At 44.1% G+C, this 55,638-nt stretch carries 65 protein-coding genes and 1 pseudogene (2 of these 66 running past the window's edge); 39 read left to right on the top strand and 27 right to left on the bottom strand.

What is annotated here, in order from left to right:
• Positions 1-1,042, bottom strand: the 5' portion of a protein-coding gene (locus ICE93_RS00560; protein WP_216184417.1) for a TolC family protein. The gene continues 584 nt to the left of window position 1, outside the view; the window shows 1,042 of its 1,626 coding nt (coding positions 1-1,042); it begins with the start codon at positions 1,040-1,042; its stop codon lies beyond the left edge, outside the window.
• A gap of 119 nt (positions 1,043-1,161) precedes the next feature.
• On the opposite strand from ICE93_RS00560, the gene ICE93_RS00555 reads away from it, so the two are divergent.
• From ICE93_RS00555 to trmB, 4 genes are read left to right on the top strand one after another with little or no spacing between them, the layout of a single operon-like run.
• Complete coding sequence (locus tag ICE93_RS00555; RefSeq protein WP_216184415.1) at positions 1,162-2,007, top strand: undecaprenyl-diphosphate phosphatase; 846 nt, start codon at positions 1,162-1,164, stop codon at positions 2,005-2,007.
• 36 nt (positions 2,008-2,043) lie between these two features.
• Positions 2,044-2,502 (top strand): DUF2721 domain-containing protein, encoded by a 459-nt coding sequence (locus tag ICE93_RS00550; RefSeq protein ID WP_216184412.1) that lies wholly within the window; start codon positions 2,044-2,046, stop codon positions 2,500-2,502.
• Positions 2,503-2,544: 42 nt separating this feature from the next.
• On the top strand, positions 2,545-3,480 hold the full coding sequence (locus ICE93_RS00545) for a UDP-glucuronic acid decarboxylase family protein (protein ID WP_216184409.1): 936 nt from the start codon (positions 2,545-2,547) through the stop codon (positions 3,478-3,480).
• Positions 3,481-3,484: 4 nt separating this feature from the next.
• Positions 3,485-4,291 (top strand): tRNA (guanosine(46)-N7)-methyltransferase TrmB, encoded by an 807-nt coding sequence (gene trmB / locus ICE93_RS00540; protein ID WP_216184406.1) that lies wholly within the window; start codon positions 3,485-3,487, stop codon positions 4,289-4,291.
• Between the two features lie 56 nt (positions 4,292-4,347).
• Here trmB and ICE93_RS00535 read toward each other — a convergent pair whose 3' ends face one another.
• The 4 genes from ICE93_RS00535 to ribBA all read right to left on the bottom strand — a co-directional run bounded on the left by ICE93_RS00535 (position 4,348) and on the right by ribBA (position 8,117).
• Positions 4,348-5,820: an NAD-dependent succinate-semialdehyde dehydrogenase gene (locus ICE93_RS00535; RefSeq protein WP_216184403.1), complete on the bottom strand. Its 1,473-nt coding sequence runs from the start codon at positions 5,818-5,820 to the stop codon at positions 4,348-4,350.
• A gap of 121 nt (positions 5,821-5,941) precedes the next feature.
• Positions 5,942-6,451 carry a transcription antitermination factor NusB gene (gene nusB / locus ICE93_RS00530; RefSeq protein WP_255554417.1) on the bottom strand — a complete coding sequence of 170 codons (510 nt, stop codon included), beginning with the start codon at positions 6,449-6,451 and terminating at the stop codon, positions 5,942-5,944.
• A gap of 8 nt (positions 6,452-6,459) precedes the next feature.
• The gene (ribH, locus tag ICE93_RS00525; protein ID WP_216184400.1) at positions 6,460-6,972 is read right to left on the bottom strand and encodes a 6,7-dimethyl-8-ribityllumazine synthase; all 513 of its coding nucleotides are present in this window, start codon (positions 6,970-6,972) and stop codon (positions 6,460-6,462) included.
• An 8-nt stretch (positions 6,973-6,980) separates the two neighbouring features.
• Positions 6,981-8,117, bottom strand: coding sequence for a bifunctional 3,4-dihydroxy-2-butanone-4-phosphate synthase/GTP cyclohydrolase II (gene ribBA, locus ICE93_RS00520; protein ID WP_216184397.1), 1,137 nt, complete (start codon positions 8,115-8,117; stop codon positions 6,981-6,983).
• Between the two features lie 122 nt (positions 8,118-8,239).
• Here ribBA and ICE93_RS00515 point away from each other — a divergent pair, with 122 nt between their 5' ends.
• Genes ICE93_RS00515 through ICE93_RS00490 form a run of 6 tightly spaced genes read left to right on the top strand, consistent with a single transcriptional unit; the run spans position 8,240 to position 11,734 of the window.
• Positions 8,240-8,560 (top strand): hypothetical protein, encoded by a 321-nt coding sequence (locus ICE93_RS00515; protein WP_216184394.1) that lies wholly within the window; start codon positions 8,240-8,242, stop codon positions 8,558-8,560.
• Complete coding sequence (locus ICE93_RS00510) at positions 8,550-9,098, top strand: hypothetical protein (RefSeq protein WP_216184392.1); 549 nt, start codon at positions 8,550-8,552, stop codon at positions 9,096-9,098. Before ICE93_RS00515 ends, ICE93_RS00510 begins: the two co-directional genes overlap by 11 nt.
• Entirely contained in the window at positions 9,095-9,424 is a 330-nt protein-coding gene (locus tag ICE93_RS00505; protein ID WP_216184389.1) for a hypothetical protein, read from the top strand. The genes ICE93_RS00510 and ICE93_RS00505 overlap by 4 nt, the downstream gene beginning before the upstream one ends.
• On the top strand, positions 9,417-9,974 hold the full coding sequence (locus ICE93_RS00500) for a Tfp pilus assembly protein FimT/FimU (RefSeq protein ID WP_255554415.1): 558 nt from the start codon (positions 9,417-9,419) through the stop codon (positions 9,972-9,974). Before ICE93_RS00505 ends, ICE93_RS00500 begins: the two co-directional genes overlap by 8 nt.
• Positions 9,975-9,991: 17 nt before the next feature.
• Complete coding sequence (gene ribD / locus ICE93_RS00495) at positions 9,992-11,107, top strand: bifunctional diaminohydroxyphosphoribosylaminopyrimidine deaminase/5-amino-6-(5-phosphoribosylamino)uracil reductase RibD (RefSeq protein WP_216184386.1); 1,116 nt, start codon at positions 9,992-9,994, stop codon at positions 11,105-11,107.
• A gap of 9 nt (positions 11,108-11,116) precedes the next feature.
• Positions 11,117-11,734, top strand: a complete 618-nt coding sequence (locus ICE93_RS00490) for a riboflavin synthase (RefSeq protein WP_216184383.1) — start codon at positions 11,117-11,119, stop codon at positions 11,732-11,734.
• A gap of 11 nt (positions 11,735-11,745) precedes the next feature.
• On the opposite strand, the gene queC is transcribed toward ICE93_RS00490, so the two are convergent.
• The 7 genes from queC to tolQ form a co-directional block, all read right to left on the bottom strand.
• Positions 11,746-12,489, bottom strand: a complete 744-nt coding sequence (queC, locus tag ICE93_RS00485) for a 7-cyano-7-deazaguanine synthase QueC (RefSeq protein ID WP_216184380.1) — start codon at positions 12,487-12,489, stop codon at positions 11,746-11,748.
• A gap of 19 nt (positions 12,490-12,508) precedes the next feature.
• Positions 12,509-13,240 carry a tol-pal system protein YbgF gene (gene ybgF, locus ICE93_RS00480; protein WP_216184377.1) on the bottom strand — a complete coding sequence of 244 codons (732 nt, stop codon included), beginning with the start codon at positions 13,238-13,240 and terminating at the stop codon, positions 12,509-12,511.
• Positions 13,240-13,740 (bottom strand): peptidoglycan-associated lipoprotein Pal, encoded by a 501-nt coding sequence (pal, locus tag ICE93_RS00475; protein ID WP_216184374.1) that lies wholly within the window; start codon positions 13,738-13,740, stop codon positions 13,240-13,242. The genes ybgF and pal overlap by 1 nt, the downstream gene beginning before the upstream one ends.
• Before the next feature lie 124 nt (positions 13,741-13,864).
• Positions 13,865-15,148: a Tol-Pal system beta propeller repeat protein TolB gene (tolB, locus tag ICE93_RS00470; RefSeq protein WP_370624616.1), complete on the bottom strand. Its 1,284-nt coding sequence runs from the start codon at positions 15,146-15,148 to the stop codon at positions 13,865-13,867.
• A gap of 27 nt (positions 15,149-15,175) precedes the next feature.
• A complete protein-coding gene (locus ICE93_RS00465; RefSeq protein WP_216184367.1) occupies positions 15,176-16,069 on the bottom strand; it encodes an energy transducer TonB in 894 nt (297 codons plus the stop codon).
• A 25-nt stretch (positions 16,070-16,094) separates the two neighbouring features.
• Complete coding sequence (gene tolR, locus ICE93_RS00460) at positions 16,095-16,514, bottom strand: protein TolR (protein WP_216184365.1); 420 nt, start codon at positions 16,512-16,514, stop codon at positions 16,095-16,097.
• A 35-nt stretch (positions 16,515-16,549) separates the two neighbouring features.
• On the bottom strand, positions 16,550-17,206 hold the full coding sequence (gene tolQ / locus ICE93_RS00455) for a protein TolQ (RefSeq protein ID WP_216184363.1): 657 nt from the start codon (positions 17,204-17,206) through the stop codon (positions 16,550-16,552).
• A 76-nt stretch (positions 17,207-17,282) separates the two neighbouring features.
• Between tolQ and glyA the strand changes: the two genes are divergently transcribed.
• Together glyA and nrdR are read left to right on the top strand one after the other, a co-directional pair.
• A complete protein-coding gene (gene glyA, locus ICE93_RS00450) occupies positions 17,283-18,527 on the top strand; it encodes a serine hydroxymethyltransferase (protein WP_216184361.1) in 1,245 nt (414 codons plus the stop codon).
• Between the two features lie 46 nt (positions 18,528-18,573).
• Positions 18,574-19,020: a transcriptional regulator NrdR gene (nrdR, locus tag ICE93_RS00445; protein WP_072583294.1), complete on the top strand. Its 447-nt coding sequence runs from the start codon at positions 18,574-18,576 to the stop codon at positions 19,018-19,020.
• An 8-nt stretch (positions 19,021-19,028) separates the two neighbouring features.
• Here the strand turns inward: nrdR and ICE93_RS00440 are convergent, their stop codons facing one another.
• From ICE93_RS00440 to ICE93_RS00405, 8 genes are all read right to left on the bottom strand, one after another.
• On the bottom strand, positions 19,029-19,346 hold the full coding sequence (locus ICE93_RS00440) for a DNA-binding transcriptional regulator (RefSeq protein WP_216184357.1): 318 nt from the start codon (positions 19,344-19,346) through the stop codon (positions 19,029-19,031).
• Positions 19,347-19,532: 186 nt separating this feature from the next.
• Positions 19,533-20,498 (bottom strand): GDP-mannose 4,6-dehydratase, encoded by a 966-nt coding sequence (locus ICE93_RS00435; RefSeq protein WP_216184355.1) that lies wholly within the window; start codon positions 20,496-20,498, stop codon positions 19,533-19,535.
• 9 nt (positions 20,499-20,507) lie between these two features.
• Positions 20,508-21,173 carry an adenylate kinase gene (gene adk, locus ICE93_RS00430; RefSeq protein WP_216184352.1) on the bottom strand — a complete coding sequence of 222 codons (666 nt, stop codon included), beginning with the start codon at positions 21,171-21,173 and terminating at the stop codon, positions 20,508-20,510.
• 113 nt (positions 21,174-21,286) lie between these two features.
• A complete protein-coding gene (gene kdsB / locus ICE93_RS00425; protein ID WP_216184348.1) occupies positions 21,287-22,051 on the bottom strand; it encodes a 3-deoxy-manno-octulosonate cytidylyltransferase in 765 nt (254 codons plus the stop codon).
• Positions 22,052-22,071: 20 nt separating this feature from the next.
• The gene (locus ICE93_RS00420; protein ID WP_216184345.1) at positions 22,072-22,251 is read right to left on the bottom strand and encodes a Trm112 family protein; all 180 of its coding nucleotides are present in this window, start codon (positions 22,249-22,251) and stop codon (positions 22,072-22,074) included.
• Between the two features lie 98 nt (positions 22,252-22,349).
• Positions 22,350-23,441, bottom strand: coding sequence for a tetraacyldisaccharide 4'-kinase (gene lpxK / locus ICE93_RS00415; protein WP_216184342.1), 1,092 nt, complete (start codon positions 23,439-23,441; stop codon positions 22,350-22,352).
• Positions 23,442-23,492: 51 nt separating this feature from the next.
• A complete protein-coding gene (locus tag ICE93_RS00410) occupies positions 23,493-23,960 on the bottom strand; it encodes a biopolymer transporter ExbD (RefSeq protein ID WP_216184339.1) in 468 nt (155 codons plus the stop codon).
• Positions 23,957-24,604, bottom strand: a complete 648-nt coding sequence (locus tag ICE93_RS00405) for a MotA/TolQ/ExbB proton channel family protein (protein ID WP_216184336.1) — start codon at positions 24,602-24,604, stop codon at positions 23,957-23,959. The genes ICE93_RS00410 and ICE93_RS00405 overlap by 4 nt, the downstream gene beginning before the upstream one ends.
• Positions 24,605-24,917: 313 nt before the next feature.
• Here ICE93_RS00405 and xseA point away from each other — a divergent pair, with 313 nt between their 5' ends.
• Genes xseA through ICE93_RS00390 form a run of 3 tightly spaced genes read left to right on the top strand, consistent with a single transcriptional unit; the run spans position 24,918 to position 26,700 of the window.
• A complete protein-coding gene (gene xseA, locus ICE93_RS00400; RefSeq protein WP_216184333.1) occupies positions 24,918-26,138 on the top strand; it encodes an exodeoxyribonuclease VII large subunit in 1,221 nt (406 codons plus the stop codon).
• 59 nt (positions 26,139-26,197) lie between these two features.
• Positions 26,198-26,440: a type II toxin-antitoxin system Phd/YefM family antitoxin gene (locus ICE93_RS00395; protein WP_216184330.1), complete on the top strand. Its 243-nt coding sequence runs from the start codon at positions 26,198-26,200 to the stop codon at positions 26,438-26,440.
• A complete protein-coding gene (locus tag ICE93_RS00390; protein WP_216184327.1) occupies positions 26,437-26,700 on the top strand; it encodes a Txe/YoeB family addiction module toxin in 264 nt (87 codons plus the stop codon). The genes ICE93_RS00395 and ICE93_RS00390 overlap by 4 nt, the downstream gene beginning before the upstream one ends.
• Before the next feature lie 4 nt (positions 26,701-26,704).
• Here ICE93_RS00390 and murB read toward each other — a convergent pair whose 3' ends face one another.
• On the bottom strand, positions 26,705-27,748 hold the full coding sequence (gene murB, locus ICE93_RS00385; RefSeq protein ID WP_216184324.1) for a UDP-N-acetylmuramate dehydrogenase: 1,044 nt from the start codon (positions 27,746-27,748) through the stop codon (positions 26,705-26,707).
• Positions 27,749-27,880: 132 nt separating this feature from the next.
• Here murB and ICE93_RS00380 point away from each other — a divergent pair, with 132 nt between their 5' ends.
• From ICE93_RS00380 to ICE93_RS00335, 10 genes are all read left to right on the top strand, one after another.
• Positions 27,881-28,366 (top strand): YajQ family cyclic di-GMP-binding protein, encoded by a 486-nt coding sequence (locus ICE93_RS00380; protein ID WP_068320545.1) that lies wholly within the window; start codon positions 27,881-27,883, stop codon positions 28,364-28,366.
• Positions 28,359-29,282 carry a site-specific tyrosine recombinase XerD gene (gene xerD / locus ICE93_RS00375; RefSeq protein WP_216184321.1) on the top strand — a complete coding sequence of 308 codons (924 nt, stop codon included), beginning with the start codon at positions 28,359-28,361 and terminating at the stop codon, positions 29,280-29,282. The genes ICE93_RS00380 and xerD overlap by 8 nt, the downstream gene beginning before the upstream one ends.
• A 59-nt stretch (positions 29,283-29,341) precedes the next feature.
• On the top strand, positions 29,342-29,974 hold the full coding sequence (gene plsY / locus ICE93_RS00370; RefSeq protein WP_216184319.1) for a glycerol-3-phosphate 1-O-acyltransferase PlsY: 633 nt from the start codon (positions 29,342-29,344) through the stop codon (positions 29,972-29,974).
• Positions 29,975-29,994: 20 nt separating this feature from the next.
• Positions 29,995-30,366 carry an MAPEG family protein gene (locus tag ICE93_RS00365; protein WP_216184316.1) on the top strand — a complete coding sequence of 124 codons (372 nt, stop codon included), beginning with the start codon at positions 29,995-29,997 and terminating at the stop codon, positions 30,364-30,366.
• 124 nt (positions 30,367-30,490) lie between these two features.
• Entirely contained in the window at positions 30,491-31,255 is a 765-nt protein-coding gene (folE, locus tag ICE93_RS00360) for a GTP cyclohydrolase I (protein WP_255554412.1), read from the top strand.
• 4 nt (positions 31,256-31,259) lie between these two features.
• Entirely contained in the window at positions 31,260-32,270 is a 1,011-nt protein-coding gene (locus tag ICE93_RS00355) for a hypothetical protein (protein WP_216184314.1), read from the top strand.
• 2 nt (positions 32,271-32,272) lie between these two features.
• Positions 32,273-32,494, top strand: coding sequence for a hypothetical protein (locus tag ICE93_RS00350; protein WP_216184311.1), 222 nt, complete (start codon positions 32,273-32,275; stop codon positions 32,492-32,494).
• A gap of 152 nt (positions 32,495-32,646) precedes the next feature.
• Positions 32,647-33,360, top strand: coding sequence for an outer membrane protein (locus ICE93_RS00345; protein WP_216184308.1), 714 nt, complete (start codon positions 32,647-32,649; stop codon positions 33,358-33,360).
• 276 nt (positions 33,361-33,636) lie between these two features.
• Positions 33,637-33,945: a high-potential iron-sulfur protein gene (locus ICE93_RS00340; RefSeq protein WP_216184305.1), complete on the top strand. Its 309-nt coding sequence runs from the start codon at positions 33,637-33,639 to the stop codon at positions 33,943-33,945.
• A 150-nt stretch (positions 33,946-34,095) separates the two neighbouring features.
• The gene (locus tag ICE93_RS00335; protein ID WP_216184302.1) at positions 34,096-34,635 is read left to right on the top strand and encodes an HPP family protein; all 540 of its coding nucleotides are present in this window, start codon (positions 34,096-34,098) and stop codon (positions 34,633-34,635) included.
• Positions 34,636-34,740: 105 nt separating this feature from the next.
• Here the strand turns inward: ICE93_RS00335 and ICE93_RS00330 are convergent, their stop codons facing one another.
• Positions 34,741-34,878, bottom strand: coding sequence for a hypothetical protein (locus tag ICE93_RS00330; RefSeq protein WP_216184299.1), 138 nt, complete (start codon positions 34,876-34,878; stop codon positions 34,741-34,743).
• 9 nt (positions 34,879-34,887) lie between these two features.
• Positions 34,888-35,670, bottom strand: a complete 783-nt coding sequence (locus ICE93_RS00325) for a DUF5672 family protein (RefSeq protein WP_216184296.1) — start codon at positions 35,668-35,670, stop codon at positions 34,888-34,890.
• A gap of 89 nt (positions 35,671-35,759) precedes the next feature.
• Here ICE93_RS00325 and ICE93_RS00320 point away from each other — a divergent pair, with 89 nt between their 5' ends.
• The 3 genes from ICE93_RS00320 to ICE93_RS00310 all read left to right on the top strand — a co-directional run bounded on the left by ICE93_RS00320 (position 35,760) and on the right by ICE93_RS00310 (position 39,481).
• A complete protein-coding gene (locus ICE93_RS00320; protein WP_370624576.1) occupies positions 35,760-37,280 on the top strand; it encodes a mannose-1-phosphate guanylyltransferase/mannose-6-phosphate isomerase in 1,521 nt (506 codons plus the stop codon).
• A 71-nt stretch (positions 37,281-37,351) separates the two neighbouring features.
• On the top strand, positions 37,352-38,479 hold the full coding sequence (gmd, locus tag ICE93_RS00315; protein ID WP_216184293.1) for a GDP-mannose 4,6-dehydratase: 1,128 nt from the start codon (positions 37,352-37,354) through the stop codon (positions 38,477-38,479).
• 30 nt (positions 38,480-38,509) lie between these two features.
• Positions 38,510-39,481 carry an NAD-dependent epimerase/dehydratase family protein gene (locus ICE93_RS00310; protein ID WP_216184290.1) on the top strand — a complete coding sequence of 324 codons (972 nt, stop codon included), beginning with the start codon at positions 38,510-38,512 and terminating at the stop codon, positions 39,479-39,481.
• Here the strand turns inward: ICE93_RS00310 and ICE93_RS00305 are convergent.
• Entirely contained in the window at positions 39,468-40,481 is a 1,014-nt protein-coding gene (locus ICE93_RS00305; protein ID WP_216184287.1) for a hypothetical protein, read from the bottom strand. The genes ICE93_RS00310 and ICE93_RS00305 overlap by 14 nt on opposite strands.
• 67 nt (positions 40,482-40,548) lie before the next feature.
• Positions 40,549-41,526 (bottom strand): hypothetical protein, encoded by a 978-nt coding sequence (locus tag ICE93_RS00300; protein ID WP_216184283.1) that lies wholly within the window; start codon positions 41,524-41,526, stop codon positions 40,549-40,551.
• 120 nt (positions 41,527-41,646) lie between these two features.
• On the opposite strand from ICE93_RS00300, the gene msbA reads away from it, so the two are divergent.
• The 10 genes and pseudogenes from msbA (at position 41,647) to ICE93_RS00255 (ending at position 52,981) form a co-directional block, all read left to right on the top strand.
• On the top strand, positions 41,647-43,407 hold the full coding sequence (gene msbA / locus ICE93_RS00295; protein ID WP_216184280.1) for a lipid A export permease/ATP-binding protein MsbA: 1,761 nt from the start codon (positions 41,647-41,649) through the stop codon (positions 43,405-43,407).
• Between the two features lie 15 nt (positions 43,408-43,422).
• Positions 43,423-44,874 (top strand): O-antigen ligase family protein, encoded by a 1,452-nt coding sequence (locus ICE93_RS00290; protein ID WP_216184277.1) that lies wholly within the window; start codon positions 43,423-43,425, stop codon positions 44,872-44,874.
• Between the two features lie 11 nt (positions 44,875-44,885).
• Entirely contained in the window at positions 44,886-45,896 is a 1,011-nt protein-coding gene (gene galE, locus ICE93_RS00285) for a UDP-glucose 4-epimerase GalE (protein WP_216184274.1), read from the top strand.
• A gap of 43 nt (positions 45,897-45,939) precedes the next feature.
• Positions 45,940-47,277, top strand: coding sequence for a hypothetical protein (locus ICE93_RS00280; RefSeq protein ID WP_216184271.1), 1,338 nt, complete (start codon positions 45,940-45,942; stop codon positions 47,275-47,277).
• Positions 47,259-47,762 (top strand): annotated as a pseudogene (locus tag ICE93_RS11470) (glycosyltransferase family 4 protein); the annotation flags it as partial. The gene ICE93_RS00280 and the pseudogene ICE93_RS11470, both read left to right, overlap by 19 nt.
• A gap of 12 nt (positions 47,763-47,774) precedes the next feature.
• Positions 47,775-48,446: a glycosyltransferase family 4 protein gene (locus ICE93_RS00275; RefSeq protein ID WP_216184267.1), complete on the top strand. Its 672-nt coding sequence runs from the start codon at positions 47,775-47,777 to the stop codon at positions 48,444-48,446.
• A 6-nt stretch (positions 48,447-48,452) separates the two neighbouring features.
• Positions 48,453-49,646 carry a glycosyltransferase gene (locus tag ICE93_RS00270; protein ID WP_255554411.1) on the top strand — a complete coding sequence of 398 codons (1,194 nt, stop codon included), beginning with the start codon at positions 48,453-48,455 and terminating at the stop codon, positions 49,644-49,646.
• Positions 49,643-50,806 carry a glycosyltransferase family 9 protein gene (locus ICE93_RS00265; protein WP_216184264.1) on the top strand — a complete coding sequence of 388 codons (1,164 nt, stop codon included), beginning with the start codon at positions 49,643-49,645 and terminating at the stop codon, positions 50,804-50,806. The genes ICE93_RS00270 and ICE93_RS00265 overlap by 4 nt, the downstream gene beginning before the upstream one ends.
• Positions 50,807-50,813: 7 nt before the next feature.
• Positions 50,814-51,863 (top strand): glycosyltransferase family 9 protein, encoded by a 1,050-nt coding sequence (locus ICE93_RS00260; RefSeq protein WP_216184261.1) that lies wholly within the window; start codon positions 50,814-50,816, stop codon positions 51,861-51,863.
• Positions 51,860-52,981, top strand: coding sequence for a glycosyltransferase (locus tag ICE93_RS00255; protein WP_216184258.1), 1,122 nt, complete (start codon positions 51,860-51,862; stop codon positions 52,979-52,981). Before ICE93_RS00260 ends, ICE93_RS00255 begins: the two co-directional genes overlap by 4 nt.
• Positions 52,982-52,999: 18 nt before the next feature.
• Here the strand turns inward: ICE93_RS00255 and ICE93_RS00250 are convergent, their stop codons facing one another.
• Positions 53,000-53,830 (bottom strand): glycosyltransferase, encoded by an 831-nt coding sequence (locus ICE93_RS00250; RefSeq protein ID WP_216184255.1) that lies wholly within the window; start codon positions 53,828-53,830, stop codon positions 53,000-53,002.
• Between the two features lie 12 nt (positions 53,831-53,842).
• The gene (locus ICE93_RS00245) at positions 53,843-55,150 is read right to left on the bottom strand and encodes an exopolysaccharide biosynthesis polyprenyl glycosylphosphotransferase (protein ID WP_216184252.1); all 1,308 of its coding nucleotides are present in this window, start codon (positions 55,148-55,150) and stop codon (positions 53,843-53,845) included.
• Between the two features lie 90 nt (positions 55,151-55,240).
• On the opposite strand from ICE93_RS00245, the gene ICE93_RS00240 reads away from it, so the two are divergent.
• A protein-coding gene (locus tag ICE93_RS00240; RefSeq protein WP_216184249.1) for an O-antigen ligase family protein crosses the window boundary here: on the top strand, positions 55,241-55,638 show its start. The gene runs 967 nt beyond the window's last position; the window shows 398 of its 1,365 coding nt (coding positions 1-398); its start codon is at positions 55,241-55,243; its stop codon lies beyond the right edge, outside the window.

The following is a 55,638-nucleotide window of genomic DNA, read 5'->3' as shown; positions in this document are numbered from 1 at the left end:
AATTTGCGACTTCTGCTTGATTAATCCAATCATCTAGCGTTTGACCTGGGGGCAAATGAGGATTGACGCTATCTGCAATGGGATTACCCTTGACATCTTTTGCTTTGCTACGTGGATCTTTTAATACACCTTCAATCTTGGCGTCTTTCATTAGCGGCTTTAAAGCGCCTACGGGTCGACCAACAATCTGTTCGAGGGCGCCACGCTTCACAATCAGGTCTGCCTGCGCAGCAATCTCTTGGGAGGTTGCTAAATCCATAGCAGCTTGTGCGGTATTGACATCCACAATAGTTGCTAAGCCTGCATCAAATTTCGCTTGAGCAACTTCAAGCTGTTGTTTGATTAAATTTTTTTTGTTCTTATAGAGCGCTACGTTATCTTGGCTTGTTAGTGCATCAAAATAGGCTTGAGACACACGCAAAATTAAATCTTGTTGTGCTGAGAAAAAGCGCATATCTGCCAACTTAGTATTAAGATCTCCTTGCTTGAACAGCTCAAGCGCAGCTACATTAAATACAGGCTGCGTTAAGGTGACGGTATAACTTTTTTGATCAAAGACTCTGGAGTTGCCCGCATTATTAGATACTTGAGTATTGCCAGTGCCATGTTGGTAATAACGCGTGCCACCCGGAGTGGCATTGGCTTGAGGCATTAGCAATGAAAATCCCTGCCAGTACAGCTCTTTACTTGCTTGGTAATTAAAGCGTGCAGCAGTTAATACCGGATCACTGAAAGCGGCTTCTTGATAAAGCTGAAGTAGATCGCTCAATTGGCTATTGTTATCAACAGCTTTGTTTCCATTTAAATTGGACGGGGCCGCAACCATTGGTAATGCTGGCTTGGGAGGGAGTGGCGCAATTTGTGGCGGCTGATCTAGACCAATGAGGGTTGAAGCACTCATTGGAGTCGGTGGAGAAGTTTTGGCGGCGCCATTCGGGCTTTGAGCCATTGCGTTGCCGTTCCAGGCATTCCAGCCAAGCGCTTGACTTAGGATCAAACTAAAGGCGGTAAGTCTAGAAAGACTAAAGCGGCTTGCGGTCATTTAATTAGGGTACTTTTTAATGTGCCATGCAGTTTAAGGCCAATTTATTCAAATTGCATATTTAGACACTATTTTGCCAAAACCTCTAGATTAGCTCTGTATGCCTATAAAATTTGGCCATGGATCTAATTTTGTTGCTAAAAGCAGTCATTCTAGGGGTGGTAGAGGGTTTAACGGAGTTTTTGCCGATCTCCAGTACGGGCCACCTCATTTTGGTCGGTGACTTGCTGGACTTTAATGATGAGCGAGGCAAGGCCTTTGAGGTCATAATTCAGTTTGGAGCTATCTTGGCGGTTTGCTGGGAATTCCGAGAAAAGCTACTGAAAGTGACCACTTCTTTTTCTGGCAGTTCTGACTCTCGCCGCTTTGTACTCAATTTATTGATTGCCTCCATTCCTGCTATGGGTTTAGCTTTCTTGTTTGGCAAGTTTATTAAGGCGGTATTGTTTGCGCCCATTCCAGTGGCTAGTGCATTTATCTTAGGCGCGCTAATTATTTTTTGGACCGAACGTCGTCAGCAAAAAATGACCGTCATAGAGAGTCATATCAAATCAATTGATGACTTAAGTGCATTGGATGCACTTAAGGTTGGTCTGGCCCAATGTGCCGCACTCATACCGGGAACATCGCGCTCTGGTGCAACGATTATTGGCGGTATGTTATTTGGTCTTCCTCGTGCTGTGGCTACCGAGTTTTCTTTCTTTCTAGCAATTCCGGTGATCGGTGGTGCTACAGCTTATGAATTGCTCAGGCTCTGGAAAGCGCCGGTATCCTTTTCTGGTGAGTTCTCGATAGCAATTGCAGCAGGTTTTGTATCTGCCTTTATCTCAGCCTTTGTTTGTGTTCGCTGGTTGATTCATTATGTGGCGCATCACAATTTCATCCCCTTTGCGTGGTATCGAATCGCTTTTGGATTATTGGTCTTATTTACTTCGTATACTGGCCTGATTGCTTGGTCGCATTAATCTCACGAACATCTCCTATTAAAGTTAACGAACAATATGGACGCATCAATAGACGCAATTACCAATAATATTCAGCTGGCATTAGCCCCTGTATTTTTATTGACTGCAGTTGCCACTTTAATCAATGCCATTTCTGGACGTCTGGCGCGATCTGTGGATCGTATGCGCGAGATCAGAGGGGCTATTGAAGAGGGTAAAGTAAAAGATGGCGTACTGTTACAGCATATGAATAAAGAGGCGGATGAGGCCAAAATTCGTGGTCGTCTTTGCACTGCCGCCATCTTTTTTGATGTACTGAGCGGAGTGTTTATTTCATTAACTGTGCTGGAGTTATTTTTCTTTCAAGCGGGCGCAGTGCGATCTCTGCAGACTACCTATGTGATCTGGACATTTGTCCTGGGCCTGATTTTTTTCATGACTTCTTTGTCAATTGTATTGACTGAAGTTGTCTATGCCTACAGATCGGCTGGCTGGAATAATCCTAAATTTGATTAATTGCTGATTCGATAAAATAATACTCTCTTTAAAAGACTAACTATGAACAAAATCCTCATCACTGGTGGCGCTGGCTTTCTAGGCTCGCATCTTACTGAAAAACTCCTTAAAGAGGGTAATGACGTATTGGTGGTGGATAACTACTTTACGGGCACCAAAGAGAACTTGGCTCATTTATTGCCTAATCCTCGCTTAGAGCTCATGCGTCATGATGTGACGTTTCCACTGTATGTAGAAACAGATCAAATCTATAACCTCGCTTGCCCAGCTTCTCCAGTGCATTATCAGTACGATCCAGTGCAAACAACCAAGACAAGCGTGCACGGCGCTATCAATATGCTGGGTCTGGCTAAAAGAACTCGGGCACGTATCTTGCAAGCCTCTACGAGTGAAGTGTATGGCGACCCAGAAGTGCACCCTCAGCCAGAAGAGTATTGGGGCAAGGTCAATCCAATTGGTATTCGCTCTTGCTACGATGAAGGTAAGCGCTGTGCTGAAACCCTCTTTTTTGACTACAACCGTCAACACAATTTAGATATTAAGGTCGTGCGTATTTTTAATACCTATGGTCCTCGTATGCACCCTAATGATGGTCGCGTAGTTAGTAACTTCATCGTCCAGGCATTACAAGGAAAAGATATCACCATTTATGGCGATGGTCAGCAAACCAGAAGCTTTTGTTATGTCGATGACTTAATAGATGCTATGGTCAAAATGATGAACTCAGAAAAAGGCTTTACTGGTCCAGTTAATATTGGCAATCCTGGCGAGTTCACGATGCTGCAGCTAGCTGAAGCGGTTCTAAAACTCTCTGGCAGTAAATCCAAGATCATCCATCAATCATTGCCTTCAGATGATCCTAAGCAGCGTCAGCCCAATATTGAGTTAGCAAAAGCGAAACTAGGCTGGGAGCCAAAGGTAAATTTAGAAGATGGCCTTAAAGAAACGATCGCTTACTTTAAGAAGGTAGTGGGGTAAGCCATTGAGCAAAGTGGATAGCCCAACTCCAGAAAAGCACTTTGACCGTATTCGTTCATTTGTATTAAGGGCAGGCAGAACGACTGCTGGACAGCAACGCGCTATCGATGAGTTAGGCCCACAGTTTTTACTTTCTTTTAAAGAAGCTCCCCTCGATTTAGTGAGTGCTTTTGGTGGTTCTGCCAAGCCTAAAATTTTGGAAATTGGTTTTGGTATGGGAGAGGCTACTGCCAAAATCGCAGCACTTCGGTCAGATGATGATTTCTTAGGAATTGAAGTCCATCCGCCTGGGGTTGGCGCTTTATTGAAGCTTATTGGTGAAGGCCAGCTCACTAATCTGCGAGTCATTCGTCATGATGCGGTTGAGGTCCTTGAAAAAATGATTGCTCCTAATAGATTGGACGGCATTCATATTTATTTTGCTGACCCTTGGCATAAAAAGCGTCATCACAAGCGTCGTCTGATACAGGCGGAGTTTGTGCGTTTATTGGTTTCTCGTTTAAAGCCTGGTGCTTACTTACATTTAGCAACAGATTGGCATAACTATGCTGAGCAGATGCTTTTAGTATTGAATGCAGAGACTGCTTTACAAAATACCTCAAATGAATTGGTGAAGATTGAGACTTTTGATCTCTCCGATATTGCCAAAGCAGATGAAACTCCAAATGAATTCAAACCTACGTTAGAGCAACTCAATGCTCAGCATGCTGGATATGTGCAAAGACCAGCTTATCGTCCGGTGACGAAGTTTGAAAACCGTGGTGTCAAGCTCGGTCACGGTGTATGGGATTTGGTCTACAAGAAAAAATAAGAAAAATAAGCCAATTCAATTCCGGAAGAATTAAATTGGCTGTTATTGCTGGGTGTCTATAAACCTACGCAGACATACTTCATCTCTAAATACTCGTCCATACCGTAAAGGCTACCTTCGCGACCTAGGCCCGATTGCTTGATGCCGCCAAAAGGAGCGACTTCATTGGAGATTAGGCCTGTGTTTACACCAACCATGCCGTATTCTAAGGCTTCAGCTACTTTCCAGACGCGACCAATATCACGGCTATAGAAATAAGAGGCCAAACCAAATTGGCTGCTATTAGCAAGCTTGATAACCTCCTCATCACTCTCAAAAGGAATGATGGGTGCTATTGGGCCAAAGGTTTCTTCATAGGTAATGAGCATATGGCTATTCACATTGGACAGGATGGTTGGCTCATAGAAGTTTTTGCCCTCAACAGATGGCTTGCCGCCAGTCACCAATGTGGCTCCTTTGCTCAATGCATCGGCTACATGCTTTTTCACTTTTTCTAGTGCGGCAGTTTCAATCAGTGGGCCCTGAGTAACGCCGGCCTGCATACCGTTACCAACCTTAATGATTTCTAGTGCTTTAGCGAACTTTTCCACAAAAGCATCTTGTACTTTTTTGTGTACATAAAAGCGATTGGCGCATACACAAGTCTGACCCGAGTTTCTAAATTTAGAAGCCATAGCACCACTGACAGCCGCATCGATATCAGCATCGTCAAACACAATAAAAGGGGCGTGCCCACCAAGCTCTAGCGCTAATTTTTTTACTGTTGGCGCACATTGTTCCATGAGGATGCGACCAACTTCTGTGGAGCCTGTGAAAGAGAGGTGACGTACTTTAGGTGACGCACACAATGTTTTACCAATAGCGATTGATTGATTGGCATCAGCAGTGACAATATTAATGACCCCATCTGGAATCCCTGCGCGCTTACCAAGCTCTGCCAAAGCTAATGCAGATAATGGAGTCAGTTCAGCAGGCTTAATCACAATGGTGCAGCCGGCAGCCATTGCTGGAGCAATCTTGCGAGTGATCATAGCAATTGGAAAATTCCAAGGCGTGATCGCCACGCAAACCCCAATTGGTTGCTTTAGAACCATCAAGCGCTTATCACTCCAGGTGGTGCTCAAAATAGATCCTTCGACCCGTTTTGCTTCTTCTGCAAACCACTCCACAAAAGAAGCGCCGTAAACCACTTCACCTACCGCTTCGGCCAGAGGCTTGCCTTGTTCGAGCGTCATGAGTGTGGCTAAATCTTGAGTGTTCGCAATAATAAGATCAAACCACTTGCGCATAATGGAGGCGCGTTCTTTAGCAAGCTTATTGCGCCATGCTGGTAAAGCTTTTTCTGCAGCAGCAATTGCACTCTCTGCATCTGCAGTTTCTAGATTTGTGACATTGGCAATAATTTCATCGGTAGCAGGATTATTGACTGCAAAGGTTTGTTTAGAGCTAACCCAGTTGCCATTAATAAAGGCTTTCTCTTTAAAAAGGCTTGAGTCTTTTAATTGAGTGCGAATGTCTATTTTTTGCATAATGTCCAACCTTGGTGTGTATGCAAATCATTTTATCCCCTAATAAATAAAAAAGCCTCCAGGCGTAAGGGCCTGAAGGCTTGTGTATTGATCTGGGGATTTATTGAATTAGCTAGCGGTTTTAGCCTGCCTGTATCTCGATACTGCGTAGTTTTTGGGCCAGGAGGTCTAATACGCCATTGACGTATTTATGACCATCAGTGCCCCCAAAGGTTTTGGCGAGCTCAACTGCTTCATTAATAGCTACTTTGTAGGGTACGGACAGATCAGCTGCCAACTCATAGGCCCCAATGAGTAATGCGGCATGCTCAACAGGGGAGAGTTCATTGATGGGGCGATCTAATGCCGGAGTGATGATGGCCTCTAGCTCATCTGTTCGGGCTAAAACACCATCAAAGATGCCTTGGAATAGGTCAAGCTGGCAACGGCGAAACGCAGGATCCTCGGATAGCTGTTTGGCGATAGCCGCCCCATTTGGGATGCTGCCAGCGCGGCGCATTACAAGACTCTGATACACACCTTGAAGAGCATATTCACGAGCACGACGTCGCGGGGTCAACGAGCGCTTTACTGGAGTCTTGGCATCCTTAGCTGCTACTAAGTTTTCTGGGTTGGGAATAGATTTAGACATTTGTTTACTTATTCTTCGCTCGAGTTTATTTCGATATCAATATCGGGCGTAAGCGCTAATGCTAAATTAGCCATTTCAACCACCGCTTGAGCGCACTCGGCACCTTTTACTTCTACGCGCGCATGCGCTTGTTCATCGGTGTCGCAAGTTAATACGCCATTGGCAATGGGTAAACCAGAGTCAATTGAAATACGTGTAATGCCTGCAGCAGATTCATTTGAGACTAATTCAAAGTGATAGGTTTCGCCGCGAATGACTGCACCAAGTGCAACCAAGCCATCAAACTCACCAGTCTCAGAAAGTTTTTGTAATGCAAATGGAATCTCTAGTGCGCCTGGCACAGTTACTAGTTTGATATCGGATTGATTGACGCCCAAGGCAATCAATTCATTAATGCAAGCGTTTGTTAGCGCTACGCAATGATCTTCATTAAAGCGTGCTTGTACAACGCCAATGCGTAGATCTTGACCATTTAAATCAGCTTCTAAAACGCCTACAAAATCATTGGTGGAGTCAGTCATAGTGTCTTCTAGATTAAAGGTTTAAATGGTGTGTAGCCTGTTACTTCAAGCTTGTAGCCGGAAAGACTTGGCACTGGACTTGGATTGGCTAGTAAGCGCATTTTTCCAACGCCAATGTCTTTTAGTATTTGCGCGCCAATACCGTAGCTTCTGAAGTCAGTTTTACGTGCCAAAGGTTTTTGCTCGGCATCATGGGTGCGATTGAGTTTTTGAAATTGGGCAAGCCAATCACTATCGCTTGGGGCGGCAACACCCGATGCGTTTAACAAAACTGCTACACCAGCAGGGGAGGCCGCAATTTCTTGAAGGGCTTTAGCTAGAGGCCAGGAGTGTGTGCTGACATTGGAATCTAAAAAATCCAAAACAGTCACGGGCTCATGAACGCGTACTAACGTTTCTTGTGCTTCAGAGGGCTTGCCATGGATTAGCGCAATATGAATGCATGAACTAGGCGTATCTCGATAGACGATGCCTTGGAATTTTCCCCATGGGGTAACAAATTCTCGAGTGCCTTCACGCACTACGATGCTTTCATGCTGGCTGCGATATTGAATTAGATCTGCAATGCTGCCAATTTTGAGTTGATGTTCCTTGGCAAATTCCAGCAGGTCTGGAAGACGAGCCATGCTGCCATCGTCTTTCATGATTTCGCAGATGACTGAAGTGGGTGAACAACCGGCCATAGCAGCAAGATCACAACCTGCTTCTGTATGTCCAGAGCGAATCAAGACCCCACCAGGTTGAGCCATCAAGGGGAATATATGTCCAGGTTGAACTAAATCGCTGGGCTTAGCATTTAGTGCTACTGCAGTTTTAATCGTGAGAGCACGATCTGCCGCTGAAATGCCAGTAGTTACACCTGTAGCTGCCTCAATTGAAACCGTAAAATTGGTGCCCATAGAAGTGCCGTTATCTCTCACCATCAATGGCAGGTTGAGTTGTTGGCAACGCTCTCGAGTCAGGGTTAAGCAAATCAAACCGCGGCCATGTTTAGCCATGAAGTTGACAGCTTCTGCAGTCACATGATCTGCGGCCAGCACTAAATCCCCCTCGTTCTCACGATCTTCTTCGTCGACAAGGATCACCATTTTGCCGGCACGTAGGTCGGCGATGATTTCTTCGGTGGAAGCTAGGGTATTTGGCATAGCCCTCTATTTTAAGCTCAGGATAGGGTTGCGGTGAGGTCTCACAGCAATATCCTGCCATTCTGACGGCAAGAGCCCAGCAAGACTGTTTTATCGGGCGTATGACCCTTGGAAAATGACCCATGACCATGCAAAACGGTAACTTCTGTATCAGCAGGGCAAAACGGCTAAATGGCTTTATTTTGCTTGAGGTCCTAGTGGCAATGAGCTTAATCATGGGTTCTTGGATGGCTGCCACTCACACCTATCAGAAATTAAGCCTTGTTCTAAAGCAACAAGAAGGCAAAAGATCTCAATTGAGAAGGGAATTAGATGCGCATGAAATTGGGAGCATAAAGAATGACGCTACTCGAGTGTCTAGTCGGAATCAGCCTATGCACTCTTCTGCTAAATCCGTTACTAAAGGCAAGCGCCCATTTGGTAAGCAAGCAAGTGGAATATGAAAAAACTCAATTATTGATCTCTGAGGCAGAGCGCGCACTAGAGTTAATAGGTAGAGCAATTCAGATGGCAGGCTATCAAAATATCAAGACTTATGACAAATATAAAAAAATAGATTCTTCACAGAAGTTTATTCAAGTCAATAAAAAGGCAGGGTATCGAGACTCGGATTCATTGAGTGTTCAGCATGCTTTATCCGATGACATAGATTTTGATTGCATTGGTAACACACTGACGAAAGAGCGAACCAGAAAAGATTTGGTGTATCAAGGTTTTGTAGTCGAGAGACAGGCGGGCATTGCCAAAGGTGCAAAGGTCAATGGCGGTTCACTCATTTGCCAGTCACTTGACCGCCAAGGAAGATTGCAAAACTCTACACTCATGAATGGAGTCAATCATCTGCTGATTGAGGAGAATCATAAGCCTCAGGGCTCTAGCAGCAAGGGTCAAAGAGTATATAAGATCAGTCTGCAAATGACAGATGGCGCTCTGCTTCAGATTGATTTAGAGAGAACTTTTGCCACTAGAAACTTACCGTGATTCTGGCTTGGATTATTTCTTTATTGCTACTTTACTCGTCTCTCATCGATTACATAGAGCGGCTGAGTGCTGTGCGTATGATTGAAGTGAATACGATAGATATGGCGCAGAAGAAATTTATCGCCGCTGAAAAAGCAGTGCAAGAATGTGAAGAACATATCACTACACTTTCATCATTACCTAGCAATCCGTGCGTCATTCAGTCTGTTGGAAATGATCGCTGGCTAATATCCAGTAAAGAAAAACCAGGTATTCAGATTGGTGTTCAGATCGATGAAAAAACAGGCGCTGTTACTCGTATCAATTGGCGTCAAGTTTTTGAATAAGACATTCTTTGACCAAAGTGGTTCGACACTATTGGAGTTAATGGCGGTTGTGTTGATCATTGCCCTTACTGTGGTGATGAGCATGCCGCTATTGCAAGAACAAATAGCTGCTCGTGAAATCGATGCGATTGCAAGACGGTTTATTGCCCATGCGCACTTTGCTCGCCAACAAGCTTTGAACATAAGACAGCCTGTCCTGTTGACGCCCCTTAAAGGCGGTTCTTGGGAGGACGGTTGGATTGTGCAAGGCTGGTGCTCTACAAAGCAAACAGAATCTAGTTGCCAGCCTAAGCGCTGGTTTTCTCAGGGAAGTATTGAGCCCGTTTACTTTAAGGGTGGGGGTAAGCAATTTACCGACCCACATTCTGACAAAAGGGGAGTTCTATTTAACACTGCGGGGGCGGCAAAGACCGGGCAAGGCGGGTTTGTAGCTAATCGCTTGATATTGGGTCATCAGAGGGCTGCACACCTAGAAAGGCAAATGATTCTGGGTAGTGGAGGGCGCTGGCGTATCTGCGATCCCTCACGAGATTCAAAGCGCTGCCATTGAATGGTTTAATAGACCCTATGTACAGCGCAGTTGACCACCAATGGATGAGTGAGGCTCTAGCCCAAGCTCAACAGGCCCTTTATCTTGCAAATCCTAATCCCCGGGTAGGATGCGTCATTGTTCGGGATGGCAAATTGATAGGAGGTGGTTCTACACAAGCGGTTGGCAAGGCGCATGCAGAAGTACAGGCTTTGGCTAATGCAAAGACTTTAGGTAACGATGTCGCTGGCTCAACAATCTACGTCACCTTAGAGCCTTGCAGTCACACTGGCAGAACACCTCCTTGCGTTGATGCTCTAATTGCCGCTAAACCAGCCAAAGTGATTGCCGCTATGTCTGATCCCAATCCTCTGGTGGCGGGTAAGGGTTTGGAAAAATTAAGAGCGGCTGGCATTGAAGTTCAGTGCGGTTTACTAGAGTCAGAAGCGCAAGCACTCAATCGCGGTTTTATTTCAAGAATGACGCGTGGCTTGCCATGGGTGCGCATGAAGATTGCAGCTAGTTTGGATGGTAAAACGGCGTTGCCCGATGGCCAAAGTCAATGGATTACTGGGCCGCTTGCAAGAGCCGACGGTCATCACTGGCGTGCACAAGCGTGCGCCATTGTGACGGGTGTAGGCACTGTCAAAGAAGATGATCCTAGTTTGAATGTGCGAGATGTAGATACTCAAAGGCAGCCAGTACGCATCATTATCGATTCCAAATTAGAAATACCACCCGCCGCTAAGATTTTGCAAAACCCAGATCAATCTGACGTCATGATTGTTTGTGCCAGTCTTGATGGTTCCGATATGAAAGCAAAAGCCAAGTCATTTGAAGGGCGCGGTATTCAGGTGATTGCGATGGCAAATGCGTTTGGCAAAGTCGATCTTACAGCGCTGTTTTCTTATCTCGCTAAAGAACGCGAGATGAATGAGATTCATGTTGAGTCTGGCTTTAAGCTCAATGGTTCAATGCTCAGAGAAGATTGTGTTGATGAGTTATTGCTCTACTATGCACCTTTCTTAATAGGTGAGGGTATCGGCATGGCCAATGTGGGGTTGATGAATTCATTAAGCTATCGCCAGAATTGGCAGATCATTGATCAAGCCCTTTTGGGTCCTGACCTGCGCTTACGTTTAATTAAGAACTAAAATCACCTTATGTTTACAGGAATCATTACTGCCGTCGGTCAAATTAAAAGCGCTCAAGCAAAGGGCGATGGTTTGCATCTCGTTATAGAGGTGCCAGATGGTTACTTGGATGATGTCGCTTTAGGCGATAGCATTGCTATTCAGGGTGCTTGTATGACGGCAACCGAGTTAACAAGCAACTCTTTCGCTTTGGATATTTCTCGTGAGTCTCTGAATAAAACGGTAGGCCTAGATAAAGTAGGTCAAGTTAATTTGGAGAAAGCATTGCGCTTGAATGATCGTCTTGGTGGTCATTTAGTGAGTGGGCACGTAGATGGCGTTGGTAAGGTGACTCACTTTTCTCAAGTGGCTAATGATGCTTATGGTTCTTGGTTGCTTCGGATTGAGGCGCCGAAAGAGCTCGCACCGTTTCTGGCATATAAGGGCTCTATTGTTGTAAATGGCGTGTCACTTACAGTGAATAAGACCGAAGATAGCGCTACTGCTTGTATTGTGGATATCAACATCATCCCGCATACCTTGCAAAATACTACTTTAGGTGCGCTTGTCCCAGAAGATGCCGTCAATCTAGAGATAGATCTGATTGCACGCTACGTAGCGCGCATGCTTGAGACACAAGCAAAATAATCTAGATAAATTTACTTAGTTTTTTGATAGCGAGTAGGGTCACTCACATTGGCCTGTGCAAAGCCAGCCTGTCTTAGGCGGCAAGATTCACACTCACCACAAGCCTCACCTAGATCATTTGCTTGATAGCAAGATACTGTTTGTGAGTAGTCAACACCCATGGTATTGCCTAGCTGAATGATTTGCGCTTTAGTAAGACTAATGATTGGTGCGTGTACCCTAAAGCGGTTTTCATCATTGATGGCTTCAACACCAGCTTTAGTTGCGAGGTTGGCCATATGCTCAAAAGACTTGACGTACTCAGGCCTGCAGTCTGGATAACCTGAGTAATCAACTGCATTGGCGCCATAGAATACGTCTAGACCACCCAATGATTCTGCCCAACCTAAAGCAAGTGATAACAAGATCGTATTGCGTGCGGGTACATAAGTGACTGGAATTTCTTGCTCCTTGCCTGGAGTAGTGGGTACTGCAATCGAAGAGTCGGTTAAAGCGGAGCCACCAAAACGGGTGAGATCTAGATTCACAACCTCATGACGAGCCACACCAATTTGTTTGGCAATATGCTTTGCTGCTGCTAGTTCTGAGGAGTGGCGTTGCCCGTAGCCTACGGAAAGTGCGTAAGGCGTATAGCCTAAATCTTTTGCTAGGGCCAATACGGTTGTGGAGTCTAGGCCACCAGAAAACAAGATCACTGCAGGGGCGCCAGGCTTGCGTGGCGCCAATGATTCAAATGCAGCGGATAGCTCGGACATTTCTAGTATGGATGATGAACTACTTCGTGGCAGCAATCATTTGCTGTGCATCTTTTGCGGCATCAGTATCTGGGTACTTGGCAATGATCTCGTTAAATGTTTTTTTAGCAGCAGTCTTGTTGCCACTCTCCAATTGAGCATTACCCAAAGTCACCATTGCCGCTGGAATGCGTGGGTGATTGGGGTATTTCTTAATTAGGCTTTGGAGTTGACTAATGGCGCCAGCATATTCTTTATTCGCATACTTGCTATTACCTCCCCAATATAGAGCAAGGGGTAGATATGGACTGCCAGAATATTTGCCTGCAAAGGCAGAAAAAGCCTGATCTGCTTTTTTTAGGTTGCCCACTTGAAATGCTTTAAGAGCGTCGTCGTATGCTTTTTTCTCGCCAGGTTGAACTGTGCCACTCACTCCTTCGATTGTGGCTGTACGTGGCTCAAAATTACCTAAGCGAGTATCCAGATCTTGGTAGTAAGTTTTTTGACTAGTGTTGATATCCTCGCCTTGTTTCTCAAGCTCTTCTACCTTACCGCGTAACTCTGCATTCTCGGTTTTGAGTTTATCTATTTGACTCTGCAATTCAAGCTGGGTAGTTGCAAGGGACTTTCGCAAATCTAAAATAGCCTTACGGGCCTCGTCATCGGAGAAGATAGCCCAAGCGCTATTGGATGCAACCAAGCAAATGAGTGCAGTACTTAAACAAAACGCTCGTGAGAGCGTTTGTTTTACTGAGTGAGAAAGCGCCATCATTAGTTTGTGATGTAAACAATATCAGCGCGGCGATTTTGCGCCCAAGCTGCTTCATTATCACCTTCAGCTTTTGGCTTTTCTTTACCAAAACTTACCGCTTCCATTTGGTCATCAGAAACGCCCATTAAGTTCAATGACTTGCGTACTGCATCAGAACGACGTTGGCCAAGTGCCAAGTTATATTCAGCGGTACCGCGTTCATCAGTATTGCCTTGAATGATGATCTTTTGTTTTGGGTTGGCTTTCAGGTAGCTTGCGTGAGCGGACAGCATTTTTTGATATTTAGTCTGAACGGTGTACTCATCAAACCCGAAGTAAACGCTTTTATCAAAAAGCGGGCTGCTTGGATCATTCCATGGCTGTGAACCAAATTTGCCACTACCGCTGCCTTCGGCACCATCGGTGTCATCCAGCTTTACGCTAGAACATGCCGCCATGAGTAATGCGGTAGCGCTGATAAGAGCAAATGTCGCTGCGCGACGTGCGATAGAAATCTTCATGAATTTTCCTTTTTCCTACAAGCTGAATGACAAATTAACTAATAAAGCGGCTCCAAAGGAGCTAATAGCTAATATTATGCCCCCAAGAACATCAAAAGTGACTATTTAAGCCCTTTAAAAGGCCTTAGTCCATGAAAGGACCCCAGGAGGGCTGACGAACATCAGATCCTGGGATGCTGAGTACCTGCTTAGAGTTGCCGTCTACCGAAACAGCAGCTAAGACGCGCTTGCCACCTACTTTGGTGGAGTAGAGAACGTATCGACCATTAGCCGCAAAGGAGGGGGATTCATCACTTGTACCATCGGTGAGGGCCTGTGAGTCACCAGTTGCTAAATTAAGTATATAGAGGCGATAGGCGCCACCAATATTGGCAATATAGGCTAAATACTTTCCATCAGGTGAGATGCGTGGTGAGGTAACGAAACCTTGTTTGAAGGTCACGCGCTTCACACCTTCGGCTTGTTCACCATCAGCGCTCATACGGTAGATTTGTGGATTGCCACCACGATCGCTAGTGAAGTAAATGTAACGACCATCAGCAGAATATTGTGGTTCGGTATCAATTGTGTTGCCACGACTTAAGCGATGCAAACCAGTACCGTCTGCATTGATGCCGTAGATCTGTGTATTGCCATCCTTAGATAAAGAGACCGCCAATTTTTTACCATCAGGCGACCAAGCTGGCGCACTGTTATTACCTTTTTGGTTGGAAAGAGAAATGCGACGACCAGTGGCAAGCTCGTGAACGTAAATTACTGGCTTACGATCTTCAAAAGAAACGTAAGCAACTTTCTTGCCATCAGGCGACCATGATGGAGAAATGATTGGCTCGCTGCTGTTCATGGCGTTGCGGATATTTTGACCGTCTGCGTCAGAGATCACGAGGCGATAGCGTTTGCCATCCTTGATGACGTAAGAGAGGCGAGTGGAGAATACGCCACGCTCACCAAGCAATTTATAAATAATGTCATCAGCAATTTTGTGAGCTGCAGCACGCAAGTTGTCAGCGCTAGAGTTGAGGTTTAAGCCACCAAGACTGACTGATTTACGAATATCAAATAGCTTGTAGTGAATATCAAATTGAGAACCGTTTTGTACAACTGATCCTACTACCAAAGCATCAGCACCACGGGCTGCCCAAGATTTGTAATTCGGCGTGCCCTCATCGCTCTCGACAGCATTACCGTTCTCGGTATTTTTAAAGTAACCGCTGCGAGCCAAATCTTGACGAATAATTTCAGTAACGCTGGTAGGTAACTTAGTTTCATCCTTAAAACGCATGACTGCGATTGGATAAAGTGACTGACCTACACCAGTGATTTCAATATTCATCTGCGCAAGCGCAGGTGTCGCAAAGCTTATGCACAGAGCAATAACAATTAAGCCAAAAGAGTTCAGTTTGGATATCAATCTTTTTGCTATTTGCAACATGCATTAATCCTTGGGTTTAAAAGTCAGTTTTACTTCGCGTTGTGGAATTTTGCCATTGTCGTCTTTTGGCAGGCTCTCTGCACGCGAAAGTGCTAGTAGTACCGCACGATCCCAACTGGCGTTTCCACTAGAAGACTGAATGCTGGTGCTCAAAATGGCCCCATCGGGAGCTAGGCTAACCAAAATCACTGCGGCTGGATTGCCGCTGATAGATTCCGGATTAAAGACTATTAGAGGTTTTACTTTTTTAATTACTTTATCAGTCCATCCTGGAGGTGCATTGCCGCCACCAACGCCGCTACCTATTTTGCCGCCGCTGCCACCTTCAGCTCCAGCTGCTGCACGTAAGCGTGCCAATTGATCTGCGCGTGCTTTTTCTGCCGCCGCATTCGCTTTGGTTTCAGAGGGTGTTGTAGCCTTAGGAGGTTCTGTCTTTTTTGGCTTCTCAGGCTCTTTTTCTTTTGGCTTGGGCGGAGTGGGTGGCGCCACTACCTTTGGCACTTCTTTGACTACCTCTTTTTTAGTAGGCTCTTTTTCTTTTGGCTTGGGCGGAGTGGGTGGCGCCACTACCTTAGGCACTTCTTTGATTAACTCTTTTTTTGGTGGTTCCTGCTCTACCTTCTTTTTCTGGATACCAATGTCAGCAGCTTCTTCTTTGATTTCTGTTTTTACCTCTGGTTCTGGTGTCGCTTGAACCTGTGGAGCAGAATCCCAGAATTCTACTTCGATGCCTGAGGAAGTGCTGTTGTTCCAGCTAATGCCAATCATTAAAAAAGCGAGTAAACCTAGGTGCGCAATTAATGAAAAAGTAAACGCACGTTTAGTGCTTTCTGACTTGGTGTGTCGACCCCGCTTGAATGGCGAAAAAGAAGATTGGAAAGTAGGAGCGCTATTCATGGGCGATAAAACAAGCCTCTAAGCCTTATTGGGTCTTAACCGCAAGTCCAACACGTTTGACGCCATTCTCTTTGAGTTTGGACATGACTTCCATCACTGTTTCATATTTAATGGATTTATCCGCTGCAATCACAATCGGTTGTTCTGCCGATTTTTCTGCTTGTGAACGAGCAAAAGCGGCGAGTTCAAATTTATTGAGTGTTTGTGTGGGGTCGCCCTCTTTTTTCACGATGACATTTTCATTGGCATCAATAGTTAAAAAGACTGGCGGCAAGGTTTGCACTTTCGCGCCACCAACGGTTGGCAAGTTGACAACGCCAGGATTGACCATCGGCGCAGTGACCATGAAGATCACGAGTAATACCAGCATCACATCGATATACGGGACAACATTGATATCAGACATTGCCCGACGTTTGCTTTTACGTAATGAAGATCCAGCCATAATTTTTTTGCTTATAGGTTCGCTTGTTAGCTCAATTAGCGTCCAGCAGTTTGACGCTGCAAGATGTTGGTGAACTCTTCAATAAAAGTTTCAAAGCGAATGGAGAGGCGGTCTACATCAGTAGCTGCGCGGTTATAGGCAACCACTGCCGGAATCGCTGCAAACAAACCAATCGCAGTTGCAACGAGGGCTTCGGCAATACCAGGGGCAACCGCTGCCAAGGTGGCGTTTTGGACGTTAGCTAAACCGCGGAATGCGTGCATGATGCCCCAAACAGTGCCAAAGAGGCCAATGTAAGGGGAGACTGAGCCTACGGACGCCAGAAATGGCAGATTAGCCTCCAGGAGGTCCATTTCGCGTTGGTAGGTGGCTTTCATGGCACGGCGGGCAGCGTCTATTTCACGACCTTTGGTGAACTCTTGCATGCCAGCTTCAAAGATATGCTCCAAGACGGCATCACTACGGGTGTTACGTTGAGCGGCTTGTAGAAGGGCATTGAGGTCGCCGCCGGACCAGAAATCCCGCTCAAAGCGCTCGGTATCCTGCCGAACCCCCCGTAAAACCGCTGTTTTCTTAAAAATAATGGTCCAAGACGCTATCGACATGCTGAGTAATAACAACATTACCAACTGTACTAATAGGCTGGCATTGAGGACTAGGGAGAGGAAGGAGAGGTCTTGTGTAGAGGTCATGGTGAATTTTGTATGATGTAGGTTGATTTTACTAAGTTAATCAACTCAGCAATCGAACTTCATCAGGATTATCACCATGTTTGACCGTCAAAACACTTTAGCTAAAACTGACCCCCAGTTATGGGAAGCCATTCAGAATGAAAATAAGCGTCAAGAAGACCATATTGAGTTGATTGCTTCTGAAAACTACACCTCTCCAGCTGTCATGGCAGCTCAAGGCTCTCAATTGACCAATAAGTACGCTGAAGGCTATCCAGGTAAGCGTTATTACGGCGGTTGTGAATTCGTGGACGTTGCTGAGCAATTGGCGATTGATCGTGTAAAGACTTTGTTTGGCGCTGAAGCAGCAAACGTTCAGCCTCATTGCGGCGCATCTGCTAACCAAGCAGTATTTTTAGCGTTCTTAAAACCTGGCGATACATTCATGGGTATGAGTTTGGCTGAAGGTGGTCACTTGACTCACGGCATGGCTTTGAACATGAGTGGTAAATGGTTCAATCCAATTGCTTACGGTCTCGATAAAAACGAAGAGATCGATTACGAAAAAATGGAGCGTCTCGCTCGCGAGCATAAGCCAAAGTTGATTATTGCGGGCGCCTCTGCTTACTCAAAGAAAATTGATTTCCAGCGCATCGGTAAATTAGCTAAAGAAGTGAGCGCGATTTTTATGGTTGATATGGCTCATTATGCTGGTTTAATTGCTGCTGGTGTTTATCCAAATCCAGTGCCTCATGCAGACATTGTGACATCTACCACTCACAAGAGCTTGCGTGGCCCCCGTGGCGGCATCATCTTGATGAAGGCCGAGCACGAGAAGGCTATTAACTCTGCGGTATTCCCAGGCTTACAGGGCGGACCTTTGATGCATGTGATTGCTGCTAAAGCGGTAGCATTCAAAGAGGCGGCTGAGACAGGGTTCAAAGACTATCAAAAGCAAGTGGTTGCGAATGCCAAAGCGCTTGCTGAGACATTAATTTCTCGTGGCTTACGTATTGTTTCTGGCGGTACAGATTCGCACGTGATGTTGGTAGATCTCCGCGCCAAGAAAATGACTGGCAAAGAAGCTGAACGCGTATTAGGTGATGCCCATATTACTTGCAACAAAAACGGCATTCCAAACGATCCAGAAAAACCAATGATAACTAGCGGAATTCGTTTGGGCTCACCAGCGATGACTACTCGTGGATTTAAAGAAGCTGAAGCAAGACAGGTTGGCAACTTTATTGCCGATGTTTTAGATAATCCAAATGACCCAGAGAACATCGCTAAGGTGCGTGCGCAAGTGGCTGAGTTAACTAAGCGCTTCCCTGTTTATGGTTAAGCGCCAATTAAGCAACCAGTAACCCAACTAAGAAAAGAAGAGTTCATTGCGCTGCCCTTTTTGCCATAACGAAGATACCCAGGTTTTGGATACCCGGGTATCAGACGAGGGCGATACTATTCGCCGTCGTCGCCGTTGTGCCAAATGTGATAAGCGATTTACCACTTATGAGCGCGTAGAACTCGCGCTTCCAGCGATTGTGAAGAAAAATGGCAGTCGCGTGGAATACAGCCATGATAAGTTGGCAAGTTCACTTAAGCTAGCTTTGCGCAAGCGCCCTGTTTCATCTGACTCTGTAGATGAATCCATTGCGCGTATTGAAGAGAAGCTCCTTAGTCTTGGAGAAAAAGAGATCCCTAGTGAGCGTGTTGGTGAGCTCGTGATGCGCGAGCTCAAGCGCCTGGATAAGGTGGCTTACATTCGCTTTGCTTCTGTATACCGAAGCTTTGCCGATATTGAATCCTTCGAGAGCGCTCTCAAAGAGCTGAAGTAGACGAATCTTTACAAAACAACCTCCAATCCTTTTCTCTCAATGAGAGAAAGCAGTTTAAGAGAGGGGCCGCTAGGGCTTTTGTCTCCAGCTTCCCATTTTTGAATTGTTGATAAGCTAGTATTTAACGTTAAAGCAAATACGGCTTGGCTTAAATGCGTTTTGGCACGAAGACGCTTGATACGCGTGGGCGTCATTGGTTTTACATCCAAGTTCTGCAGGGCCTTGAATTCATCTATGCTTTTTCTTGTAATGATTCCAGACCGATGAAGACCAGCCACGGTTTCTCGCATTTCTTCAATAATGCGACTGCTCTTATTTTTAGTCATGTAAAACTATACCACTTAGTGACATAGTTAAATATTGACCTATATCTTGAGCATGAAAAAGGTAATGTATTACATGGGATTCTTTGTATAGAGCTACTAAAAGTAGAGGCTAGATCACAATTCGAAATGGTGGTGCGAGTGGTGCAAGCGCTGGGCATGACACTGAGTGCTCATGCTTAATCGGAATTAGATTGATTTTGCTTTCTCGGCGCACATCATCTTGATGACGCCATCAATATCGGTGGGCCTTTTCCAGCCTAAAGCCTTAATCGCTTTTTCTGGATTGCCTACGCTTGAAACAATTTCATTTGGTCGGAAGAAGCTCTTCTCAATTTCAACGTATTTCTGCCAATCTAAATCAAAGTATTCAAATGATTTAGCGACAAAATATTTAAGAGATTCTTTTCTGCCGGTGGCGATAACAAAATCGTCAGGTTGATCTAGTTGCATCATGAGCCACATGGCTTCTACATATTCTGGAGCCCAACCCCAGTCACGAGAAATATCCAAGTTACCGAGTTGCAGCTTATCTAATTGACCTGCTTTGATTTTGGCTGCACCAGCAATGATCTTTTGGGTCACAAAACGCTCTGGGCGCAGAGGGGATTCATGGTTGAACAAGATTCCGGTACAAGCGTATAGACCGTAGGACTCGCGATAACTATTGATTAACCACTTCGCAGTAGATTTGGCTACAGCGTAAGGGCTACGTGGTGCAAATGGCGTTTGTTCATTAGCGGGCGTATCGCCGGTATCACCAAAACATTCGCTAGAGCCAGCATTATAAAAACGCACTGGTTTACTCAGTAGGCGAATGACTTCCAAAATATTGAGTGTGCCAATCGCAATGCTTTCGATTGCTTCAACAGGCTGATCAAAGGAGAGTCCCACTGAGGTTTGCCCAGCAAGGTTGTAGATTTCGACGGGATCAGCCGTCTGTATCGCATTAAAAACACTTCTGAAGTCGTTGATTGAAACAGAGATCAGTTTGACTTGCGAGCGAATGCCTAAATCATTTAGGTTATTGAAAGATGAAGCCATCACATCGCGTGATGAGCCGGTTACCTCATATCCTTTTGATAAGAGGTGCTTAGCTAGGTAAGCACCGTCTTGCCCGGTAATGCCAATAATTAATGCTTTTTTGACGGCCAATTTATGTGCTTACTTTAATACCGTAAAAATAGAGGCAGTAATGTCCTCGACACTGCCTGTGCCGCTGACTTTGCGATAAGCAGGCGCTTTTACTTTGTCAGCAGAGTTGGCTTGTGCGGCCCATGAGGAGTAGTACTCAACCAACGGGCGAGTCTGATCGTCATATACCTGTAAACGTTTGCGAACGGTTTCTTCTTTATCGTCATCGCGCTGAATAAGGTCTTCACCAGTGACATCATCTTTACCAGCCACTTTTGGTGGGTTGTATTTGATGTGATAAGTGCGACCAGAGGCTGGATGAACACGACGGCCACTCATGCGATCAATGATGGCATCAAATGGCACATCGATTTCTAAAACGTAATCAATTGGCACGCCAGCATCTTTCATGGCTTGTGCTTGTGGAATCGTTCTTGGGAAACCATCAAACAAATAACCTTTGCTGCAATCCGGTTGAGTAAGGCGATCTTTTACAAGGCCAATGATGATGTCGTCGGAAACTAAACCGCCGGCATCCATAATTTTTTTAGCGGCAATACCCAGTTCTGTTCCAGCTTTCACAGCAGCGCGCAACATGTCGCCTGTGGAGATTTGTGGAATAGCGAACTTTTCGCAAATAAACTGAGCTTGTGTGCCTTTTCCAGCACCTGGTGCACCGAGCAGAATCAACCGCATTGTTTTCCCCTTAGAAGAGCTGTCATTGTCCCGTATTTTGTTGGGATCATTAATGTGTAATCACTAGGATTATCCCCGAGAAGGGCAGTTGGGACCTCTGAAAAGCGATTTTTCTAGGAATTGCCTAGTAATTGTCGGATGCGCTCGAGGTCCTCGGGGGTATCAACCCCTGCCGGAGGTGCCTCAGGGGCAGTATGAACGGCAATTCGGTAGCCGTTCCATAGGGCGCGTAGCTGCTCTAGGGCTTCTGCTTGTTCTGGAGGAGCTGGCTCTAAGCGGCTGTATGCCTGCAAGAAGTCCGCTCGGTAGCCGTAGATGCCAATGTGGCGTAAATGCACAGCTGATTGAATGCTCTGAGCATCCCTGACAAAAGGAATGGGCGCTCTTGAAAAGTACAGTGCCTCACCTGAGCGATTTAAGACAACCTTCACCACATTAGAATTGTTAATTTCAATAACTTCTGTAATTGGAGCTGCCACAGTAGAGATTGCGCAACGTTTATTTTCAGCCAAGGTCCTGGCAACCTGGTTAATCAACTCAGGTGGAATTAATGGTTCATCACCCTGCACATTCACAATCAGTGCGTCGTTTGGAAGTTTTAATAGTTGCGCTACTTCAGCAATGCGATCAGTTCCGGTGGGATGATGCTCGCTAGTGAGTAAACAATCGATGCGATGTTCACCGCAAGTCGCTTGAATTTCTGGAGAGTCTGTTGCAACTACAACACTTTGCGCAAGAGATAACTTAGCGCGCTCTGCCACCCGAATTACCATAGGTTTACCACCAATATCTGCTAATGGTTTTCTAGGTAAACGAGTAGATCCCAATCTCGCTGGAATTACTACTAAAAAATCAGACGCTTTAAAGGGCGCAGTCATTGATTCAGTAATTTCAATGATTAAGCAACTTCATCGCTAGTCAGGCTGCGTGCTTCATCCACCAACATGACTGGCACATCATCACGGATGGGGTAAGCGAGGCGATCCGCTTTGCAAATGAGCTCTTCCTTTGCAGCATCAAGTTGAAGCTGGCTTTTGCAGAGTGGGCAAACTATAATATTGAGCAGTCGTTTATCCATAATTTTTGTAGTGAACTCTAGTGGCTAAGTCTTAGTTGGTGAAGTTACAGTGTAGTGCTATCTAGTTCTAGTAAACAAGTTCAGAAGATCTGCGTAGCTTAAAGGTTGTAACGATAGGGGTCTGGTCTTTGTAGGATGGATTGCAGCCATTCACCCAAACTATCAGGCAGAGCGAGGGTCATCGGAACCACCCAAATGCGCTCATTAATAATCCCTGTACATTTGACAGCATCTTTTTCTGTCATGAGAATACATTGAGTATCAAGCTTTTCAAAAAACTCAGGCGTGTACGTTGCATGATCAGGCAGGGGGATGCATTTACCCGCAATCCCTTGATTTAGTAGATCATCAAAAAAGCGTTGTGGGTTACCCAGTGCTGCAACTGCTGTGATCTTGTTGGGTAAATAGTTATCAGCAATTTGAGAGAGCGTCTGATGATTATCTGGATTGATGAGTTGATAAGCACTATCTAAATGACTCGCGAGTGAGAATGCCCGACGCCCTAAAAAGTATTCGTCTTGTTGACCTATTTTGTGGGCGCTATCTTTTGCTTTAGCGGTAAACAGGGTGGCATCCCGTTCACGGGTGGCTGACTCTCGCAATGGACCTGCTGGTATCAAGAAGCGATTACCTTCCCCGCGGCCATCGCGCACTACAAACTCAATATCACGACCCCCTTCACGAGCCGGCCAGCGAGCCAGTCCGGCATGCTGCAGACCATCATCACTGATGATGACATTTACATTGGGCGATTGTTTTAGTAAAGCCCGAATACTTTGCTGACGCTTAGGAAATACCCAAATTGGAAATTGATTGTGCGTACGCTTAGCAATGAGTACGGGTTCATCGCCAACTAATGCGGGGTCGGATTCACTGTTTACTTGCAATGGAGCATGTTGTGAAGAGGAGGCATAACCTCTACTAATAATTCCGGGGTTCCAACCCATGCACCGTAAGCGCTCTGCTAATGCAATGACGATTGGAGTCTTGCCAGTACCTCCAACACGGATATTTCCCACAATGATGACAGGTACAGGCGCTGGCTTTTGTTTGATGAGGCCGGTATCAAAGACTAATTTGCGAGCACGCAGTAACAAACCATAAAGCCATGACAGTGGCCACAAGATCAAACTTGTGGGGCCACGCCTTTCCCAGAACTTGGGTGCTTTACGGAAAAAAGAAAAAGACATTAAAGATAGATTTCTGAGTGCGGAGTTTTATAACTTCTTCTTATTGGTGGATTATTTTTTCGTTTGGCTGCTAAACACAATATTAGAGAGATTGGCATCACGTGCTGCTTCGAGCGCGCTCATTACCGCCTGATGTGGGGCTCTAGCGTCTGCATCAATATTCACTTGCAGATTGTTTGAAGATTCTTTCTTGTTATCCGCTTGTCCGCTCAACTGCGTTAACGCATTACTTAGTTGAGAGCGATCAGTTACTTTGCCATTAATAGCAAATCGACCGTCGCGACTAACAGCAATGTGAATTTGTTTGACTTCTACTTGACTCTCGCTGCCGCTAGCGGCGGGTAATGTAATTGCAAGTTCTTGATAGCGAGTGAAGGTGGTAGAGATCATTAAAAAAATCAACACCACTAACAGCACATCAATAAATGGAATCAGGTTGATCTCTGGTTCCGTGGGCGTAGCAGTACTCACTAGAGAAAATCTTCTCTTTGCATATGCATGCGTTTCTAACCAACTCATTTAGCGTGATCGATTGGATAAAGTTTTTTAAAGATTTGGCGCGTGAATTCTTCACACTCACGTTGGCGCTGATTTGCCATGGCACGTAGACCGCGCCATGCAGCAAGCGCAGGAATCGCAATTAACAATCCAAAAGCGGTGTTGTACAGGGCAACCGAAATTCCGTGAGCCAATTGCTGTGGGCTACCTGCTGCGCCATTAATTACACCTTGACTGCCGAAAATTTCAATCATGCCCACTACGGTGCCAAATAAACCTAGCAAAGGAGCAATGGTGGCGATCGTAGCCAGTGCGTCAAGATAGCGATCTAATTTGAGCCATGTGCTTTGAGCGGTTGCTTGAAGTTCCTCTAAAGCGTTAGCGGCGCTACTGCCGCTGAGTTTCTCTTTGAGGGCGCATGCCAATAAGGGGCTTGCCGGCGAAAGCTGTGCCAACTCGGCAATCTGCAAATCGCTGACTGCAGAGCCTCCTTTAGAGTCGACCATTTGATTCGTAAAGGTAAAAGCCGTTTCTAGGCAGTTTTTTGGAAAAATATGGATTTGCCGTAGATACCAGCAGCGTTCTATAGCGATCGCTAAGCCCAAAATAGAAATAATGAGGAGGGGCCAAATAGGCCAACCAGCGGATAGTATGATGGAGTACATAAGCTCAGTACTTTAGCTGAATTAAAAAGCCTGTTTCGGAAAGCTTGCCTGTGGATAACTCTGTGCAAAACTTTTTTAGTTTCGTGCTGTAAGTCCTTGATTGATCCTGAGCTTGGTGATAGACGAACGTAGATTGATTTTCTAAATTTAATTAATCTTTATATAAATCAATGGCTTAGAATTGCATTGTTGGATTTATGGGACGTTTTGGGTCAGTAATTACTTACTTATGGGCATTCAAGCTACGGCTTATTGGGGTCTGTGGATATTTATTGATTCATTAGCTTGATGGATGCGGAATTAAAGAGAAAAAATGTCGAAAACGCATGAAAAATCAAGGGAAATTCTGAGTGTTGGCGATCTTAACCGCGCAATTGCAACTTCTTTAGAAGATCGTTTTGATACGGTCTGGGTCAGCGGGGAGATTTCCAACTTCAAGGCTTATGACAGCGGCCACTGGTACTTCTCTTTAAAAGATGAAGAGGGTCAAATACGCTGCGTAATGTTCCGGGGACGTAATGGTCAAGTTGAGTTTATGCCGCAATCGGGTGACTTGGTTGAGGTAAGTGCCAGCCTGGGTATGTATGTGCCACGTGGAGATATTCAGCTCACGATCCAGACACTCCGTCGCGCCGGTATGGGCGGCCTATACGAAGCCTTCTTAAAGCTCAAAGCTAAACTCGCCAAAGAGGGATTGTTTGACGATGAGCAGAAGCGCGATATTCCAATACACCCCAGATCTATTGGCATCATCACATCACCACAAGCGGCAGCCTTAAAAGACGTTTTAAGTACGCTAGCTAGAAGGGCGCCACATATTCCGGTTGTGATTTATCCAGCCTTAGTACAAGGACCAGATGCACCTGCCGGAATTATTTCTGCGCTCAAAGCCGCTGAAAAAGAAAATGTAGTCGATGTCATCTTGCTAGTTCGTGGTGGTGGCAGCATTGAAGATCTCTGGGCATTTAATGATGAGCAGCTGGCTTACGCCATCGCGCAATCACCAATACCAGTAGTTAGTGGTGTTGGACATGAAACCGATTTCACCATCGCCGACTTTGTGGCCGACTTGCGTGCCCCCACTCCTACTGGCGCTGCAGAATTGGCTGCGCCTCGCAGAGATCAAATGCTGCAAGTGTTGGATGCGATCATGCAGGCTTTGCTACAACGCATTAATCAGCGCGTAGAGCGTGAAGCGCAAACCCTAGATCAACTAGCGCTTCGCCTCAGTCATGCCTTACCCAATCCAGATCGCATGCGCGAGCAAATACAGGGGTGGCAGCAACGCTTGAATCAAGCATGGTCTGTGCGTATGGAAAGTTGGAGGCGTAATCAAATGCACTATCAATTACAACTAGAGATGCTCAATCCACAAAGAACGCTAGAGCGTGGTTATGCGGTGATTTTGAGTAAAGAAAAAGATCAGCTACACGCGGTGCGAAATCCGGGCGAACTTAAAACAAAGCAAAATTTTCAGATAAGGTTGGCTGAGGGTCAAGCAGAGGTGCTATTCGAAGAGATTCTTAGGAAATAGCCATAATGCAAACTTGACAAAGCGTACGCTTTTGCGTACCATAAGTTCAGGAGGTCACTATGACAACAATTACTGCAAGCGAAGCTAGAGCAGGTCTTTACCGCTTGATTGATCAAGCGGCAGAGTCTCATAAGCCAGTAACGATTTCTGGGAAACGGGCTAATGCCGTCCTGATAGCAGAGGAGGACTGGAGCGCAATTCAAGAGACCTTATATCTTATGGCAGTACCTGGTATGCGCGAATCTATTAAGGATGCCATGGCAGAACCTCTTGCCAAGAGTAAGAGGGTATTAAAGTGGTGACTTGGAATTTAGTTTTTTCCAAGTATGCTTTAAAAGACGCTAAAAAATTATCCGCCGCTGGATTAAAAGATAAAACACAGACATTGCTAGAAGTGTTGGCAATTGATCCCTTGCAGAATCCACCGCCTTACGAAAAATTAGTGGGAGACCTTAAGAGTGCTTACTCTCGGCGCATTAATATTCAACATCGCTTGGTGTACGAAGTTTTTCGTAAAGAGAAGACTGTTCGTGTATTAAGAATGTGGACTCACTACGATTAAAGTCCTAAAAAAAATTAGGCTCAATCTGCAAGGTCACACCAAATTTATCGTGTACTTTATCCCGGATACATTTAGCGAGACCAAGAATATCCTCAGCAGTGCCCCCGCCATGATTGACGAGTACCAAGGCCTGATTTTCATAAACACCCACAGCGCCCATACGTTGACCTTTAAAGCCACATTGATCAATGAGCCAGCCAGCTGCGAGTTTGCGCTTACCTGGTAGATCTGGGTAAGAAACTAAATCGGCATAGGATTTAAGAAGAGTCTCATATTGCTCATTGGGAATAACCGGGTTCTGAAAGAAGCTACCAGCATTACCGATTACTTTTGGATCGGGAAGTTTGTGGGTACGAATCTTACATACCGCTAGGAAGATGTCTTCCGGACCAGGACTAGCATTAGCATTAGCTGGAAACTGCTTCGCTAGATCCGCGTAATCAATGCGAGCCTGCCAAGCCTTAGGTAATTTAAAAACGACCTTTGTCACGATAAAGCGGCCGGGATTTTGCTTGAAGTAGCTATCGCGATAGGCAAAGCGGCATGCTTCTTTTGGAAGGGTGACAAAGGCATGGTCTTTGACATCAAATGCTTCGATGCGATCAATGTATTCGCCGATCTCAACACCGTAAGCGCCGATATTTTGAATAGGGGCAGCACCCACAGTTCCTGGTATCAGAGCTAGATTTTCTAAGCCAGGCATATTGTTTTCTAGTGTCCAAGCGACTAGCTCATGCCAAGGTACTCCAGCACCAACCGATAAATAGGCGGCTTCTTCATCGCTGGAGAGGATTTCTTGACCCAGAATGTCAATCAGCAGAGTGGCACCAGGTAAGGCGCTTGGCAAAATGACATTACTGCCACCACCCAACACTCTCCATGCCAATTTCTGTTCTGCAATCTCAGACATGACTGCTGGAATTTGCTCTGGGGAGTGAATTTCATAGGCAAGTTCGGCTACCGCATCAAGACCAAAGGTGTTGCGGTGCTTGAGCCCCAAATGGGGAGTCAATTTTGCGGGGTTGGACGCATTTTGGGCGCGAGTCATGCCACAATCTTATTCGTAAACGAATCTAGAGCAGCTTTTTTGTTTGTAAGGCAAAAAATGGTGGTCATACACCCTAGAAATTCGCAAAAATAGAACTTAAACCAAATAAGCAAGATTATTTAAGGAGTTGAGATGCCATCATTTGACGTTGTTTGTGAGCCGGACATGGTTGAGCTCAAAAATGCGATTGAGCAATCGAATAAAGAAATTAGCAATCGTTTTGACTTTAAGGGTTCCGATAGTCGCGTAGAGCAAAAAGACGAAGCTTTAATTTTGTTTGGTGATGATGACTTTAAATTAGGTCAAGTGCGCGATGTTCTCGTTGGCAAAATGGCCAAACGCAATGTGGATGTGCGTTATCTCAAAGATGACAAAACGGAAACCATCGGCGGCGATAAGCGTAAACAAACAATGAAGATTCAAAAAGGTATCACTTCAGAGTTGGCAAAAAAAGTAGTGCGCATTATTAAAGACAGCAAACTCAAAGTACAAGCCAGTATTCAGGGTGATGCGGTACGTGTGACAGGCGCTAAGCGTGATGACCTGCAAGAAACGATGGCATTACTCAAGAAAGAAGTAACCGAAGCTCCATTGGGCTTTAATAATTTCCGTGACTAATGCTTCGCCTGCAATAGCCCCAGCAAGCCAAGAAGCTATTGAACGCTTCTGCGATGCTTGCTGGCTAGAGGATGGCCTTGCTCAAAATAGTCTAGCCGCATACCGCAGAGACTTGTTGTTATTGGCGCAGTGGCTCTACAAAGAGTCTGGCGGCGATCTTTACGGCGTTACTGAAAAAGATCTCACCGCTTACATTGCTTATCGCAGGGCTGATAAAGCTACCACTGCTAATCGTCGCCTAACGGTTTTCAAGCGCTTCTACCGTCATGCCTTGCGCATCAATTTAGTCAAAAATGATCCTTGTATGGGTTTGCGTGCTGCGAAGCAAGCACTACGTTTTCCAAAGACATTAAGTGAAGATCAAGTTACTTCACTATTGAATGCGCCAGATATTGATACACCCTTGGGTTTGCGTGATCGCACGATGTTAGAGCTGATGTATGCCAGTGGTCTACGTGTTTCTGAGATTGTTTCTTTAAAAACAGTAGCGCTTGGTTTAAACGAGGGCGTAGTGCGAGTGGTAAATGGTAAGGGTGGTAAAGAGCGCTTAGTGCCTTTTGGTGGCGAGGCTGGTCAATGGTTAAGAAGATATCTTGCTGAAGCACGTACTCCGTTGCTAGAGGGAAAAACATCAGATGCCGTCTTTGTGGGTCGCCATACCGGTACTGGTTTAACCCGCCAAGCTTTTTGGGCCCTTATCAAGAGGTATGCCACAGTCGCCAATATCTCTGTGGCGCTTTCACCTCACACCTTACGCCATGCCTTTGCTACCCATTTACTCAATCATGGGGCTGATTTAAGGGTGGTGCAGCTGCTTTTAGGGCATGCCGATATCTCTACTACCCAAATTTATACCCATGTTGCCAGAGAAAGACTCAAATCAATTCATCAACAGCATCATCCACGGGGCTCTTAAGTGCGGTCCCGGACCGGCGGTGCCGGTTTCTTGAGTCTATAAGTGTTTAAGATAGCGGTATGGAATTCACACTCGATTTATTACTAATCCCCATTGCCTATTTGATTGGCTCTATTTCCTTTGCGGTAGTGGTGAGCAAGTGCATGCGTTTGCCCGATCCTCATTCCTATGGCTCTGGTAATCCGGGCGCGACCAATGTACTGCGTACGGGTAATAAATTAGCGGCAGTGTTGACCTTGATAGGCGATGCCTTGAAAGGTTACCTTGCTGTCATGCTCGCACGTGTTCTGTTGGGTGATGAATCCTTCACTGCTTCATTAAATTCTTGGTTACTCTGCGGAGTAGTGCTGGCTGTTTTTCTGGGACATCTCTTTCCGGTGTTTCACGGCTTCAAAGGCGGCAAAGGTGTTGCAACTGCCTGCGGCATTTTGTTTGGCATTAATTGGATCTTAGGTTTAGCGACGCTGAGCACCTGGATTATTGTGGCCATGTTTATGAGGTACTCATCATTGGCTGCATTAGCTGCGGCAATTTTTGGCCCCATCTATTTTGTTTTCTTGTTCGGCTTTCAGCCAATGGGAATTTCGCTACTGATTATTTGCTTTTTGTTGATTTGGCGTCACCGTAGCAATATCCAAAATTTACTCAATGGCACCGAGAGTCGCATTGGTTCCAAAAAGACTCCAAAATAAATTCATCAAAGCCCCCAATCATGAATATCGCATACGCCTGTGTTCTCTTTATGGGTCTTCTGCCCTATGTCGCTGCTGGTATAGCAAAGAAGGGGTTTGAGGGTTATGACAATGCTTTGCCAAGACAGTGGCTTGCGAAGCAAACTGGCTTTAGGGCTAGAGCCAATGCCGCGCAAGCAAATTTATTTGAGTCTTTGCCGCTCTTTTTTGCGGCAGTCATCATTGCCTCAGTTGCTAATGCCCCACAAGCTAGAATTGATTTACTGGCGCTAGGCTTTGTTGCTGCGCGCATTGCTTACTTAATTTGTTATGTTGCTAATTGGCCAACAACCAGATCCATTGTTTGGTTATTTGGAATCATCTGTGTAGTCGCTCTATTTTTCCAAATTTAAGTAGTTCTGATATCACGCTGATTACGCCACACCCTCCATACAAATACTGTAATCAATTCATCATTCAATTCATAAATCACTAAACCTAACAATTAATAAAAATAACTGAGACAGACTATTTCTTATGCCGATTAAAAAACCAGTTGCAGTAAAAAAACCAGCGGCCAAAAAGGCCAGCGCTACCAAGAAGACAGCATCCAAAAAAGATGATGTAGGTTTGCCTTTGTCAGTCGTGATTCGCCGTCGTATAGAGGCGCAAAAAGCACGTTTTCATGCAAACGACAATATTTCTGCTTATATTCAGCCTGGAGAGCTTGAGGGCTTGGTGGATGAAGTTGCTGAGAAGATGCAAGCAGTCCTGGAAAGCTTGGTGATCGATACTGAAAATGATCACAACACTAAAAATACTAGCCGTCGCGTAGCGAAAATGTACGTACAGGAAGTATTTAATGGTCGCTACGTGGAGCAACCCACGCTTACAAAGTTTCCTAATGTGAGTCGCTTAAATGAACTCATGATCATTGGGCCAATCACTGTACGTAGCGCATGCTCCCACCATTTATGTCCCATCATGGGCCGCATTTGGATTGGGGTGCTACCAAGCAAAGAGTCTGCTTTGATCGGTCTTTCTAAGTATTCACGCTTGACCGAATGGGTCATGTGTCGCCCACAGATTCAGGAAGAGGCTGTTGTGGAATTAGCGGACATGCTTGAGAAAAAGATTAAGCCGATCGGTGTTGCGGTTGTCATGGATGCGGATCACTTTTGTATGCAGTGGCGCGGTGTTAAGGATCGCGACTCCAAAATGATTAATAGTGTGATGCGCGGAGCCTTTTTAAAGGACTCTAATTTGCGCCGTGAGTTCTTGGCCCTGATTGATCGCAAGTAATTTGATGAAAAAGCTTTTTATTCTTGCCTTGTTAGGGCTGGTGCTAGTGGGTTGCTCTAATGGACCCAGGCGGCAAGACTATCAGGCGTTGATGAATGAGGAGGTGGTTTCTCCATTCTTTAAAGTGCCCGCATTAAATCAAAAAGACTTTGCAGACCGTACTTGGGTTTTATTGGCCGAGTCAAAAACCAAGTTGTGGTTCTATGATCCCTATACGCTTGCTGAGGACGAAGAAGGGGTTGTTGCGTTTGATGCATTCTTTTCTCCGCGAGAGCAAAATAATTTGCAGTTATTTAATGCCACTATTGTTGGCCCCTATCGCCAAAAGATAGATTGCTTTGGCAACTATCAGTGGTCTGAAACGCTCTATACAAAAAACATAGCACCCAAGACCCCTGATCTAGCTGGAATTAAGCCTGTCAATGGCTCGGGCTGGGTCAAGATTAAAAGCCGTACGGCAATGGCTTATGTGCGTACCCGTGTGTGCGGTAGAAAGTTCATTGATGACCAAAACATCAATTACTTTTTATTCCAAACAAGTCCAATGTCTTTAGTGCAAGCACGCAAAGAAGTGATTCGAGATGCCGCACAATATCAAAAAGAAATGCAGTTAGAAGAAGAGCGGGCAAAAGCGCTGAAAGATTCGAAAGCGCAAAAAAGTGCCGCATACAATGTCCCGATTGCACCGCCACCTCCGCCGCCAGTAGAAGTGCCAGCAGAGAAGACCCCTGTATTTTATGAGGTTATTAATAACGAAGTCACTGTGATTGATGCAAAGAATGATGTGCGCCAAATGAAGATCAGCTCTTATTTAATGGAAAAAGATTTTCCAAAGCAGGCTGACTATCTTTTCACTGCAAACTGCCAAAACAATACCTATAACTTAGTTTCGCAAGGAGCTGAAAAATCTACTGGAGCAATCGGGACCAAAGATTCATTCACTGCCGTAGCATTTAATAGAGCCTGCGCAAATCACGGTTCTTACATGAAAATCTCGACCCGAGGGGTAAGGTAGAAATGATAACGGCGCTTTCTTCCAAAGCTATTTCGCTGATTTTTCTGGGGTTTGTCTTGATTGCATGCTCAAGCATGCCAACGGTAAATCAAGACCCAGCTAAAAATAACAAAGCCACATACAACAAAGACTTTATGGAGTGCCGGGAGGATTATCCGGAAGTGGGGTCAGGAGCTCACTACAGGCAGTGGATTAGCTGCATGAATCTCAAGGGCTGGAAGTAAAAATGTGGCTTTTATGCAACTTCTAAAGGGTTTTTTAACTCACTCACCTCTCTTGAAATGCATATAAATATATAAATTTTGTAATTAATTTATTATTAATACGCACCCCCCATAAAAAAAGGTCAAAAAAATTATTAAACAGAGGAAAAGATATGAATTCAGCAAAATTATTGGTAGCGTTAGCTGCAACAGGCTTAGTTGCTACATCAGCATTTGCACAAAAGAGCGCGTTCGAGGGCTTTTATGGTCAGATCGCTACTGGCTACGAAGCTAACAATGTTCAAAGTAACACTACCACTTTCACTACAGTCCCAGCAGGGTATGGCGCAACTTACAGCAATCCTAGCGTCAATTTTAGCAACGCTCCACTCATTGCTGGTCTAGGCTATACCTTCTCCCTAACAAATCAATTCACTCTCGGTCTTGGTGCGGATTATTCTTTTATTACAGGCAAATCGGGAAACTTTACCTCGACTAGTACAAGTCCAGACGCAGATCCAAATAACGCTTACTATAAAACTTCAAACCGTTTCAATGTTTTCTTAACACCAGGTTATGTCATCGACAAAGACAAATTAGCCTATTTAAAGGCTGGTTATTCAACCCAGAAATTGGAGGGCTTCGATGCTACTAATGGAGCCTCAGTAGGTAGTGAAAACGTCTCCGGCTATATTTTAGGCCTTGGTTACAAGCAGATGATTACAAGCGGTTTGTATGGATTTGGAGAAGTAAATTATATGTCTTACAGCAAAGCTAACCTAACCACTTCGGGGCCTTGCTCAATGGGCTGTACTAGTTACTCTGGTACAAGCTCGGCCGGTTCAACGGCCTATAATCTTTTGGTTGGTCTAGGCTATAAGTTTTAATTTAGTTTTCTAGCTTAGTTCTTATTAAAAGCCACTCTTCGGAGTGGCTTTTTTCTTTTGCTTTAGCTAAACAAATAGATGAACCCTTTTGCTGTCCTTAATAGGGTCCCTGATTTATGAGAACAATTCTCATCTATATTTCTATATAAATCATTGACTTACGTTGTAGCTAGCAGCATCAATTCTTCTCCACTATGATCAGTTTTAGTTTTAAAAGTACCCCTTGTTTGAGAACAACCTTTTAAATTATTTGCTGTTTTACTTTTTGGAGAACCCATGAAAAATAGTCGTCGCCAATTTATGATTTTGTCTGCTGCTGGTGCCTGTACTTTGGCATTGAACGGTAAGGTTCAAGCTCAAGCAATGGTTGCTGAAACTGATCCACAAGCTGCTGCATTGGGTTACAGGGCTGATGCTTCTAAAGTAGATAAAGCGAAGTTCCCTAAATATGCTGTTGGTCAAAAGTGCGATAACTGTGCTTTGTATCAAGGTAAGCCTGGTTCAGCGGCGGGCGGCTGCTCTTTGTTTGCTGGCAAGCAAGTTGCTGGCCCAGGCTGGTGCTCTGCTTACGCTAAGAAAGCTTAAGTTCAAGACAAAAGCTTTATTCGATTCACATCGAATAGTAAAAAAGACTGCTCCGGCAGTCTTTTTGTTTTCTGGCAGTGAAAAGTCAGAGCTTATGATCATGATTTCCATTCAAAGATATTTGGCTTTGAAACCGACTTTTAAGTTTGCATGAAACATTCCTTTAAATCCCTGGTCAAACGCTTTTCCTTTTATCTGGGCGGCGATCAGCCGGCAGTCAATTGGCTAGAACGTTTGCGTTCGGTAATGGGGGCTTTTATTGGTCTTGCCTTGGTACTTACCGTCGCCAAAGTTCTGGGGGAGCTCAATGCAATTGATGAGTGGTTGATGGCATCTTTAGGGGCTAGCGCTTTGCTAGTCTTTGCATTGCCAGGCAGTCCAATGGCGCAACCCTGGGCCGTGATTGCGGGCAATACCTTGTCTGCTTTGGTTGGAATTACATGCGCCCACTGGGTTTCAGCGCCCTTGCTAGCGCTCCCGCTGGCTGCTTCGCTATCTATTCTGGGAATGTTTATTTTGCGGTGTTTGCATCCACCGGCTGCTGCGGTTGCAATGATTGCGGTACTAGGCCATGTGCTGCATTACCGCTATGCATTCTTTCCCGTATTCATTGATTCGGTATTGTTGGTTGTGGCGGGGGCTATCTACAGCAATTTGACTGGAAAAGCCTATCCCAATAGACCAAGTTGACTTAATGAGTAGGTCTAAATAATCTAAAAAGACTTAATTGTCTTTAAATGTAGATTAATTAGACCTATTTTCCTTGATTTGTATGTAAATATCAATAAATGCAGTTTATTTAACTTTGGTTGCTGCGATTGAGGCTATGCAGTCTTTAATGCCGTAATTGTGATATTTACCCGCATTTTCTTTTTTAAGTGATTGGGCACATTCAATTACTGAATTACGAACATTGATTTTTGGTGCAGTCATTTTGTCTCCTTAAGTTTTATGGTGATTTTGTAATTGGGGGTACGTTTCCTGGAGCTTTAAAAAGCTCTCTTGTAGTAATGAATTATAAAAATCTTTGTGCCAGACTTCAAAGCCATGAAGCCCCATGGGTAATACCCCAGTTTGCTCCATCCAGTAGGCAGGCTCCATTTCTAGGGCGAACTTAGCGGCCAGAAGGGGCGGGCAGGCCTGAAAATGGGGGTCTATTGAGCCCCAGTAGCCAAAAAAGGCATCTTCCATGAAGAATGTTTTGCTGATATGACCTTCTTTGCGTGCCAGCAAATCCAGGGTCTTCGCAATATTGCGCAAGGAAAGACCACCATTGCCCACATAAAAGCGCTTGGTATTGATCTGAATGGGCCAGCGATTGAATAAAAACCGATATTGTGGGAAGCCTTTAATCCACGGGGCGCCATAGTAGTCATAGCCTTGGTTGCAAAACCCCCTAATTTGGTTGCTGAGCAAAAAAGTGTCTAGTTGGGCAATGAGTAAATAGTCGTATTGATCGACGAAGGGAGCGTAAAAAGCGGAGCTAATGACTAAATCGTTATAACTATGCACGCTGACAAAGTGCTGGGGGGCATATCTCTGGACCTTAAGATCTGGCCATAGGTTTAGGTACCCATTGAGGTCCAAACCTTCTGGGCATACCAGGGTAACGTTTTCAACGCCCAATAAGTGCAATTGAAGCAGCGAGCGTGTGTCAGATAGGGAAAGCTGCGGTTTATAAACCGGCACAGTAGTGACGTAACGCTGGGGGGAGGGGGTGGGCATGTTTAAAGGGTGTAAAAACACTTAAATTGGGACAGCCACACGGGTTTTGGGCCTTACAATGTCAGTTATTTTGTTAAAAAACATAATCAGTGAGTAATATTACGCCAGGCTCTTCATCGTCCCAAATAATTCCCGTCATTTTGTGTGGCGGTTCGGGCACTCGTCTCTGGCCATTATCAAGAGCAGGCTTTCCTAAGCAATTTTTGGTCCTGTCTGGTGACGGCTCAAATCAAAGCCTCTTTCAGCAAGCAATCAGCAGAATTCATGCGGTGGGCAGTAAGAATGTCACGCTTGGTAAAACAGTCATTGTCACCAATGAGGAGCACCGTTTTTTAGCGCTCGATCAATTGCGTGAACTCAAGACTCAGCATGCAGCACTTTCAGCTGCTTTGCTTTTGGAGCCTATCGGCAGAAATACAGCCCCAGCACTCACCTTGGCTGCTTTGTATGCGCAAGATCAAACAAGCATGAGTGGTGATTCTTCTGATCCTATTTTGGTTGTTACACCTGCAGATCAAACAGTCACCAACCCAGCTGCGTTTACTAAGGCTTTAGCGAAAAGTATTGAGCTTGCGCAAACTGGCGCGATTGCTATTTTGGGTATTACGCCGAGTGCACCAGAAACGGGTTACGGTTATATCAAAGTGCAGAGTCAGGCTAGCGCTGAAGATGTTTATACGGTTGAGCGCTTTGTAGAAAAGCCGAACGAAGCTACTGCAAAGCAATACTTGGCAGAGGGTGGTTACTTCTGGAATGGCGGCATGTTTGTGCTCAAAGCTAGTGTTTGGTTGGCTGCGCTCAAAGAGTATCGCCCTGATATTTTGGCGGCGACCCAAACAGCCTGGCAGGCTAAAGCAACCGATGCTGCCGGTGAAGCAGAATTTATTCGTCCTGAAAAAGACTTATTCAAGGCGATTCCAGGTGAGTCAATTGACTATGCAGTGATTGAAAAATGCCCGGGATCTCATTACCCCATCAAGATGGTTGAGCTAGATGCCGGTTGGAATGATCTTGGTGCGTGGGATGCTGTGTGGCAAGTGGGCAAGCAAGATGCACAAGGCAACGTCACTTCTGGTGATACTTTAGTCAGTAATTCGAAGAATTCTTTAGTGCATGCAAGTAGTCGTTTAGTGAGCGCAGTTGGTGTTGAGAATCTCATCATTGTTGAAACGGCTGATGCAGTTTTAGTGGCTGATCGAAAAAATAGCCAAGACGTCAAAAATATTGTTGGGCAATTAGAAGCGCAAAAGCGTGAAGAGAAAAATCTGCATCGCAAAGTCTCACGTCCATGGGGTTGGTATGACAGCGTGGATGAGGGTGAGCGCTTTAAGGTTAAGCGTATTCAGGTCAAGCCAGGCGCTAGCTTATCGCTTCAGATGCATCACCATCGTGCTGAGCACTGGATCGTGGTGAAAGGTACTGCGGAGATCACCAACGGCGATCAAGTTCTGCTGCTAAACGAAAATCAAAGTACGTATATTCCGCAAGGACAAACGCATCGCTTGGCTAATCCCGGTAAAACCCCATTAGAAATCATTGAGGTGCAATCCGGTAGTTATCTGGGCGAAGACGATATTGTGCGTTTTGAAGATACCTACGGCAGAAGTTAGTTATTACAGTAATCAATAATCCTTAGTACACCAATTAGTAAATATAGTAAATAAACCAAGAAGAGTTAATTATGAGCAAGCAAAAAGTAGCCCTAATCACTGGAATCACTGGCCAAGATGGTTCCTATTTAGCCGAGTTCTTATTAGAAAAAGGCTATATCGTTCACGGTATTAAGCGCCGCTCTTCTTCTTTCAATACAGACCGTATTGATCATATTTATCAAGACCCACACATCAATCATCCCGACTTAGTTTTGCATTACGGTGACTTGACTGATACCAGTAACTTGGTGCGCATCATTCAGCAAACGCAACCTGATGAAATCTATAACTTGGGCGCGCAATCTCATGTGGCTGTGTCATTTGAGTCGCCAGAGTACACCGCCGATGTTGATGCGATTGGTCCATTGCGCATGCTTGAGGCAATCCGTATTTTGGGTTTAGAGAAAAAGACTCGTTTTTATCAGGCATCTACTTCGGAGCTTTATGGCTTGGTGCAAGAGATTCCACAAAAAGAAACCACGCCGTTCTACCCACGTAGTCCATACGCAGTTGCCAAGATGTATGCCTACTGGATTACTGTGAACTATCGTGAAGCTTATGGCATTTATGCATGTAACGGTATTTTGTTTAACCATGAATCTAAGCGTCGTGGTGAGACATTCGTAACTCGTAAAGTGACTCGTGGCCTGGCTAATATTGCTCAGGGTCTAGAGAAGTGTTTGTACATGGGCAATATTGATGCTTTGCGTGACTGGGGTCATGCAAGGGACTACGTCCGTATGCAGTGGCTCATGCTCCAACAAGACAAGCCAGAAGATTTTGTGATTGCAACCGGTGTGCAGTTTACCGTACGTGAATTTATTATTCGTAGCGCCAAGCAATTGGGTATCACCTTGAAGTTTGAAGGTTCAGCTGAAAATGAAAAAGCCATCGTTGCCTCGATTGAGGGCGATAAGGCTCCGGCACTTAAAGTGGGCGATGTCGTTGTGCAAATTGATCCACGCTACTACCGTCCTACTGAAGTAGAAACACTCTTGGGTGATCCAACAAAAGCCAAAGAAAAGTTGGGCTGGGTTCCAGAAATCACTCTTGATCAAATGATCGTAGAGATGGTGGCTAATGATCTAGACCAGGCCAAGCAACACGCTTTATTGCAAAAGCACGGTTACTCAGTAGCGGTTGGTAAAGAAAACTAAAAAGAAGACTCAATAAAAGAAGATCAATACGTGCCAACAGATTTAAATCAAAAAATATACGTAGCTGGCCATCGGGGCATGGTGGGTTCTGCCATTGTGCGCAACCTCCAGGCCAAGGGTTATAAAAACATCATTACTCGCACTCACGCTGAACTAGATTTAACTAATCAGCAGGCAGTAAAAACGTTTTTTGAAACAGAAAAGCCGGATCAAGTCTATTTAGCTGCTGCTAAGGTTGGCGGTATTCATGCGAACAACACCTTTCCAGCTGAGTTTATTTATGACAACCTGATGGTGCAAAACAATGTGATCCATCAAGCTTTCCTAAATGGTGTGAAGAAACTCCTGTTCTTGGGATCAAGCTGTATCTACCCACGCTTAGCGCCACAGCCTATGAGTGAGGATGCGCTCCTCACTGGCAAGCTAGAGCCAACAAACGAGCCTTATGCAATTGCGAAAATTGCTGGCATCAAAATGTGTGAAAGCTATAACCGTCAATATGGTGCATCCTATGGCGTTGACTATCGCTCTGTAATGCCTACCAATTTATATGGCCCGGGCGATAACTACCATCCAGAAAATAGTCACGTGATTCCGGCATTAATTAGACGTTTTCATGAAGCTAAGCTAGCTAATGCACCTGAGGTAGTCATTTGGGGAACGGGCACACCACGACGTGAATTTTTATACGTCGATGACATGGCTGCTGCCTCAATCTTTGTTATGGATTTGGATAAGAAGACTTATGACAGCCAAACTCAGCCTATGCAAAGTCATATTAATGTGGGATTTGGTAGTGACATCACCATCAATGAATTAGCCCATGCCGTAGCAAAGGCAACGGGTTATGCTGGCAATATTAGTTTTGACTCTAGTAAGCCTGATGGAGCACCGCGTAAATGGATGAGCTCAGATCGACTCAATCAATTAGGCTGGTCGCCTAAAGTAGATTTGCCAAGTGGCTTGAGTCAGGCCTATGCCGGCTTTATTACTCAGCAATAGACTTTTCTAGTCTTGCTCTCCAAAAGGGCATATACAGCGATTTTGCATCAAGCTTTTTCTGGTTAATAGAGATGATTGCTTGATCTAAAAATGCAGGGGTAATTTCTCGCCAATCATTCACAGCAATGACTGGTAGGGTGCTAAATAAGTCATTTAGTTTGGCAGTTTTGACGATGACGATGCATCCTAGTAGCAGCGCTTCCCAAGTGCGATGGCAATCTAAACCAGCACCGTGAGGACTTAGTACAAATTGGTATTGTGATTGCAACTCCCAGGTATCAACCATAGGCTTAGGTTCCGGCTGAAAGTAGCAGACCGATTTATCAATGATTTCGTAACAGTCTTTGCGATCTGCGCGATCTATTGAGAAATGCCAATTACAAAAAATCTGATGTTTACGGGCCGACAATTCTGGTGCGCCTTCTGCAATATTGAGTAGCTGCTGCTCTTGCATACTCGGCAAAATGAAGCCACCACCCCATTCCAATGGGTTGGACCATAAATTGTGAAGATTGATACCGATTGGTAGGGAGTGTAGTTTTGGATGATCACAGTCCCTGTTTTGCGCAAACCAGCTGAGTAAGTGAGGACTCTGTAGGAGGCGATCCAGACTGTCACCAAGACTATTGGCGTTAATCGGCAGATCGCTATCACCGCTCACCAATACAAAGCCTTGATGAATCTTGGGGAGGATCTGCTGAGCGAAGTAAACGAGTCCATCGCTAGGGATGTAGATGGAAAGTGGTTTAGATGCGCCTTGTAAGGAGAGATTTTTTAGCTTACCTGGGATGCTATCTAAGTAAGCGGTATCTTGAATGCTGGACTGTGGATTATCAGGGTGAACATCGCATGAATACAGGATCGAGCGGCTGTTTACTAGCCTTGCATTCTGAATTCCATATTCAAAGTCAGATGCCATGAGAATCTTCGTAGCAATTTTGCGGCGATCATGCTTGCGTAAGAAGTGACCCAAAAAACGATAGAGTGGTCGATGAAGCATATTGGTATTTGGGCCTATAAAAATGAATGATTTACTGCAATAACGTCATAACTATTGAATATTTTATCTAGAAGATAGGAATTACTTTTTTTATTTTTCGCACAAGAGAATTCTTTCTTTTGGTGGCGTATTGCAAAAACGCATGAGGAGCATAAGTCCAATAGGTGAGTTGCTGTGCCCTTTCAAAGGTGGCCATACAGGCTTTGGCCCTGCCTTGAAAATGTAGGGCGGCTACAGGTATTGCCTGCTCACCTTCTGATTTGTGAACCCAATGCATCTTGTTTTGATGGGTCACTTTTTTCAGCATTACGTTCTGGACCATTGCGAATTCGTGATCAATAACATTGCCAGTTTCATTTAAGTTGTTATCAAAAAACGGCAAGCCATCTAAATGTGATTTGGCAAAGTTGTAAACATTGCTTTTGCTTTTCTGCCAAAGAAAGAGTGCGGTCATATCGCAAATACCGCCTGGCATATTTTTTTGCAAATGCCATTCATATTTTTGATCAAGAAGTTGACGGGTTTCCCCTTTGTAAAGATTTTTGAGAAAACTCAAAAAGTCCTCTAGACCAGCCATTGTCCAGAAAGAGGTATGTGGTGAGCAGGCCCACCAAAATCCCTCTTGGTTACAGGCTGACTGGCGAGGAGTCGAAATGCCTGCGCAATAATGATTAGGTAACAAGAAATCATTTGTGATGGCTGTCAGGTTTTGCAAAACGGTCGCATCGCTGTCGATCATCCAAAAATGATCTAAGCCCCTTTGTTTTGCAATGGCATAAAGATAAAAATAGCGTTTAAAGCATAAAAGCTCAAACTCGATGGGTGCCGACGAGAGGTGAACATATTGCGCCTCAAAATCTCGATATTCGGGGAGATCAATCAGGGCATCATCGTAATACGCCGTGCAAAGCTTGCCTGTTTCAGCGTCATTGCCGATCAAAATGACGTGATTACCTGCACTTTGAGTGCATCTTGCTGCTATTTGCAGATAATCTTGGTTCCCATGATGAATGAGAAATATTTCTTGGGGTTCTTGATTGATCATGGGGTGTCTGATTTTTATTGAAGGTACTGCTTGCTGAGGGTATTTAGCTTAATTTAGTGCAATTTATCGATTAAAATCAAGCTATTATGCCAATCTATCGAGCTTGGCGACTTAAATCATATGAATAATCAAGATCGTCAAATTCTATTGCGCCTGCTGCGTTATTTGCGGCCACACTACAAGCTTTTCGCATTAGCCATATTGACTACGATCATCGTAGCTGCATCAGAAACGTCCATGCCAGCCCTGATGAAGCCTTTGCTTGATGACGGTTTTACAGGAAAGTTAAATGGCACCTTATGGGTAGTGCCATTTTTATTGGTAGGGTTGGCCATGGTCAGAAGCCTTTCTCAATTTGCCTCTAATTATCTGCTCACCAAAATTACTAGTAGCGTTTTATTTACTTTGCGCCAGCAAATGTTTTCAAGATTAATGTATGCAAAGGCTGAATTGTTTCTCAATAGCACAGCCTCCAAGCTCATTAATGCTGTTGTTTTTGAGGTTGGCAATGCCTTGAACGTGATGGGTGGCCTGGCAATTAATTTTTTACGCGACGTTTTAACCGTTGTAGGTTTATTGGGATACCTGCTTTATTTAAACTGGAGCCTCACATTAATTGTGTTGGGTATTTTTCCTATCGTGGCATTTATTTCCAATAAGATTAATAAGCGTTTGCGCATGCTAAATCGTTTACAGCAGGACTTTACCAATGACATGTCATACGTGGTTGAGGAGTCTACTGCAGGCCATAAGCTAGTTAAATTACATGGTAGTCAAAGCTATGAGATGCGCCGATTTATGGAACGCGCAAAAAAGCTTTATCACTTTACGATGAAGTTAGCTGTTGCTGGTGGGTTAAATCAACCTCTTACCCAGCTTGTTGCCTCATCTGCGTTATCAATAGTGTTGGTGATTGCCTTGATGCAGTCAGCCAGCCAGGGCACCACCGTAGGTGAGTTTGCTGCTTTTATTACCGCCATGATGCTGATTATTTCTCCGCTCAAGCGCGTGGCGGATATTGGTCAACCCTTGCAGCGTGGTTTTACCGCTGCTGAGTTGGTCTTTATGCTGCTAGATCAGGAGCTTGAATCTGATCCAGAAAAGCAAGATCAAGAGGTCGCTCTGGATAAGGCTAAAGGAAAAATTCAGTTTGAGGATGTCACATTTCATTATGAAAAAGAAGGTGAGCGCAGGGCTGCATTGCAGTCTATTAATTTAACGATTGCACCTGGTGAGGTGATTGCGCTTGTTGGACCATCTGGTGCCGGTAAAACTACCTTGGTAAATTTATTACCCCGTTTTTCTAGACCAAGTTCCGGACAGATTTATTTAGACAACATCAGCCTAGAAAATTTAAGATTAAAAGACCTGCGCAGACAGATTTCTTTTGTTGGCCAAGATATTATTTTGTTTAATGACTCAATTGCAGTCAATGTAGCCTATGGCTCTGCTCTCGATCAAATTGATCGGAAAAGGGTGATGGAAGCGCTTGATGCTGCAAACCTAGCAGAGTTAATTCAGGAATTGCCAAACGGCATCGATACTGTCATTGGTGACAACGGCAATCAATTTTCTGGGGGTCAGCGCCAAAGGCTGGCTATTGCAAGAGCAATTTATAAAAATGCCCCTATCCTGATCTTGGATGAAGCAACTTCTGCTTTGGATTCTGAGTCAGAGCGTCAAGTACGGGCTGCTATAGATCGTCTTATGGCTGGCAGAACGACCATTGTGATTGCTCACCGCCTATCTACTATTGAGCATGCCAATCGAATTGCAGTGTTAGATTGTGGAAGAATTGCAGAGCTCGGTTCCCATCAAGAGTTGATTGCTAGGGATAGCTTATATGCCCACTTGCGTCGACTACAGTTTGTAGAGAATTAATCAATATCGTCTTAAATGATCAAAGCGTTTTCATCAACTACCAAATCAGTCCTGGCAACGGCAGAGACATTGCCGCCGATGTTGATTGCTGCTCTTTGTTGGCTCTTTGCCATTTTATTTGGCATATGGATGTTGCCTAATACGATCTTCGTCAGAAATGCTTGCCTTCTGCTTGGAGGGTTATTGGGTTTGTATGTGATTGCTTTGGAGCTCAGGCGCGGCGTTACAGTGCTGCAGGTCAATGCCATACCCGTCCTCATGGTTATGCTCTTATATTTATGGGTTACGGCACACCTGCTATGGCTCGGAGCTGAACCGCAATTGCAGCTACAAGAATTTAGCCGCTACTGGAAAAGAATCATCTTATGCTTTCCGTTTGCGCTAGGTTTGGGTTTGGCTCTGCGTAGTGCTGTTGTCTACTCAGATACCCAGCAATCCAAAAACTCTCAGTCTTGTTGGGGGGTCATGTATTTGGGTTTAATGCTGCCCACCATTATTTTCTTCGTTAAATATGCTCTGACCATTTTGGCGAAGCATTATCAGATTGAACTCAATCCATTCCTTGAGGTTTCTGAAGACTATCATCTCAGTCGCTTTGGGATGTCCAAGGCCTGGTATGTCTTCTTCTGTTTGCCAGGATTCGCTGTAGCGCTAGGCATGATTACCAATGCGATTTTGACAAACACTTTTACCATCAAAAAATATGGCGTATTTCTCTTATCAATGATTGCTGTACTTTGCGCCTTTTATCTGCAGGCGGTGCGTAATGGCATGATTTATGCAGGCATTTTGATTGTGATTGCAATTGCGATCGCAGGAAGATCGGTATTACGCAGTGGCTCACGCAAACAAATTGCAGCACTCTTTGCAATTTCTTTGATATTAGCTGCGATGGTAGCGGCTTCAGTACACAAGCATCCGCAATGGAAAATGATGGTGGCTGATGCCAAGGTAGCAGTGCAGTTAGAGAAGTTTGATCATTGGAAATATCAAAACCATTTGGGTAAGGGTTACCCAATGAATGAATACGGCAAGGCCGTGAACTTATCAAACTACGAGAGAGTGGCTTGGGGTATTGTGGGCACTAAGTTGCTCATCGAAAATCCACAAGGCTATGGGTTGATGAGTTTATCTTTTGACCACCTCACTAAAGCCAAATGGCCAGATTCTTGGTTGAGTATGACTCATAGTGGTTGGCTGGATTTTGCTTTAGGCTATGGCATTCCTGGTCTAGCTTTGCTGCTAGGCGCTTTGCTATTAGCCTGGCATAACAGTAAAAAGGTGATTACTCCATGGTCCTATCTAGGTCGATGGGGCCTTGGTTCGATTGGCCTATTGATGATCACCACTGAGCTTTCCTCAGAGATCTTTATTAATGCAACTGTATTTATGGTGGTAGCTATAGCTGGTATGACTATGGATCTTGGGCACAACAAAAAACTAGATAAACATCTAGCGCAGAGTTAGGAAATGCTTAAATGAATATATTGCTTACTGGTGGCGCAGGTTATATCGGCAGTCATACTACTGTAGTACTGTCGCAGGCTGGCCACAACGTGGTCATTTTGGATAATTTCTGTAATAGTCAAAAAAGCGTTTTAGATAGACTGCAGTCGATTTTAGGTAAAGCACTTCCTTATGTTGAGGCAGATGTTCTTGATGCTGCTGCAGTAGAAAAAGCGCTACGGGATTATCAGATTGAAGCAGTGATTCATTTTGCCGGCTTAAAGGCAGTGGGAGAATCGGTAGAAAATCCCCTGAAGTATTACGCTAATAACGTGCAAGGCTCCATCAGCGTTCTTCAGGCAATGAAAGCAGTGGGCATCAAAACCTTTGTCTTTAGTTCTAGCGCAACTGTATATGGCGATCCTCAATACTTACCGTACGATGAAAAGCATCCAACAAAGCCAATGAATCCTTATGGTTGGACTAAGCTGCAGGTTGAAGAGATTTTGCATGATGTATCGATTTCAGATCCGCAGTGGAAGGTAGCGTGTTTGCGTTATTTCAATCCGGTAGGTGCGCATGAGTCAGGGCTCATTGGTGAAAATCCATCCGGCATTCCGAATAACTTGATGCCCTTTGTAGCCAGGGTAGCTACAGGCCACTTGCCCAAGCTCAATGTCTTTGGCAATGACTACGATACAAAGGATGGCACTGGTGAGCGTGATTACATCCATGTGATGGATTTGGCTGAAGGGCATATGGCTGCCTTGACCTACCTTGAAAACCATCCCGGCTGGCATGCGATTAATTTGGGAACGGGTATTCCAGTGAGCGTACTCGACTTGGTGGGTGCTTTTGAGAAAGTGATTGGTCGAGAGATCCCGAAGGCTTTTGCTGCAAGACGCACTGGTGACTTACCGGTTTACTATGCCCAGCCAGAGCGTGCAAAGGCGCTTTTGAATTGGGCTGCTAAGCGATCCTTAGATGAGATCGCTGCGAGTACTTGGAAGTGGCAACAAACCACTGTTAAAACTGAGCGGTAATACTGATAACGCTAAATAAGTACATTCATAAGCTATAGCCACCATGAGCTTAATTAAGAGGTTAGCTCCTCAAAATAAAACCCACAAACTATTTTTAGTTTCTGCTGCCAATGTGGCAATCAGGGCAATGGGTATTGTGGGATCAGTTGCGGCTGTTTACGTACTCAGTAGAACTTTAGATAAAAGTCAGTTTGGTATGTGGTCCTGGCTGCTTTCCATTGCAACACTGATTACCTCGCAAGACTTTGGCGTTATATCTGCTATGAGAATTGAGTTGGGGAAATTGGGCGCAAGCCAAGAAGACGATTCAAGTGAAACACAGAATCAACTGATTTTCTCGGTACTTCAAGGATTATTGGCAATTATTGGTCTTGGCTTGTTGGCACTGTTATTTCTGTCAATTGGTATCGAAGGCTTAAAAGCAATCAAAGCTCCTTACGGTCTTTTTGCGTTAGTGGTAATGATTTCTCTTTTATCATTATTGGGGACTATTTCAGCAAATGCGCTATTAGCATTTCTAAAGGAAGATCAAGTTGCACTATTAGACTTTTGCAGAAATGCTTTGCAACTCTTTGCTGTTGCACTTATCTATATTTTGCAGGCCGACCTCAATCTGGCCACTGCTATATTTTTTGCGCCGTATGCCCTTTACTCTCTGGCGGGTCTATATTTGCTGCTGCAATCCAGACAATTGGCAATGGGCGTTTTTATAGCTAGTGTGTTTGGCAATATTCAACACCATTGGAATCAATTTCTACCACTCTTTAAGGCTGGACTGCCCTTGTGGGCTATTCAGTTGGGAGCCATGATTTTCTCCGGCAGCGAGTTGATCTATGTGGGATTTTTTGCTGACGATACCACTATCGGTACTACCGCTATCTTGCAGCGCTACGTCAATATTGCAATAGCATTTACAGCGGCAAGTACGATTCCATTTTTAGGGCATTATGCCAAACGAATCCACCAAAATAGCGCCGAAGACCGTGATTGGTTAAAGCAAAAAAGTAATGTCAAGTTACTAGTGGTACTGTCGATTGGGTTCACCTACTCCATATTTTTGATTCTATGTGGAGAGCAGATGACTAAACTATGGAGCGGTCAACTTGTACAGGATCGATCTCTCTACTTATTAATCGGCGCAGTCTTTACAGTGACTGCTATGAATACCTTGTTTCAGTTGTTTTATCAGTCCAATAAAGTATATGTTCCTGTTATATGGGCATTGGGCATTTGTGGAGCCATCAAATTCCTGGGTATTTCATTGTTATATGCTCCGATGAAAATGATTGGCATATGGGTTAGTTTTTTGATTGGAAATCTACTATTCCTGGTGTTTAATTTTTTCTACGTTAGAAAAACTTTATTAACTCACACAAACTAAAACCCATCATTTTAGCTATTCCTAAACTCCATTTTTTAGGTGGGATAGAGAAGGTATTCTCTGAATTTCTACTGTATTTATCTAAATCAGGATATTCAGTTATTCTGATCTGCCAAGCGGTTGATCCTGAGTTAGCATCTTGCTGTGCCCGAGTGATTTATCTGCAACAAAGGCCGCCTCTGTTTAGAAGATTCCCCTTCTTTAATACTATCTCATGGATTAATAAGGTTGGTAGGGCCATTCGCCAGAATAGGCTCGAAGATTCCTTGGTATTTGCTGCGCCAGGAGCTGGCCCATGGAAAATAAGTTTTGGATTTGCTGGGAGTTGTCATCTAGCATCTTTATTTGTATCGGCAAAATATGGATCATGGAAGTGGATATTTAACCCCTTTAATTATTTAATATCTCTTTCAGAGTGGTACTTTTTTAAATATGGCTCTCAGATGGTCTTAGCGCCCTCCACGCGAACTGGGCGAGAGTTGGAAATGTACTATGGCGTGAGCCCTAAAAAAATCGTAGTTTTGCCACATGGTGTAGATACAAATCTCTTCCATCCATTAGCTGTTGATTTGCGACAAGAGTTGCGAGCGACAGAATCAATTGATAAGAAGACATTTGTCTTGCTCACAGTAACTAATGAAGTTGAGCGTAAGGGCTGTTTTTTAGTTCTGGATGCTATTAAAGAAATGATTACTAAAGATAGGTCAATTCAATACCGTATTGTTGGTCGTGACGACTATGCAGTAATTAAAAGATATGCAGCATCAATTGGCGTAGAGCATGCAGTTCAATTTTTGCCGGCTAAATCAGGCCCAGATTTAATTAAGCTATTTCAGAGTGCCGACGCTTTTATTCTGCCGACTTTTTATGAGGCATTTGGTTTGGTAGGCATTGAGGCTATGGCATGTGGTTTGCCATTAGTTGCCACACAAGTAGGTGGGATTGAAGATTACCTTCAGGATGGAAAGACTGGTTTATTTATTCTGCGCACCAAAGTGGATATTGAGAAAAAAGTAAATTATTTGATTGAGAATCCAGAGCAGCGTCAGAAGATGGCTATCTCAGCGCGCCAACAAGCAGAAAATTACTCCTGGACCTCTGTTCTGGGGCAATTAAAACCGCTGGTTGATAATGGCTCATTATCTAAAGACTCGGCAGGCGCGGAATAATTAACCATGAAGGTATTGCTTTACTGGCACGATATTTATATCCCTTACTCTGATTACTTGATACGGGCTTTTGCAGCTGATACGCGCATTAGTCATCTATGTATCGTCGGCCCAAAAGATTTTGATTCTGAGGCCATTTATGCAGGCTCTCAAAATACAGCAGCCTATTCTGAAAAAATAAGCTTTAGACGAATTGAAACTTACTCATTTAGAAAAAAATGGGGTCCAGTGTCTCAGTTTAAAAAATGTATTAGTGAATTTAAACCCGACTGCATTATTGTTTTAGATGAGGCCTTTTCCATCAATACCTTGAATATGGGATTAGCTAATTATTTGGCAAAGAATAAAGCGACTGTACTGTTCTATAGTTTTGAAAATATTGTTCAGACCCCGCCAGTAAGATTCTTGCTGGAGAACTTTTCCCTTAAGAATATCTGGGTATTTATTCGCAAGAGTATTCGCTATTTGCTAGCTGATGCGCTATTGCAGCCATTAAGATCTAGATTAGTCCATGGCGGGCTTGCTTGTTATCAAGAAAGTATGGATGTAGTGCATCAGTTTGGTTGGAGACCAATAGTGGGCATCCAGTGGTGGGGATTAGATCTAGCGCCATTCCAACAGATGACAAAAGATCAAAAATCAGACGCTAGTAGCAAAATCATTGGATACGTTGGTAGATTTATTTCTGAGAAAGGTGTTCCGGATCTAATTCAACTATTAAGTCAACTGGACCCCAGTTATCGCTTAATATTAGTTGGTAGCGGTCCAGAAGAAGAGGGAATCCGACATTTAGTTGCGAAACTTGATCTGCATGATCGTGTGGAGTTTGTGTCCCCTAAATCAAGAGATGAATTAGCCAAACTGTATGCATCTTTTGATGTTCTAGTTCTACCGTCACATACTGATTACTTCTGGAAAGAGCAGTATGGCAGAGTGCTTGTAGAAGCGATGGCCTGTGGTACTCCGGTTGCGGGCAGCCTATCGGGTGCTATTCCAGTGGTGATAGGTAATCTGGGGTGCTGCTTTCCTGAAGGAAATATTACAGTCATGAAGTCAGTTATTACCTTCATCGTTGAAAATTCAGTTGACCCGCAAGTGCGAGAATTGTTGATGGAGAGGGCAAAACTTGGTGACATTAAACATTTTGTAAACGCTTTTATTGATCTACATCTTCAGATGAATGCAAGAAAGAATCCATGATCTTTACTCGCTACCATCGTCGCAATCCGTTTGCTATAGCTCAATTGGCGCTAAATGATATTCTATTTTGGGTATACGCAAAAACAATTAGGCCTAAGCAGAAAATACCACGACAGTTAAATCGCATTCTATTAGTTAATCCTGCGCATCTTGGCGATGTGGTGATTAGCATGGCATTAATCCGAGAACTAAAGCAAAAATACCCAGAATGTAGAATCGATTTTTTAGCAGGAGATTGGTCTGCTCCTATTCTCAAAGACCATCCTGGTATAGATCGGTCTTATTACATCAGTCATTGGCAGGCTAATCGCAGCAAATTAGCGATATCAGAGAAAAAGCGCCAATTTAAGAGTCATGTAAAAAAAGTTATGCCTCAGTTGAAAGAAAATGCTTATGATGCAATCTTTTTTCTCAATTCATACGAACCATCTTTTATTCCATTATTCAAGAGTTTTAATTGTCCGCTTATAGGATATGTAAGTGCTGGGGGTGGCCCACTATTGATAAATGAAGCTAGCAGTCAAAAAGAGCCAACATTTCATGAGGTACAGCTACAGGCCGGATTATTTATTCCTTGGTTAGGTGCAGTCAAAAAAGTAGCCGATTACCAGCCTTGGTTAAGGAATGTTAATGGTAATGAGCAGATAACTTTTGGATTGGATTTAAACGAGACTTATGTCGTGATTCATCCAGGATCTGGCAATCCCGCTAAAGAGTGGTCTTTGGACTCTTGGGTTCAAGTTATTGATGCGCTTGATCAATATTCAATCAATGTTTTGATTACGGGTCATGGGGAGCGTGAAGCAAATCAAGCCTCAGTACTAATTAATCGTATAAATAATCCTGAAAAAGTCAAAAATTTAGTTGGCCATCTCAGTTTTGATGATTTTTGCAAGTTGATTTCTAAAGCAAAAGCCGTTTTTTGTGTTGATTCTTTAGCAGGGCATATTGCAGGTTCTTATGTCAGACCAACTATAGTGGTAACCAATGGGCTCAGTAAAATCGAACGCTGGCATCCTCTAGGAAAATCAGTTCGCTTGCTTGAAAATAAAGTCACTTGTTCCCCTTGTCATAGTAATCCTTGCGCACAAAGAGCATGTGTTAATGGAATTTCCCCGCAGATGTTGATTCATCAACTCCAGGTAGTTTTCGAGGTCTAGGCTGATCATGAGTCGAATCCTATTCATTAAGCTGGGTGCCATTGGGGATGTTATCCAGGCTGCTGTAGCCGTGGAAAGGTTTAAGCTCAGCAATCCAAATGTTCTGGTCGATTGGGTAGTGGGGCAATCAATCTCTGGATTATTGGAGAGTCTTAAGGTTGCTGATAAGGTAATTGCAGTGCCAGAACAAGCACTTTTAACTGGGCCCTTAGCGCAAAGAATCAAAGCCTTACTCATCTCCTGGTTTCTTTTACTAAGCCATTGTCAAAAGTACAAAGCAATTTATATTGCTCATACGAATTGGCAATACGATTTATTCGCTTTGCCAGCCTATGCTTGTAATCCCAGATTGATATTTCAAATGCAAAAGCGCTTCTTTCCGGCAACCAAGGAATATAGGGTTAGCGAATACCTGAAATTTTTATCAGGAAATACTATTGATGTAATAGAGGGTGCGAGTATTTTGCAGGGCTTGGGCAATCGCCTTCTCTCAAATAATCTCTTCAAGCAATCATTTTTTGAAAAAAAACAACAAAGAAAAACGGTTGCTCTTGTTTCTGGTGGCAGTAGAAATGCCTTACGAGATGATTTCTTAAGGCGTTGGCCTATTGAAAGATACGTTGAGCTAGCAAAATTGTTCATCAGCGCTGATTGCGAAGTTGTACTTGTCGGTGCAAATAGTGATCAATGGGTTAAGTCCTATTTTGAGGGCTTAAGGACAATTGATTTGATTGGGAAATCCAGTCTTTTAGAATTGGTTGCTGTACTTGATAAAGCTGATCTTATTATTACTCACGACACTGGCCCACTACATTTAGCGACACTAACAAGCACCCCATTAATCACCTTATTTGGCCCCACACCTGCAACTGCAGTAGCGCCGGTCGGGCGTCAAAATCTGCGGGTATTTAAAGCAAGCAAGGAGATCGTTTGCGCACCTTGCTATGACGGTAAAAACTACGCTGATTGCAGCAACCCTATTTGTATGAAATCGATTTCTGTGGATAAAGTATTTGCCGCATCTCAAAATCTGTTAAAGAATAAGGCATCACTTTGAAAGTAGCAATTGTTCACTACTGGTTAGTTAACATGCGTGGCGGCGAGAAAGTGCTTGAAGCTTTGTGTGAACTCTATCCGCAAGCCGATATCTATACGCATGTATACGATCCTAAAAATATCTCGGATGCAATCAAGAAGCATCAGATCAATACTACTTTTATTCAGCATTTACCAAGGGCGATTCAGTGGTACCAAAATTACCTTCCTTTAATGCCGATTGCATTACGATTCTTAAGCCTCAAAAAGTATGATCTTGTTATTAGCTCTGAGTCGGGTCCCGCTAAAGGGGTCAGGCTGAACAACAAGGCGATGTATGTCTGCTATTGCCACTCGCCTATGCGTTATGTCTGGGATTTATTTGATGAGTACTTTCGATCAGTTGGGTTTTTTAAAAAACTGATGATGTTGCTTTTGATGAAGCCCTTACGCATCTGGGATCGCTGGACCTCAAAGCGAGTCAATCAATTTATTGCTAATTCCACAACAGTTCAAAAGCGCATCCTAAATTGCTACCAAAGAGATTCAGTTGTGATTCATCCACCAGTGGATATTGATCATTTCCAGATTCAGCATTCGGAGGGAGACTATTACTTGCTGTTTGGTCAACTAATCCAGTACAAAAGGCCTGATTTGGCTATCGAGGCCTTTAATCAGTCTGGTCGCAAATTAGTGGTCATTGGCCAGGGCGGCATGCTAGAGGTCCTTAGAAAACAGGCAAAACCCAATATCCAGTTTCTGGGTAGGCTCGATGATGATCAAATTAGAGGGTATTTGGCCAGCTGTAAGGCCATAATCTTCCCTGGATTAGAGGATTTTGGGATTGTCCCGGTTGAGGCGATGGCTTGCGGAAGGCCCGTAATTGCATACGGTAAGGGCGGTGTTTTAGATACTGTTGTGAATGGCAAAACGGGTATTTATTTTGAGACTCAGACAGCGCAAGCATTAAATGAAGCGATTGAGCGTTTTGAGAAATCGCCCAATCAATTTAATCCACAAGCTATTCGAGAGTGGACGCAGAGGTTTTCAAAAGAGCAGTTCCAAAATCAATTCTTTGAAATGGTGCATAGTCTTCTAAAGTCAAAATTAAATAAACCTAAATCTGAGAGAGAGCTATAAGCTTTGTTTGATTGCTGGCTATAAAACAATCGGCCTATTGTTTGATTTGCTATAGGCAGGTGAGGTGAAATATCGGACCCAGGAGCCTTTCATATCAGGAATGGCGTAACCGTTGTAATCAATTCCAGCTTGATTTAGTGCAATACTTGGGTTTTGAAGAAGTGTCTTTCGAATTACTCTGGTTAACATTCCGGTGCCGGTAAAACTTAAGATCGCATTTTTCGGATTATCAAAATGTTGATCTTTAAACAAAGGATAAAAATCACAAATTTCATTAATCATCAAGGTAGTTACAGGATGATTTCTTGCGAATCCAAACGACCATTGCATTGCAAGTTTTGTGGGATGAGCAATGCGGTCCATGATCGACTGTTCAGGCATGATAATGCAATCATTTTGCTCATAAGAGATTAAGCAATCTGAATCAGGTTGCAATAGGGAGTGGAGCGGGGCTTTACACCCCTTGTTAATATCAAAATAAAAGCCACCACGCTCATTCAAAATACAAATTCTAAAGATATCTGCTTTTGAGGGACCAAATTGAGAGTTCTGGTAGATTCTGTATATAGGGTGATTGCCCCAATACTCTTCCATGTAGGACTCAATCATTTGATTGTCATACAAATAGAAATTTAGATCAGGGTTGCGGTTTCTAAATTGCAGAATCTCGTTAAAGTGAGTTTTACCAAAATGTCGATTTACCCATGTTTGGTAGATATTGGGTGCAATATGTAAATTTGGAAAGGCGGTAGTAGCAACTTGATCCTCTAAGTATTGATATGGTTTTTCAAGGATAAGTTGCGCCCTGCGCACATTGCGCTTGAATGTGTTGATGATTTGAATTTTCATGTCGAAATTGGTTTAACTCTTTATAGAATGCTTCGATATAAATGGCTCGATCGCTGTAATGAAAATAATCTTTAAATCCAATAATAGTGACCAGTTCTCAATGTAATACAGATCGTATTCAATTCGTTTATGCAGGTCGGTATCACCACGTAATCCATGTATCTGTGCCCAGCCAGTAATGCCGGCTTTGACTAAATGTTTTTTTGCGTAGCCCGGAATTTCTTTTGCAAATTTATCGATGAATTCAACGCGCTCTGGTCTGGGCCCAACAATTGACATTTGACCTCTTAAGACATTAAAGAACTGCGGCAATTCATCAAGATTATATTTACGCAAAAATAGTGAAAATGAATCAACTACCTTGGATTCTGATCCGCCCCAGCGAGCGCCATCACGCTCAGTATCCACCGGCATGCTTCTAAACTTCAGCATCTCAAATGGCTTGCCGTTGAGGCCCACCCTGGTTTGTCTATAGAACACGGGCCCTTTGGAATTGAGCTTTACCAGTACGGCTAAAGTTAAAAATACTGGCATTAACAAGATACAGAAAATAAACGACAGAAAAAAGTCTTCTAAATTTTTGAGATAGAGTTTTCTTCCTTCAAATGGCGAATTGCTTACATCAATCATTGGGACACCAGCCACTTCACTAATGCCATGATTTAGTAAGCGCAGCATAAAGAGATCTGGAGAAAATTTGATTTTGGCAGAACTGGTAGAGAGTTTATCTAGAACGTTGGTAAATTGGTTGGCCTCATCAAGGGTTAGGCAAATCCAAATTTCATCCAATTGCATGCGCTCAATTTTTGCAAGTTCGGTATCACTCAATTCTTGAGCATGGTGATTTAAGACACAGCCCGACCAAGGGTTGAGTGAGACGTAATCTAACAACCTTTGTGAAGCATGGTTATGGCCAATAATGGCGATATTGATGACATTACTTGGCTGGATGATGAAATTGCTGATTAAAGAGCTGCAAATCAGATCTGAAATCATGAGCAAGACCCATGTGCCAACTCCCCATGATAGGAGCCAAATGCGAGAAAAAAGTAAGCTGCTTTGCGTTAATAAAATCACCAACAAGACAACCGCAAAGGTTTGCCACCATTTATTGCTCAATACTTTGAGTCTGGTATAAGTCTCCGAAAGATCCCCCGACTTTTTATCGCCGCCTAAAAATAAAAAAAGAAGAGCGCTAAATAAAAGAACTACCCAGTAGAAGTTATTGGGAATGGGGCGATCGTAAAAGCGTATGTGAAGACCTGCAAATCCCGAAAGGAGAATTAACCCAGATTGGATGATTCGGTAGAAATGCGGCATCAAAATGATTCCTAGGGCGATCTTTAGGTGTGGGATTAATTTCCACTCAATTTTATAGGGATATCCATGAGGAAACTGCTAAAATGAGATATGAGTTTAATAAATGATGGGGCAATTGCCGATATTCAAGCTAATGCCCCTAAAAAGGCCAAAGAGGCTGTAGCTCAATATTATTTGTACCTAGTTGGGCTCTATATTGTTTTAGTTTTTAATGAGTTTATTAGAAGACCAGTCGATTTTTTTGCGCTGGGATTAATTTTGCTTGGATTGCCCCTCATTAATAAAAGCAATATTAATTTGCTCAAGGCGTCTATTGCGCAGTCAATGGCGGCCAAGATGGTTTTTTGGGGTCTTTTTGTGATGAGCATCCTGTTTTTCATCGCAACCTTAAGGCAATTTCCTCGGTACGATGGTTTGATTGCGTTTGGTGCGCAGTACGGAGTGCATATTTGTCTAGCAGTCATGGCTTTAATGATAATTCCAATCAG

Origin of the sequence: Polynucleobacter sp. MWH-HuK1, assembly GCF_018881815.1 — a bacterium.
In the GTDB taxonomy this organism is placed as follows: Bacteria; Pseudomonadota; Gammaproteobacteria; order Burkholderiales; family Burkholderiaceae; genus Polynucleobacter.
This window is presented reverse-complemented; position numbering and strand designations above follow the sequence as displayed.

Bases quoted from the DNA above. Each gene is read 5' to 3' on its own strand.
- tolQ (WP_216184363.1), bottom strand. From the start codon at position 17,206: ATGACCTCTACACAAGACCTCTCCTTCCTCTCCCTAGTCCTCAATGCC.
- gmd (WP_216184293.1), top strand. From the start codon at position 37,352: ATGAGCAAGCAAAAAGTAGCCCTAATCACTGGAATCACTGGCCAAGAT.
- ICE93_RS00555 (WP_216184415.1), top strand. From the start codon at position 1,162: ATGGATCTAATTTTGTTGCTAAAAGCAGTCATTCTAGGGGTGGTAGAG.
- lpxK (WP_216184342.1), bottom strand. From the start codon at position 23,441: ATGTCTTTTTCTTTTTTCCGTAAAGCACCCAAGTTCTGGGAAAGGCGT.
- ICE93_RS00405 (WP_216184336.1), bottom strand. From the start codon at position 24,604: ATGTACTCCATCATACTATCCGCTGGTTGGCCTATTTGGCCCCTCCTC.
- glyA (WP_216184361.1), top strand. From the start codon at position 17,283: ATGTTTGACCGTCAAAACACTTTAGCTAAAACTGACCCCCAGTTATGG.
- ICE93_RS00465 (WP_216184367.1), bottom strand. From the start codon at position 16,069: ATGAATAGCGCTCCTACTTTCCAATCTTCTTTTTCGCCATTCAAGCGG.
- ICE93_RS00335 (WP_216184302.1), top strand. From the start codon at position 34,096: ATGAAACATTCCTTTAAATCCCTGGTCAAACGCTTTTCCTTTTATCTG.
- ICE93_RS00535 (WP_216184403.1), bottom strand. From the start codon at position 5,820: ATGCAAAAAATAGACATTCGCACTCAATTAAAAGACTCAAGCCTTTTT.
- ICE93_RS00490 (WP_216184383.1), top strand. From the start codon at position 11,117: ATGTTTACAGGAATCATTACTGCCGTCGGTCAAATTAAAAGCGCTCAA.
- folE (WP_255554412.1), top strand. From the start codon at position 30,491: ATGCCGATTAAAAAACCAGTTGCAGTAAAAAAACCAGCGGCCAAAAAG.
- galE (WP_216184274.1), top strand. From the start codon at position 44,886: ATGAATATATTGCTTACTGGTGGCGCAGGTTATATCGGCAGTCATACT.
- msbA (WP_216184280.1), top strand. From the start codon at position 41,647: ATGAATAATCAAGATCGTCAAATTCTATTGCGCCTGCTGCGTTATTTG.
- queC (WP_216184380.1), bottom strand. From the start codon at position 12,489: ATGTCCGAGCTATCCGCTGCATTTGAATCATTGGCGCCACGCAAGCCT.
- ICE93_RS00380 (WP_068320545.1), top strand. From the start codon at position 27,881: ATGCCATCATTTGACGTTGTTTGTGAGCCGGACATGGTTGAGCTCAAA.
- ICE93_RS00350 (WP_216184311.1), top strand. From the start codon at position 32,273: ATGATAACGGCGCTTTCTTCCAAAGCTATTTCGCTGATTTTTCTGGGG.
- ICE93_RS00395 (WP_216184330.1), top strand. From the start codon at position 26,198: ATGACAACAATTACTGCAAGCGAAGCTAGAGCAGGTCTTTACCGCTTG.
- adk (WP_216184352.1), bottom strand. From the start codon at position 21,173: ATGCGGTTGATTCTGCTCGGTGCACCAGGTGCTGGAAAAGGCACACAA.
- ICE93_RS00300 (WP_216184283.1), bottom strand. From the start codon at position 41,526: ATGATCAATCAAGAACCCCAAGAAATATTTCTCATTCATCATGGGAAC.
- ICE93_RS00545 (WP_216184409.1), top strand. From the start codon at position 2,545: ATGAACAAAATCCTCATCACTGGTGGCGCTGGCTTTCTAGGCTCGCAT.
- ICE93_RS00325 (WP_216184296.1), bottom strand. From the start codon at position 35,670: ATGCCCACCCCCTCCCCCCAGCGTTACGTCACTACTGTGCCGGTTTAT.
- murB (WP_216184324.1), bottom strand. From the start codon at position 27,748: ATGACTCGCGCCCAAAATGCGTCCAACCCCGCAAAATTGACTCCCCAT.
- ICE93_RS00420 (WP_216184345.1), bottom strand. From the start codon at position 22,251: ATGGATAAACGACTGCTCAATATTATAGTTTGCCCACTCTGCAAAAGC.
- ICE93_RS00550 (WP_216184412.1), top strand. From the start codon at position 2,044: ATGGACGCATCAATAGACGCAATTACCAATAATATTCAGCTGGCATTA.
- ICE93_RS00440 (WP_216184357.1), bottom strand. From the start codon at position 19,346: ATGACTAAAAATAAGAGCAGTCGCATTATTGAAGAAATGCGAGAAACC.
- ICE93_RS00260 (WP_216184261.1), top strand. From the start codon at position 50,814: ATGAGTCGAATCCTATTCATTAAGCTGGGTGCCATTGGGGATGTTATC.
- ICE93_RS00365 (WP_216184316.1), top strand. From the start codon at position 29,995: ATGAATATCGCATACGCCTGTGTTCTCTTTATGGGTCTTCTGCCCTAT.
- ICE93_RS00515 (WP_216184394.1), top strand. From the start codon at position 8,240: ATGACCATGCAAAACGGTAACTTCTGTATCAGCAGGGCAAAACGGCTA.
- ICE93_RS00305 (WP_216184287.1), bottom strand. From the start codon at position 40,481: ATGCTTCATCGACCACTCTATCGTTTTTTGGGTCACTTCTTACGCAAG.
- ICE93_RS00270 (WP_255554411.1), top strand. From the start codon at position 48,453: ATGAAGGTATTGCTTTACTGGCACGATATTTATATCCCTTACTCTGAT.
- ICE93_RS00290 (WP_216184277.1), top strand. From the start codon at position 43,423: ATGATCAAAGCGTTTTCATCAACTACCAAATCAGTCCTGGCAACGGCA.
- ICE93_RS00265 (WP_216184264.1), top strand. From the start codon at position 49,643: ATGATCTTTACTCGCTACCATCGTCGCAATCCGTTTGCTATAGCTCAA.
- ICE93_RS00340 (WP_216184305.1), top strand. From the start codon at position 33,637: ATGAAAAATAGTCGTCGCCAATTTATGATTTTGTCTGCTGCTGGTGCC.
- xseA (WP_216184333.1), top strand. From the start codon at position 24,918: ATGTCGAAAACGCATGAAAAATCAAGGGAAATTCTGAGTGTTGGCGAT.
- ICE93_RS00355 (WP_216184314.1), top strand. From the start codon at position 31,260: ATGAAAAAGCTTTTTATTCTTGCCTTGTTAGGGCTGGTGCTAGTGGGT.
- ICE93_RS00410 (WP_216184339.1), bottom strand. From the start codon at position 23,960: ATGAGTTGGTTAGAAACGCATGCATATGCAAAGAGAAGATTTTCTCTA.
- ribH (WP_216184400.1), bottom strand. From the start codon at position 6,972: ATGACTGACTCCACCAATGATTTTGTAGGCGTTTTAGAAGCTGATTTA.
- kdsB (WP_216184348.1), bottom strand. From the start codon at position 22,051: ATGACTGCGCCCTTTAAAGCGTCTGATTTTTTAGTAGTAATTCCAGCG.
- ICE93_RS00245 (WP_216184252.1), bottom strand. From the start codon at position 55,150: ATGCCGCATTTCTACCGAATCATCCAATCTGGGTTAATTCTCCTTTCG.
- ICE93_RS00330 (WP_216184299.1), bottom strand. From the start codon at position 34,878: ATGACTGCACCAAAAATCAATGTTCGTAATTCAGTAATTGAATGTGCC.
- ICE93_RS00280 (WP_216184271.1), top strand. From the start codon at position 45,940: ATGAGCTTAATTAAGAGGTTAGCTCCTCAAAATAAAACCCACAAACTA.
- nusB (WP_255554417.1), bottom strand. From the start codon at position 6,451: ATGTCTAAATCTATTCCCAACCCAGAAAACTTAGTAGCAGCTAAGGAT.
- pal (WP_216184374.1), bottom strand. From the start codon at position 13,740: ATGAAGATTTCTATCGCACGTCGCGCAGCGACATTTGCTCTTATCAGC.
- ICE93_RS00250 (WP_216184255.1), bottom strand. From the start codon at position 53,830: ATGAAAATTCAAATCATCAACACATTCAAGCGCAATGTGCGCAGGGCG.
- ybgF (WP_216184377.1), bottom strand. From the start codon at position 13,240: ATGATGGCGCTTTCTCACTCAGTAAAACAAACGCTCTCACGAGCGTTT.
- plsY (WP_216184319.1), top strand. From the start codon at position 29,342: ATGGAATTCACACTCGATTTATTACTAATCCCCATTGCCTATTTGATT.
- ribD (WP_216184386.1), top strand. From the start codon at position 9,992: ATGTACAGCGCAGTTGACCACCAATGGATGAGTGAGGCTCTAGCCCAA.
- ribBA (WP_216184397.1), bottom strand. From the start codon at position 8,117: ATGCCAAATACCCTAGCTTCCACCGAAGAAATCATCGCCGACCTACGT.
- tolR (WP_216184365.1), bottom strand. From the start codon at position 16,514: ATGGCTGGATCTTCATTACGTAAAAGCAAACGTCGGGCAATGTCTGAT.
- ICE93_RS00345 (WP_216184308.1), top strand. From the start codon at position 32,647: ATGAATTCAGCAAAATTATTGGTAGCGTTAGCTGCAACAGGCTTAGTT.